This is a genomic window from Mesorhizobium sp. M0904 (assembly GCF_040319475.1).
Taxonomy (GTDB): Bacteria; Pseudomonadota; Alphaproteobacteria; order Rhizobiales; family Rhizobiaceae; genus Mesorhizobium.
In genome coordinates this window covers 56417-113356 of sequence record NZ_JAMYOC010000004.1, presented here as the reverse complement: position 1 = coordinate 113356, position 56940 = coordinate 56417, and the positions used below count along the sequence as shown (strand labels likewise).

49 protein-coding genes and 1 pseudogene (2 of these 50 only partly in view) are annotated in these 56940 nt (G+C 62.0%); 30 read left to right on the top strand and 20 right to left on the bottom strand.

From position 1 onward, the window contains the following. From dnaN to NKH80_RS06140, 6 genes are all read right to left on the bottom strand, one after another. Positions 1–846, bottom strand: the 5' portion of a protein-coding gene (gene dnaN / locus NKH80_RS06165) for a DNA polymerase III subunit beta (protein WP_352990267.1). It extends 273 nt beyond the left edge of the window; 846 of the gene's 1119 nt are visible here — the first part of the coding sequence; its start codon is at positions 844–846; its stop codon lies beyond the left edge, outside the window. Positions 847–1045: 199 nt separating this feature from the next. Next, a complete protein-coding gene (dnaA, locus tag NKH80_RS06160) occupies positions 1046–2593 on the bottom strand; it encodes a chromosomal replication initiator protein DnaA (RefSeq protein WP_502900912.1) in 1548 nt (515 codons plus the stop codon). Positions 2594–3432: 839 nt separating this feature from the next. Next, a complete protein-coding gene (gene rpsT, locus NKH80_RS06155) occupies positions 3433–3699 on the bottom strand; it encodes a 30S ribosomal protein S20 (protein ID WP_023676922.1) in 267 nt (88 codons plus the stop codon). Between the two features lie 159 nt (positions 3700–3858). Further along, positions 3859–4632, bottom strand: coding sequence for an enoyl-CoA hydratase (locus NKH80_RS06150; protein WP_254816283.1), 774 nt, complete (start codon positions 4630–4632; stop codon positions 3859–3861). Between the two features lie 24 nt (positions 4633–4656). Continuing rightward, a complete protein-coding gene (mutM, locus tag NKH80_RS06145) occupies positions 4657–5547 on the bottom strand; it encodes a bifunctional DNA-formamidopyrimidine glycosylase/DNA-(apurinic or apyrimidinic site) lyase (RefSeq protein WP_352506154.1) in 891 nt (296 codons plus the stop codon). Beyond that, positions 5540–6781 (bottom strand): phosphopentomutase, encoded by a 1242-nt coding sequence (locus tag NKH80_RS06140; RefSeq protein ID WP_352506230.1) that lies wholly within the window; start codon positions 6779–6781, stop codon positions 5540–5542. The genes mutM and NKH80_RS06140 overlap by 8 nt, the downstream gene beginning before the upstream one ends. A gap of 157 nt (positions 6782–6938) precedes the next feature. On the opposite strand from NKH80_RS06140, the pseudogene NKH80_RS30090 reads away from it, so the two are divergent. Continuing rightward, positions 6939–7067: pseudogene (locus NKH80_RS30090) on the top strand (phosphate/phosphite/phosphonate ABC transporter substrate-binding protein); the annotation flags it as partial. Between the two features lie 102 nt (positions 7068–7169). Here the strand turns inward: NKH80_RS30090 and NKH80_RS06135 are convergent. The 3 genes from NKH80_RS06135 to NKH80_RS06125 form a co-directional block, all read right to left on the bottom strand. Then, positions 7170–7790: a TadE/TadG family type IV pilus assembly protein gene (locus tag NKH80_RS06135; protein ID WP_254816287.1), complete on the bottom strand. Its 621-nt coding sequence runs from the start codon at positions 7788–7790 to the stop codon at positions 7170–7172. 30 nt (positions 7791–7820) lie between these two features. Further along, on the bottom strand, positions 7821–8381 hold the full coding sequence (locus tag NKH80_RS06130) for a TadE/TadG family type IV pilus assembly protein (RefSeq protein ID WP_352506155.1): 561 nt from the start codon (positions 8379–8381) through the stop codon (positions 7821–7823). Between the two features lie 152 nt (positions 8382–8533). Further along, a complete protein-coding gene (locus tag NKH80_RS06125) occupies positions 8534–8956 on the bottom strand; it encodes a pilus assembly protein N-terminal domain-containing protein (protein ID WP_352506156.1) in 423 nt (140 codons plus the stop codon). Positions 8957–9291: 335 nt separating this feature from the next. On the opposite strand from NKH80_RS06125, the gene NKH80_RS06120 reads away from it, so the two are divergent. The 9 genes from NKH80_RS06120 (at position 9292) to NKH80_RS06080 (ending at position 18355) form a co-directional block, all read left to right on the top strand. Then, the gene (locus tag NKH80_RS06120) at positions 9292–9462 is read left to right on the top strand and encodes a Flp family type IVb pilin (RefSeq protein WP_254816290.1); all 171 of its coding nucleotides are present in this window, start codon (positions 9292–9294) and stop codon (positions 9460–9462) included. Positions 9463–9614: 152 nt separating this feature from the next. Continuing rightward, positions 9615–10133 carry an A24 family peptidase gene (locus NKH80_RS06115; RefSeq protein WP_254816291.1) on the top strand — a complete coding sequence of 173 codons (519 nt, stop codon included), beginning with the start codon at positions 9615–9617 and terminating at the stop codon, positions 10131–10133. 188 nt (positions 10134–10321) lie between these two features. Next, complete coding sequence (gene cpaB, locus NKH80_RS06110; protein WP_254816292.1) at positions 10322–11137, top strand: Flp pilus assembly protein CpaB; 816 nt, start codon at positions 10322–10324, stop codon at positions 11135–11137. After that, complete coding sequence (locus NKH80_RS06105) at positions 11134–12663, top strand: type II and III secretion system protein family protein (RefSeq protein ID WP_352506157.1); 1530 nt, start codon at positions 11134–11136, stop codon at positions 12661–12663. The genes cpaB and NKH80_RS06105 overlap by 4 nt, the downstream gene beginning before the upstream one ends. A gap of 14 nt (positions 12664–12677) precedes the next feature. After that, positions 12678–13412, top strand: a complete 735-nt coding sequence (locus tag NKH80_RS06100; RefSeq protein ID WP_352506158.1) for a CpaD family pilus assembly protein — start codon at positions 12678–12680, stop codon at positions 13410–13412. A gap of 55 nt (positions 13413–13467) precedes the next feature. Next, the gene (locus NKH80_RS06095) at positions 13468–14751 is read left to right on the top strand and encodes a CpaE/TadZ family protein (RefSeq protein WP_254816295.1); all 1284 of its coding nucleotides are present in this window, start codon (positions 13468–13470) and stop codon (positions 14749–14751) included. Positions 14752–14780: 29 nt separating this feature from the next. After that, positions 14781–16286 carry a TadA family conjugal transfer-associated ATPase gene (locus NKH80_RS06090; RefSeq protein ID WP_352990260.1) on the top strand — a complete coding sequence of 502 codons (1506 nt, stop codon included), beginning with the start codon at positions 14781–14783 and terminating at the stop codon, positions 16284–16286. 29 nt (positions 16287–16315) lie between these two features. After that, positions 16316–17329 (top strand): type II secretion system F family protein, encoded by a 1014-nt coding sequence (locus NKH80_RS06085; RefSeq protein WP_352990257.1) that lies wholly within the window; start codon positions 16316–16318, stop codon positions 17327–17329. A gap of 9 nt (positions 17330–17338) precedes the next feature. Then, positions 17339–18355 carry a type II secretion system F family protein gene (locus tag NKH80_RS06080; RefSeq protein WP_254816298.1) on the top strand — a complete coding sequence of 339 codons (1017 nt, stop codon included), beginning with the start codon at positions 17339–17341 and terminating at the stop codon, positions 18353–18355. A 114-nt stretch (positions 18356–18469) separates the two neighbouring features. Here NKH80_RS06080 and NKH80_RS06075 read toward each other — a convergent pair whose 3' ends face one another. Next, positions 18470–19291, bottom strand: coding sequence for a tetratricopeptide repeat protein (locus NKH80_RS06075; RefSeq protein ID WP_352990442.1), 822 nt, complete (start codon positions 19289–19291; stop codon positions 18470–18472). Between the two features lie 122 nt (positions 19292–19413). Between NKH80_RS06075 and NKH80_RS06070 the strand changes: the two genes are divergently transcribed. The 5 genes from NKH80_RS06070 (at position 19414) to pdeM (ending at position 25392) form a co-directional block, all read left to right on the top strand. Continuing rightward, positions 19414–20778 carry a leucyl aminopeptidase family protein gene (locus NKH80_RS06070; protein WP_352990251.1) on the top strand — a complete coding sequence of 455 codons (1365 nt, stop codon included), beginning with the start codon at positions 19414–19416 and terminating at the stop codon, positions 20776–20778. Between the two features lie 69 nt (positions 20779–20847). After that, positions 20848–21198 carry a MarR family winged helix-turn-helix transcriptional regulator gene (locus tag NKH80_RS06065; RefSeq protein ID WP_023676939.1) on the top strand — a complete coding sequence of 117 codons (351 nt, stop codon included), beginning with the start codon at positions 20848–20850 and terminating at the stop codon, positions 21196–21198. Between the two features lie 30 nt (positions 21199–21228). Next, on the top strand, positions 21229–22089 hold the full coding sequence (locus NKH80_RS06060) for a C40 family peptidase (protein ID WP_352990248.1): 861 nt from the start codon (positions 21229–21231) through the stop codon (positions 22087–22089). 67 nt (positions 22090–22156) lie between these two features. Then, positions 22157–24679 carry a ligase-associated DNA damage response DEXH box helicase gene (locus NKH80_RS06055; RefSeq protein WP_352990439.1) on the top strand — a complete coding sequence of 841 codons (2523 nt, stop codon included), beginning with the start codon at positions 22157–22159 and terminating at the stop codon, positions 24677–24679. Further along, positions 24676–25392, top strand: coding sequence for a ligase-associated DNA damage response endonuclease PdeM (pdeM, locus tag NKH80_RS06050; RefSeq protein ID WP_352506163.1), 717 nt, complete (start codon positions 24676–24678; stop codon positions 25390–25392). Before NKH80_RS06055 ends, pdeM begins: the two co-directional genes overlap by 4 nt. 2 nt (positions 25393–25394) lie before the next feature. Here pdeM and NKH80_RS06045 read toward each other — a convergent pair whose 3' ends face one another. Genes NKH80_RS06045 through NKH80_RS06035 form a run of 3 tightly spaced genes read right to left on the bottom strand, consistent with a single transcriptional unit; the run spans position 25395 to position 30005 of the window. Further along, positions 25395–26330 carry a dimethyl sulfoxide reductase anchor subunit family protein gene (locus tag NKH80_RS06045; RefSeq protein ID WP_352990245.1) on the bottom strand — a complete coding sequence of 312 codons (936 nt, stop codon included), beginning with the start codon at positions 26328–26330 and terminating at the stop codon, positions 25395–25397. A 10-nt stretch (positions 26331–26340) separates the two neighbouring features. Next, positions 26341–27075: a 4Fe-4S dicluster domain-containing protein gene (locus NKH80_RS06040; RefSeq protein ID WP_352990243.1), complete on the bottom strand. Its 735-nt coding sequence runs from the start codon at positions 27073–27075 to the stop codon at positions 26341–26343. Further along, positions 27072–30005: a molybdopterin oxidoreductase family protein gene (locus tag NKH80_RS06035; protein WP_352990240.1), complete on the bottom strand. Its 2934-nt coding sequence runs from the start codon at positions 30003–30005 to the stop codon at positions 27072–27074. Before NKH80_RS06035 ends, NKH80_RS06040 begins: the two co-directional genes overlap by 4 nt. Positions 30006–30284: 279 nt before the next feature. On the opposite strand from NKH80_RS06035, the gene NKH80_RS06030 reads away from it, so the two are divergent. Further along, on the top strand, positions 30285–31187 hold the full coding sequence (locus NKH80_RS06030) for a LysR substrate-binding domain-containing protein (protein ID WP_352895927.1): 903 nt from the start codon (positions 30285–30287) through the stop codon (positions 31185–31187). A 5-nt stretch (positions 31188–31192) separates the two neighbouring features. Here the strand turns inward: NKH80_RS06030 and NKH80_RS06025 are convergent, their stop codons facing one another. From NKH80_RS06025 to NKH80_RS06010, 4 genes are all read right to left on the bottom strand, one after another. Further along, positions 31193–32449, bottom strand: coding sequence for an Hsp70 family protein (locus tag NKH80_RS06025; RefSeq protein WP_352990237.1), 1257 nt, complete (start codon positions 32447–32449; stop codon positions 31193–31195). Between the two features lie 109 nt (positions 32450–32558). Next, positions 32559–33350, bottom strand: coding sequence for a TIGR02186 family protein (locus tag NKH80_RS06020; protein WP_352990234.1), 792 nt, complete (start codon positions 33348–33350; stop codon positions 32559–32561). Beyond that, complete coding sequence (locus NKH80_RS06015) at positions 33350–34273, bottom strand: sulfite exporter TauE/SafE family protein (RefSeq protein WP_023676949.1); 924 nt, start codon at positions 34271–34273, stop codon at positions 33350–33352. Before NKH80_RS06015 ends, NKH80_RS06020 begins: the two co-directional genes overlap by 1 nt. Positions 34274–34464: 191 nt before the next feature. Further along, a complete protein-coding gene (locus NKH80_RS06010) occupies positions 34465–38319 on the bottom strand; it encodes a peptidoglycan-binding protein (RefSeq protein WP_352990231.1) in 3855 nt (1284 codons plus the stop codon). A 552-nt stretch (positions 38320–38871) separates the two neighbouring features. On the opposite strand from NKH80_RS06010, the gene NKH80_RS06005 reads away from it, so the two are divergent. The 8 genes from NKH80_RS06005 (at position 38872) to NKH80_RS05970 (ending at position 48284) form a co-directional block, all read left to right on the top strand. Then, positions 38872–39333, top strand: a complete 462-nt coding sequence (locus tag NKH80_RS06005) for a MerR family transcriptional regulator (protein ID WP_352506231.1) — start codon at positions 38872–38874, stop codon at positions 39331–39333. A gap of 248 nt (positions 39334–39581) precedes the next feature. After that, entirely contained in the window at positions 39582–41378 is a 1797-nt protein-coding gene (locus NKH80_RS06000) for an acyl-CoA dehydrogenase (protein WP_352686773.1), read from the top strand. A gap of 237 nt (positions 41379–41615) precedes the next feature. Further along, the gene (locus tag NKH80_RS05995) at positions 41616–42785 is read left to right on the top strand and encodes an acyl-CoA dehydrogenase family protein (RefSeq protein ID WP_352990225.1); all 1170 of its coding nucleotides are present in this window, start codon (positions 41616–41618) and stop codon (positions 42783–42785) included. Between the two features lie 8 nt (positions 42786–42793). Beyond that, positions 42794–43249 carry an OsmC family protein gene (locus tag NKH80_RS05990; protein ID WP_352990222.1) on the top strand — a complete coding sequence of 152 codons (456 nt, stop codon included), beginning with the start codon at positions 42794–42796 and terminating at the stop codon, positions 43247–43249. Between the two features lie 17 nt (positions 43250–43266). Then, complete coding sequence (locus NKH80_RS05985; RefSeq protein ID WP_352506174.1) at positions 43267–44475, top strand: acetyl-CoA C-acetyltransferase; 1209 nt, start codon at positions 43267–43269, stop codon at positions 44473–44475. Positions 44476–44487: 12 nt separating this feature from the next. After that, a complete protein-coding gene (locus tag NKH80_RS05980) occupies positions 44488–46707 on the top strand; it encodes a 3-hydroxyacyl-CoA dehydrogenase NAD-binding domain-containing protein (protein WP_352990436.1) in 2220 nt (739 codons plus the stop codon). A gap of 81 nt (positions 46708–46788) precedes the next feature. Continuing rightward, positions 46789–47433, top strand: coding sequence for a S24 family peptidase (locus NKH80_RS05975; RefSeq protein WP_352990219.1), 645 nt, complete (start codon positions 46789–46791; stop codon positions 47431–47433). A gap of 11 nt (positions 47434–47444) precedes the next feature. Then, positions 47445–48284 (top strand): thermonuclease family protein, encoded by an 840-nt coding sequence (locus tag NKH80_RS05970; protein WP_352990216.1) that lies wholly within the window; start codon positions 47445–47447, stop codon positions 48282–48284. Here NKH80_RS05970 and NKH80_RS05965 read toward each other — a convergent pair. Continuing rightward, entirely contained in the window at positions 48247–49902 is a 1656-nt protein-coding gene (locus NKH80_RS05965; RefSeq protein WP_352644335.1) for a lysine--tRNA ligase, read from the bottom strand. The genes NKH80_RS05970 and NKH80_RS05965 overlap by 38 nt on opposite strands. A gap of 247 nt (positions 49903–50149) precedes the next feature. Between NKH80_RS05965 and NKH80_RS05960 the strand changes: the two genes are divergently transcribed. Further along, positions 50150–50560 (top strand): tellurite resistance TerB family protein, encoded by a 411-nt coding sequence (locus NKH80_RS05960; protein ID WP_352990212.1) that lies wholly within the window; start codon positions 50150–50152, stop codon positions 50558–50560. An 8-nt stretch (positions 50561–50568) separates the two neighbouring features. Here the strand turns inward: NKH80_RS05960 and NKH80_RS05955 are convergent, their stop codons facing one another. Continuing rightward, positions 50569–51420 (bottom strand): ABC transporter substrate-binding protein, encoded by an 852-nt coding sequence (locus NKH80_RS05955; RefSeq protein ID WP_352702291.1) that lies wholly within the window; start codon positions 51418–51420, stop codon positions 50569–50571. Positions 51421–51691: 271 nt separating this feature from the next. On the opposite strand from NKH80_RS05955, the gene NKH80_RS05950 reads away from it, so the two are divergent. The 3 genes from NKH80_RS05950 (at position 51692) to NKH80_RS05940 (ending at position 53924) form a co-directional block, all read left to right on the top strand. Then, a complete protein-coding gene (locus tag NKH80_RS05950; RefSeq protein ID WP_254816321.1) occupies positions 51692–52423 on the top strand; it encodes a helix-turn-helix transcriptional regulator in 732 nt (243 codons plus the stop codon). A 97-nt stretch (positions 52424–52520) separates the two neighbouring features. After that, on the top strand, positions 52521–53159 hold the full coding sequence (locus NKH80_RS05945; protein WP_023677342.1) for an acyl-homoserine-lactone synthase: 639 nt from the start codon (positions 52521–52523) through the stop codon (positions 53157–53159). Between the two features lie 15 nt (positions 53160–53174). After that, the gene (locus tag NKH80_RS05940) at positions 53175–53924 is read left to right on the top strand and encodes an enoyl-CoA hydratase-related protein (protein WP_352702289.1); all 750 of its coding nucleotides are present in this window, start codon (positions 53175–53177) and stop codon (positions 53922–53924) included. A 24-nt stretch (positions 53925–53948) separates the two neighbouring features. On the opposite strand, the gene ppk2 is transcribed toward NKH80_RS05940, so the two are convergent. Next, positions 53949–54851 (bottom strand): polyphosphate kinase 2, encoded by a 903-nt coding sequence (gene ppk2, locus NKH80_RS05935; RefSeq protein WP_352506183.1) that lies wholly within the window; start codon positions 54849–54851, stop codon positions 53949–53951. Positions 54852–55064: 213 nt separating this feature from the next. Between ppk2 and NKH80_RS05930 the strand changes: the two genes are divergently transcribed. Both NKH80_RS05930 and phoU read left to right on the top strand, forming a co-directional pair. After that, positions 55065–56330 carry a sensor histidine kinase gene (locus tag NKH80_RS05930; protein ID WP_352644327.1) on the top strand — a complete coding sequence of 422 codons (1266 nt, stop codon included), beginning with the start codon at positions 55065–55067 and terminating at the stop codon, positions 56328–56330. 116 nt (positions 56331–56446) lie between these two features. Beyond that, positions 56447–56940 carry the 5' portion of a phosphate signaling complex protein PhoU gene (gene phoU / locus NKH80_RS05925; RefSeq protein WP_352990208.1) on the top strand. 232 nt of this gene lie beyond the right edge of the window, so the window shows 494 of its 726 coding nt (coding positions 1–494); the start codon lies at positions 56447–56449; the stop codon falls past the right edge of the window.

Genomic DNA, 56940 nt, shown 5'->3' with positions numbered 1-56940 from the left:
TTCGGACGAAATGGTCGAAACGCGATCGACGGCAGCGGCGAAACTCTGACGATCGATGATCAGCTTCTTGTCGTTGCCGGTCGGAATGACGCGCTGGTAGTCCGGGAAAGTGCCGTCGATCAGCTTGGAGGTCAAGATGACGCTGCCGATGGTGAAACGGATCTTGGTGTCCGACAGCTCGGTGGTCACCGCAATGTTGGGGTCGTCGACCAGCTTCTGCAACTCGCTGACCGTCTTTCGCGGGATGATGACGCCAGGCATGCCCTCGGAGCCCGCTGGTGCGTCGATCTCGGCGCGCGCCAGCCGATGGCCGTCGGTCGCGACCGAGCGCAGCTTCAGCTTGCCGCCAGCCTCGTGCGTGTGCAGATAGATGCCGTTCAGATAATAGCGCGTCTCCTCGGTCGAGATGGCGAACTGGGTCTTCTCGATGAGGCCCTTTAGCCCGAGGGAATCGAGCCGGAAAATATGCGAGAACGACCCGGCTGAAAGCTCGGGAAAGTCGGACTGCGGCAGGCACTGCAGGCGGAAGCTCGAGCGCCCCGACGTCACCGTCATGGCGTTGCCGTCTTCGTCGGTCTTCAGCGCCACCTCCGCGCCGTCGGCAAGCTTGCGCACGATGTCGTAGAGCAGATGCGCCGGAACCGTCGTCGCCCCGCCACGCTCGACCTTTGCCGGCGTTGCTTCGGTCACCTCCAGGTCGAGGTCGGTCGCCTTCATTTCAAGGCTGGCCCCCTCGGCGCTGAGCAGCACGTTCGACAGGATCGGAATGGTGTTGCGCCGCTCGACCACGCGGTGAACATGGTTGAGCGACTTCAGGAGATTTGACCGTTCCAGGATAACACGCATGACGAAACAGGCTCGCTTGAATGAATGAACGGGTCTCCGGCAAGCGGCGCCCCGCGAAAGGTCTGAACAGGCTCAGAATCTGCGTAAACTGACAGGAAAAACCCGGCAAACGCAAGCCCGCGCCACCGGTTCGGGCCGGCTGCACGGGCTTTCTGGGGATAAAAAGGCCGAAGTCCGCGAGCCGGCGTTTTTCGCGCCGTCAGGCCTGGTCGTTGATCAGCCTTCTCAGCAATTCGAGTTCCTGCGCCAGTGTGTTGTCGACGCCTGAAAGATCCTCGATCTTGCGCACGGCATGCAGCACCGTCGTATGGTCACGGCCGCCGAAACGCCGCCCGATCTCCGGCAGCGAGCGCGGCGTCATCACCTTCGACAGGTACATGGCGACCTGCCGTGGCTTGACGATGGTGCGTGTGCGCCGGTTGGACAGCAGTTCGGTCTTCGACACGTTGTAGTGGCGCGCGACGATGCGCTGGATGTCCTCGATACGCACCCGCTTCGGTTCACCCGAACGATAGATGTGGCCGAGGATCTCGTCGATGCGGTCGATGGTGATCTGCGGCTCGAAGGATTGGCGAAACAAAAGCTGGTTGAAGGCACCTTCGAGCTCGCGCCCGCTGCCGGTCACCGTGCGGGCGACGTGGTTGAGTATCTCTTCGGAAATATCGAGCGACGCATCGTCGAGCTTGGCGGTGGCAAGCCTGAGCTTGAGCATACCGATGCGCATGGCGAAATCCGGGGCTGACATTTCCAGCGCGACGCCGCCGTTGAGGCGCGAGCGGACGCGAGGCTCCAGCGACTCCAATTCCGACGGCGGCCGGTCGGCAGCGACCACCACTTGCTTGGCGCTGTCGAGCAGCATGTTGATCAAATGGCAGAATTCGTGCTGGATCGACTTGCCCTGCAGGAACTGCATGTCGTCGATGATGAGGAGGTCGATGTCGCGCAGCTGTTCTTTCAACGTCAGTGCGTTGTTGTCGCGGATCGCGGTGGCGAACCGCCACATGAAATACTCAGCCGTCAGATAGACGACCCGCGATTTCGGATTCTGCTTCAGCGATTCTGCGGCGATCGCCTGCAACAGATGCGTCTTGCCCAGTCCGACCGTTGCGTGAAGAAAGAGCGGATTGAAACGCACCGCGCTCGACTGCGATTCCGCGACCGCCTTGGCGGCGGCAAAAGCCACTCGGTTCGATGGTCCTTCGATGAAGGAGGTGAAAGTGTAGCGTGGATCGAGTGGCGAACCGAGAACATTGTGCCGGAACTCGGTTTCTGCCGGCATCCCCGGGCGGGGTGCCGGGACCCGTTCGACCCTGCTGGGGCTCGCCGTGCCCGCAGAGAGCGCGGTTTGCGTCTGCCTGGTCATCTTGCGCGCCGGCGCCACTTCTGGCTCAACGCTGTTGCGGCCCTGTCGTGTGGCGGTGCGAACCACGATCTCGATCTTGAGGATCTCCGGATCCTCGTGCTTCCACAATTCGGTGATGAGATCGAGATAGTGGCCGTTGATCCATGAACGCAGGAATGCGGTTGGCACTGAGATGCGGACAATGCCCTTAGAGGATTCAGCGACCTTCATGCGTCCGAACCAGCTCGAATAGACCTCGGTTCCCAGACGCGCCTTCAACTGGGCCTTGACCCGATCGAACTTCTGTTCAGCTTCATTGGAAGCCGCCATGTCGTTCCTTCCGACTAACGTTCCAGGAAATGGGAGGTCGCCTGTAAGCTCCCTTTCGATGCCGCCGCTCTGCATGATCGAGTTCCTTGTCTCTTGTACCTGTTTTCCGCCGGGGATGCGCCTCCTGCATCCATGTTTCCGGCGACCGTGTCTTCGCTGCGACACCATCGCCGCCGCCGGCTGATGAATCGCCTCGTTGTCGGTCCGGCGCCGAAGAGCCGATCCGCTTTGGTCATGTCAGGGCAACAAAATGCCGTCCGGCGAACAACCGCCGGCGCACCGTCGACCTGCCATGTACAATTACGCCAGTCCCCTACCGTATCGAAAAGACAAACCAACCCCGTCCGCGGAGTTGAAGCCGCGCTGTAAACTCTGCCAATTTGAGCTGGCCGGTTTCAGGCTGGTCAAGGGCCAAGGGCCCATCCCTTCGATGGACAGACATTACCGAAATCGCTGTGGATAGGGCAAGGCCACCCCTAACGGATTTTTAAGGAATCTGACTAGCAAGGGACGTTTCGAACGCCATGCTGCAATAGTTGATTTTGACAAAGCCATTGTGATTCAAACCCTTTTCCGGCGAATATGAAAAAGGCCACACAACGCGAAATTTTCTGAAATAATTCACTTGACAGCCAATTGTCGCCTATCAGCCGCAGCTGATGTGAACAAGCTGTGGATCACCATCGGTAAGCTTCTGAAAGGAAACGGTAATCCGTGACGCTCGGAAATTTTCGTATTGGCGGTTTCGGAGGCTCCGAATATGAGCAGGCATGTATATGCCGGCAAAGCATTTCGAACTTTGAAATGCTCGCGGAGCGCCATTTTGCGGGCTTTCTTTTAAGTACTTGCCGGCAAACGAAAAAACCCGGCGCGATTGGCCGGGTTTGAAGTAGCGCAGTTCAAGAATGGATATATCAGGCTGACAGCACCTTGACCCGTTGGGCCAACCGCGACACCTTGCGCGATGCCGTGTTCTTGTGCACCACGCCCTTGGTCGCGGCGCGCATCAGTTCCGGCTCGGCCACCTTGAAGGCAGCCTGTGCGGCCGCCTTGTCGCCAGCCGCGAGCGCCTCTTCGACCTGGCGGATGTAGGTTCGGACGCGGGAGCGGCGGTTCTTGTTGATCGCTGCGCGACGGGCGATCTTGCGCGTTGCCTTTTTGGCCGAGGAGGTATTGGCCATGGTGCCTCTCTTCTGATCTGGTGGGCGCTTGCGGGATACCGCGGGGCGCAAAAAACAAACGGGCAGCCACAGGGCCGCCTCGGTTGTTGCGGCTTATAGTTCAGCTTTTCCGGCACGTCAACGCTGCAGTGTTTTCTTTTTGACCGGTGCCTCGTCATCTCATCGGTTCGTGAAATTCGGCTTCCGCTTGCCGGTGAAGGCCGCCATGCCTTCCTTCTGGTCATCCAGCGCAAACAGCGAATGAAACAGCCGGCGCTCGAACCGTAGACCCTCGGTGAGCGTCGTCTCATAGGCGCGGTTGACGGCCTCCTTCGCCATCATCACCGACGGTAAGGAAAAATCGGCGATCTTCGCTGCTGCCTTAAGCGCTTCCTCGATCAACTCGCCGGCTGGCACGACGCGCGAGACAAGGCCGGAACGCTCGGCCTCGGCTGCGTCCATCATTCGCCCCGTCAGGCACATATCCATCGCCTTCGACTTGCCGACAAAGCGGGTCAGGCGCTGCGATCCGCCCATGCCGGGCATGACGCCCAGCGTGATCTCGGGTTGGCCAAACTTGGCGGTGTCGGCGGCGATGATGAAGTCGCACATCATCGCCAGTTCGCAGCCGCCCCCCAGCGCATAGCCCGCCACCGCCGCGATGATCGGCTTTCGTGCCCGCGTAAATTCTTCCCAGCCGACGAAGAAATCCTGCACATAAGCATCCACGTAGGAGATCGACTGCATTTCCTTGATATCGGCACCTGCCGCGAAAGCCTTCTCCGAACCAGTGATGACCATGGCGCCAATGTCGGCATTGGCGCCCATGCTGTTCACCGAGGCGACCAGTTCCGCCAGCACTTGTGAATTCAGCGCGTTGAGCGCCTGCGGCCGGTTCAGCGTAATCAGCCCGACCTTGCCGCGGGTTTCGACGATGATGGTTTCATAGCCCATGCTTTGCTCCTCCTCGCTTCTGGTTTAAGCCTGACAGGCCCGGCAGTGGAAAGTCGAACGACCGCTTTGCACGATACGCTCGATGTGGCCGCCACAACCAGGCTTGGAGCAGGCTTCGCCCTCGCGATCGTAAACCGCGAAGGAATGCTGGAAGTAGCCCAGCGATCCATCGGTCTGCATATAGTCGCGCAACGACGAGCCGCCGGCGGCGATCGCATCGGTGACGACCGAGCGGATAGCTTCGGCCAGGCGTTCGCTCTGCTCTTTGGCTTTCTTGCCGGCTCTCGCGAGGGTGCCCGCTTCGCGCAGCGGCGACAGGCCGGCCCGCCAAAGCGCTTCCGAGACGTAGATATTGCCTAGCCCGGCAATTAGCCTCTGGTCCAGAAGTGCCGCTTTCAGCGGTGACTTGCGACCTTTCAGCAACGAAGCGAGCAGCGTGCCGTCCAGTGCGTTGCCTGTAGGCTCGACGCCTAATCCGGCCAGCATCGGATGCATGTCGGGCTCGCCTTCCGAAAACAGCATGAACCCGAAGCGGCGCGGGTCGTTGAAGATCACGCGAGAGCGGACGCCGGCAGGGGATGCGATGTCGAAGACGACGTGATCGTGAGCAGTGTTTTTCGAACGTTCGTGGTGGAACGCGCCGGGCGTTGCGCTCTCGTCGGCCGTTTCGATGCGAAACGAACCCGACATGCCGAGATGGCAGATCAGAACCGGGCCGTTGTCCATGTGCATTGTCAGATATTTGGCACGGCGGCCGAGCGCCGCAATCGTCTTGCCGGTCAGCCGCTCCGAAAATTTCGCGGGGAACGGAAACCGCAAATCCGGCCGGCGTGCCTCGACACCGACAATGCGGGCACCTTCAAGGGCCGGCTGCAGACCGCGCCTGACCGTCTCCACCTCCGGCAGCTCAGGCATGGCCGCCTATCATCGCATGGAAGGAGGTGCCGTAAGGGCCGCGCGCCAGCCCGAGATGTTCGGCCACGGTTTCGCCGATGTCGGCAAATGTCATCCTCAGTCCGATGTCTGCGCCTTTGAAACCCGGCTGTGTCCCGATAACCGGAATCCGCTCGCGCGTGTGGTCGGTGCCGCGCCACGTCGGATCGTTGCCGTGATCGGCGGTCAAAATGAGCAGATCGCCTGACCTCAGCCGTGCGAATGCCTCGGGCAGGCGCCGGTCGAAAGCTTCGAGTGCGGCGGCATACCCCGCAACGTCGCGCCGATGCCCGAACTCGGTGTCGAAATCGACAAAGTTCGCGAAGACGAGGTCGCCGTCGCGGGCGTCTTCCATGGCGCCAAGCGCTTTGTCGAACATCGCCATGTTGCCGGCAGCCTTGCGGACTTCCGAGATGCCCCGATGGGCGAAAATGTCGCCGATCTTGCCGACCGCGATAACCCGGCTGCCGCGCGCCGTCAGCCGGTCGAGCAGCGTCGGTTCCGGCGGCGGTACGGCATAGTCGCGACGATTATGCGTTCGCTCGAACGTGGCGGCGGTTTCACCGATGAACGGCCGTGCTATGACGCGGCCGATATTAAGCGGATCGACGAGCCTGCGCACCACCTTGCAGAACTCGTAAAGCCGTTCCAGGCCGAAATGAACCTCATGCACGGCGATCTGCAGGACGGAGTCGATCGAGGTGTAGCAGATCGGCTTGTCGGTACGGATATGGTCTTCGCCGAACCGTTCGATGATTTCGGTGCCCGGAGCATGGCAATTGCCGAGGATGCCAGGCACCTTCCCTTCACGCACCATTGCTTCGGTCAACTCGGCCGGAAAGGCCGGAATCGTGTCCGGGAAGTAACCCCAGTCGAAACGGACCGGCAGGCCGGCTATTTCCCAATGGCCCGATGGCGTGTCCTTGCCGCTCGAAACCTCTTGGGCCGCGCCGTGAAAGGCGGCGGCAAGCGGCGCACTGCCGGCATTCTCGAACCTGAAACCCGTCGCCGTTGCCGCGGCCTGGCCGAGGCCGAGCGAGAGCATGTTTGGTACAAGAAGGGGCCCGTCACGCAGGCCTTCGCGATCGGCGCGGCCTTCCGCGCAGGCCCGCGCGATGTGTGCGAACGTGTTGGAGCCGGTGTCGCCATAGCGTTCGGCATCGGCCGCGCCGCCGATGCCGAAGGAGTCGAGGACAAAAAGGAAGGCGCGTGCCATCGAAAGGTTCATCATTGCCTGTGTTGGCTCAGACATAGGGTTCCGCGTCGCCATTGGCAATTCGGAAACCCAAACAGCACGGTTGGCATGCTGGTCCCGGAGAGACGAATCGCGGCATGGTCGATCTGCGGATGGAAATGCGCGGCGCGGAGCTCGCATGAGGCTTGCCCTGACAGCATTCGCCGCCGTACTGGCTTTGCTGCTAGATGCGTCTTGCGCAAACCTGGCGCGCGCCGATTGGCGCTATGTTATCGGAACGTTCCGTATCGGTATCGTCGCCGAACCGTTGCCGGTCCGAGGGACTATGTGCTGGCTGCAGCCATCGTGCGTCTAGTCTCGGCCCGCGGTTGCAACCAATAGCAAAAGACCGGTTAGCGGGCTTCAGGCGTCAGCAATCACTGCACGGAATGGTCGGGCTCCTGCGCGGCCGCAGATAATAAGTTTCCGCCATCGATATCGAATTGAAGACCGAGCTCAACCCGAACCGGCTTTGGCCGTCCGCCGACCAGGTGATGATTGGCTTGTAGGCGAGATCGCTCTCGACCCGAATGAGGAAAGTGCCTTTGATCTTGAGCGCGCTCGGGACCGTTGTGGTGGAATCCTTGACCGCGTCGAGGCTAGAGACGCCATCCACCAGTTTGCGCGACCACACGACCAGGACTTTCGGCGTCGTCTCGTTCGTCACCTGTATCGCCGTGATAATGATCTTCGGTTTCGAGCGGTTGTAGGGCTGGAGCGTGGAACTGCCGATCGCCATGATGGCATCGACATCGGCCGCCTTGATGGTCTGCTGCTGTGTGACGAGGTCCGCTACCATGCTGCCGATGCGGCTGACCTTCTTGCTGGTCTCGATGGCTTGCGAGGCCTCCATTGTCATAAAGTACATGATCAACAGGACAGGCACGATGAGGGCAAACTCGACGGCCGCAATACCGCGGCGGTCCGAGCAAAGCCGGACTGCTCTTGTACAAATCCCTGCGATGCCCAACTGTGCCCCCGCACGAATCATGGCTTTGCCCTTTTCAAGCGACTAGGTGGCTCAGTTGTCGAACGGCTCGTTCTGCCAAGTGATCGAGGCAAAATGCAGCGTTTTGCCGTCCTTCAGGTTGGCCATCGATTTGGCCATAAAGTCGGTCATCACCGGCCATTTGTAAAAAACCCGCAGCATGTTTCTCGACTCCGCCAGGCCAGGTGCGACGGTGAAGGTCTGTGTGCTCGTGCCCTTGGTCAGCACGACGTCGCCATCCTGGATCTTGAAACCGGCCAGCGCCGCATCGGCGAAGGTCGGATACTCGCGCAAATCCACCAGCAGTCCGGGACAGGTCTTGGCGACCATGATCTCCAGCTTGGCGCAGATCTTGTCCCGCAGCTTGGTCCCGGACACATCGGCCGGTCTTAGCTGGCCGGTACGCAACTGACGCGCGATGTCGTCTGTGGCGTTTGCCATCACTTCCTGTGCGGCAAAAGAAATGCAGCTCTCCAGTATGGCGAATACAAGAAGTGCGAAAGGAATTGCAAGCATGGCGAATTCGATCGCCGTGCTTCCGCGGCGGTCGCCTAAAAACCGTCTTGGAGAACCTGCTCGTCCAGCCTTGCTCATGTCCTCTGCCCGCCGATGCCGCTTCTGTATCGGTCCCACCCTTAGTCGGAACCGATTGAAGTCCGGTTGGAATGACCGTTAAATTCAACGGGAAGGCCTTAACCCGGCCATAACCGAAGCACGTTCTCGCCAAAGACGGAGACGTCGGCTAGCTAATGCCCGGCGCTCATCTCGGCTTCAGAGGCCTTTTCGGCATCGCTCTTATACGAGCTTTCGCAATATGGCGCGCAGGACATCGTCTGCACTTCGGCGCGTCGATAGATGCGGACCGACGCCGCCGCCTGCCGCACGACGGTTATTTGCTCATCGACGATCGGGTTGCCCTCCTGATCGAGGACGACAAGATTGGTGACGCCAAATCCCTTGCCGGTCAGTACGATCGTCGATGCGTCCTGCACGGAGGCGTCGGCGATCGCCGGATTGCCGACGACAATCGTATCGGCGGCGCGCGACAATTTGATGATCTTTGCCTGGTTCATCGTCACCTCGATGCCGACGCCGGCCTTGGCTGGAAAGGCGAAAGCCGCTGCGGCACAAAGCACGGCAACTGGAAATGATGATCTCGGCCCGGCCATTGAGGCGCCCCCTGGCAAACTGTTCAACGGAACATGAACGAGATTGGTGAACCAACCGTTAAGCGGCTGGAGTTCACAGGAACCGGCATTGGGCCTAGCCGGCACGGCTGGAACGTCTTTGCCGAATTGCGCCTTTTGCGCCTTTTGTCGGCCCGGGGTCCTAGCGGCGGGGATTTTAGTTCTGGGTTAACCACGCAATGCCATCGAAGCGGGAAAGGAATCGGTAAGCCTGTTTATTAAGCCGATTGAAACAGCTTCTCCTTAGATTCGCAGTATCCGATCAGCCACCAAGAGAAGTTGACGGAAGTGCTGTAACAATTGGAGTAGGAGCTCAAATGTCTAACCTCATCGCACGTTTTGTGAAGGACGAATCCGGCGCGACCGCTATCGAATACGGTCTGATCGCCGCTCTCATCGCGCTCGCCATCATGGTCGGCGCCACCTCGCTCGGCACCGCGCTGAACGCCAAGTTTGACAAGATTGCCACCAAGGTCAACGCTTCGTAAGCAACAACATTCCGTTGCTTCCCAATAAGGGCCGCCGCACTGGCGGCCCTTATTTAGTCCTACGCATGATTTTGAACTTTAGACCTCATCAATCGTTAATCGAACATACCTAGGCTGGGACCGGGTACAGTTTGACCACAGGCGCCACGCCCATGCTTGAAGCCGTGATCTTCGTCGTCTTTCCATTCTGCATGCTTTTTGCCGCGATCTCCGACATGCTGTCGATGACGATCGCCAATCGCGTGCCTGTGCTGCTCGTCGTTGTCTTTGCCTTGGTTGCGCCCTTGACCGGCATGGACTGGGCCACTTATGGCGGGCACTTCGCCGCCGGCGGCCTGGTTCTTGTAGTGACATTCGGCCTGTTCGCGCTTGGCGGCATGGGCGGCGGTGACGCCAAGCTCTTGGCCGCCACTGCCGTATGGATGGGACTGAACATCCATCTCGTCGAGTATCTCGTCACCTCGACGTTCATCGGCGGTCTGCTGACCCTTGCCATCATCGCCTATCGAAAATCGCTGCTTGCCGCCGTCACAAGCCACAATCGGTTCCTGCGCCATTTCGCCGATGAGGCGACCGGCGTTCCGTACGGCATTGCGCTTGGCATTGGCGGTCTGCTCACCTATTCCGACTCACCGTTGATGGCCTGGGCGCTTACCAGGCTGGCGGGCTGAATTTCGCTTTCCGCCGTTGGCGCCGAGCAGGCGAATTGGCCCCGTTTTCCTTCGGGCCAGAGTTGTCGCTCTAATTTATGTAAACCTTAAATTAATCACGATCGTAAGTATAACATTAACCTTGTTTTGACGATTGCCGCTGCAAAGTCCGGCTTGGCTAGTGGTTTGCCAAGGCGAGGTTCGGACAGATGCCAGCATCCCGATTAATTATTCTAGGCGTGGCGATAGCCGCGGCCGGTGGTGCAGGCTATGTCGCGAAGAACATGGTTGTGGCTCCGCCGCCTCCGGTTGTCGATTCCGGTCCTCAGGCGCCGGCGATCGCGCTGCAGGATGTGCTTGTTCTTTCCGGCGACGTTCCGATGGGCAGTCCGCTTGAAAACAACATTTCCTGGGAGTCATGGCCGTCCGCCGGCATCAACGCAAATTTCATCACCCGCGCTGCCGAGCCTGAAGCGCTGGACAAGCTGAAGGGCGCCGTCGCCCGCGTGGCGCTCTATGCCGGCGAGCCGCTGCGCCGCTCGAAGCTGATCGGTGAAGGGCAAAGCTTCATGTCGTCGATCCTGCCCTCCGGCATGCGGGCTGTCGCCACAAGCATTTCGGCCGACACCTCGGCCGGTGGCTTCATTCTTCCAAACGATTTCGTCGACGTCATCATGACCCGTAGAACCGATGCCGCCAATGGCGGTGGTCCGGGCTTCACGACCGAAACTATCCTCAAAAACATTCGTGTCCTGGCGATCGACCAGACCATCCAGGAGGATGAGGAAGGCAAGAAGACCAGAGTCGGCCAGACCGCCACCCTGGAGCTGACGCCGCAGCAGTCCGAGATCATCACCGTCGCACAGCAGATGGCGGATCGCCTGACACTGGCGCTGCGCTCGATCAAGGACAGCCAGGACAAGAATGTGGGCGAGGCCGACTACCTGGTTTCCGGCAATGGCCGGCGCGGCACCGTGCGGTTGATCAAGTCGGGCGAAGTTTCCGAGGTGGGGGCAAGGAAATGAGGCTAAAAACCAAACTGCCGCTCACCCTGGCTGCGGCGATCGGCCTGTTTCTCGTTGGAACGAATGCATATGGCATCCTCGATGCCAGTGCGGCGGGCAATGCTAGGGTCACGGCTTCGACCGCCACCCAGCGGGTCAAACTCGGACTCAATAAATCGGTGGTCATCGACCTGCCGAGCGATGCCTATGATATTCTCGTCGCCAACCCCGCTGTAGCCGACGCAGTGACCCGCACTGCCCGCCGCATCTATCTGTTCGGAAAGGCGGTCGGCGAGACCAACATCTTCGTCTTTGGCCCGAATGGCGAGCAGATCGTCAGCCTTGACCTAGCGGTCGAACGCGATGTTGCCGGGCTGGAGGACTATATCAAGCGCTTCATCCCGTCATCGGAGGTCAAGGTCGAGTTGCTGAACGACAACGTCGTTCTGACCGGAACCGTCGACACTCCTCTTGACGCCAAGCGCGCGGCTGATCTGGCAAACATCTTCGTGTCCGGCGGCGAGGCTACCACGGGTCAATATTCGCAGACCGCTGCCGGCGGTTCGGCCGAAGCCGGCGTCGCCATCGACAACCCGGATGCCGAGCGCCGCGTCAGCCAGATCATCAACCTGCTGCAGATTATCGGCGACGACCAGGTGACGCTGAAGGTGACGGTTGCCGAGGTCAGCCGCACGGTGATGAAGCAGCTCGGCGTCAACATGGTCGGCAACGGCAGCAGCAACGGCATCAGTTGGAGCGCTCTCACCACGCCTGCATACGGATTGGGAAAGCCACTGTCGCAATATTCGGGGGCGGCGATCGGCAGCTCAACTCTTCAAGCGTACATAAACGCCATGGAGCAAAGCGGTGTCATGAAGACGCTGGCCGAGCCGACTCTCACCGCCGTTTCCGGCGAGAAGGCGACCTTCAAGGTCGGCGGCGAATTCAATATCATCACCGGCCGAACAAGCAACGTTTCAAACGACAATCAAACTGGCCAGATTACCTACGAGCACGAACGCCTTGAATATGGAATTGGGCTCGAATTCCAGCCGGTCGTGCTCTCGGCGGGCCGCATCAGCCTTAAAGTGAGGACGTCGGTTTCGGAACCTACGACCGAAGGCGCCGCAGTCCTGGAAGGAGCCGGCGACTTACCCGGCACCACTTTGCTGTCGATCCGCAAACGCCTGGCCGACACCACGGTGGAATTGCCCTCCGGCGGTTCCATGATGATCGCGGGCCTTGTCCGCGACGACATCAGGCAGGCGGTTGCCGGGCTGCCCGGCCTGACCAAAATACCGGTGCTAGGCACGCTGTTCCGCAGCAGGGATTTCGTCCGCAACGAGACCGAACTCGTCATCATCATCACGCCCTATCTGGTGAAGCCGGTGGCGCGCAACGATCTTGCCAAGCCGGATGACAATTTCAACGCAGCCAGCGATGGCGCCGGCATGTTCCTTGGCCGCGTCAACCGCGTCTACGGCACCATGCAGACCGACAAGCCCAACGGCCGCTATCACGGCGTTGTCGGCTTTATCTACAAGTAAGCGGGGAAGTCGACATGTCTCAGGCAGTATCGAAGGCAAGGGCGGTCACCGCGATACAGTCCGTTCATTCGCGGATCTGGCGGCCGGCCGTTCCGATCATAGCGATCGCGGTAGCGGCATCACTGGCCGGCTGCGCCAATCGCGACAGCGTCACGGTCGGTGCCATACCGGACGACTATCGCACCACGCATCCTATCGTCATCGCCGAGAAGGTCCAGAAGATCGACCTTCCGGTCGGCGCCGGCGACCGTGGCATGACCAGATCCCAGCGTGACACGCTCCTGGGCTTTCTCAACGGATACGACAGGAGCGCGGCTCCGGTGCTGACGATCGAGATTCCGAGCGGCTCAGCTAACGAAATCGCAGCGGCCGCGGCCGGCCGCGATTTCGCCAGGCTCGCCATAGCCAGCGGCATCAGCCGGAAGCGGATCGCCATGCGGTCCTATCAGTCTGTTTCAGCCGAAGCGTCCGCACCGGTCCGCGTTGCCTACGTCTCGGTGAAGGCTCAGACGGATAAATGCGGGCGCTGGCCCGAAGACCTGCTGCAGACTTCGGAAAACAAGCACTATGCCGATTTCGGCTGTTCGTATCAGAACAACCTGGCTGCCCAGATGGCCAATCCGTCCGATCTGATCGGGCCACGCAAACCGTCGCCGATCGACGCGGAAAATCGCGGCGCGGTGATCGACGTCTATCGTGACAGGGGTATTTCGGACGAATTCCTCGGCAATTCGGAAGTCGATTATTAACGAGTGTCGAGGCTCAACAAACTCTAAGCCGCGCAAGTCACGGAAAGTGATGACAATGAGCAATCTTGCCTATGACACAGAGGTACCGGGCGGCGAAACCTCGGAGCAGGATATTGCCGCGATGCAGGCGTTGCGGCCGATCCCGCGCATTTCGATCCAGGCATTTTGCGAGACCGAAGGCGTAGCCAATCCGGTCGAGCGCGCCGGCGAGGATCGCCGCATGGCCAAGGCCCATCTGAAGGTGCATATGGGGGGCATCCCCACCGCTATCGAATTCTATCAGTCGGCGCCGACACCGAACCTGATCCTGCTTGAATCCCGCAGCGAGCCGAAGCTGTTGCTGGAACAACTCGCCCAGCTCTCCGAGCATTGTGACCCGACCTCCAAGGTGGTGGTTGTCGGCCACTACAACGATGTCGGCCTGTATCGCGAACTCATTCGTTCGGGCATCTCCGAATATGTCATCGCGCCCGTATCGATGGCCGACATCGTCAGCGTGGTGTCTTCGATCTTCGTTGATCCGGAAGCTGAGCCGATCGGCCGCTCGATTGCGTTCATCGGCGCCAAGGGCGGCGTCGGCTCCTCGACCATAGCCCATAATGTGGCCTGGGCCATGTCGTCCCTTTTCAAATCCGAAGTGGTTGTCGCCGATCTCGACCTCGCCTTCGGAACGGCCAATATCAACTTCGACCAGGACCCGGCCCAAGGCATTGCCGAGGCGGTCTTCTCGCCGGAACGCGTCGACGAGGTCTATCTCGACCGACTGCTCGCCCAATGCGCCGAGCACCTGTCGCTACTTGCGGCCCCTTCGACCCTGGAGCGGGTCTACGATTTCGATCCCGACGCTTTCACCCAGCTTATCGACATAGCCCAGCGTAGCGCGCCGCTCCTCGTGCTCGATGTTCCCCACTTGTGGGCGGGCTGGACCAAGAACACGCTGGTCAAGGCCGATGAGATCGTCATCACGGCGACGCCCGAACTGGCCAATCTGCGCAACACGAAGAACCTGGTCGACATGCTGAAGCGGCTTCGTCCGAACGATCCTGCGCCAAAGCTTGTGATCAACCAGGCCGGTGTGCCGAAACGTCCCGAGATTACGCCGTCCGACTTCTCCGAATCCCTCGGCCTTTCGCCGATGTCGGTCATCCCGTTCGAGCCGCTTTTGTTCGGAAATGCTGCCAATAACGGACGTATGCTTGGTGAAATGGATGCCAAGAGTCCGGTCGTCGCCACGATCAACGAGATCGCCCATGTGCTGACAGGGCGCAGCGAAATCAAGGTGAAGAAAAAGGCTGGCCTCGGCAACCTGATAGGCAAGCTTTCGCGCAACAAGAAGTGATGCCTCAGCGGTGGAATTGGTAAGCGATCATGTTTGGTAAAAGAGGCAGCGACGACGGCAACCGGACCATCCCGGAATTCCGTCAGCCCGCACCCGCAGCTGCTGCGCCGGCTGCCGCGAACCCTATGGAAGCGGCTATAGCCGCCAAACCCGCGACGCTGCCGCCATCCGGCGCGCCTGCTGCGCCGGTTCGCCGTGCAGTCGAGCCGCCGCCATTGGCGCCGGAGCCGAAAACTATCCAGCGCCAAAAGAGCGAAACCTACTACGACACCAAAAGCCAGGTCTTCGCCGCACTGATCGACACGATCGACCTGTCGCAGCTGGCCAAGCTCGATCCCGAAAGCGCGCGCGAGGAAATCCGCGACATCGTCAACGACATCATCGCGATCAAGAATTTCGCGATGTCCATCGCCGAGCAGGAAGAGCTTCTCGAGGACATCTGCAACGACGTTTTGGGCTACGGGCCGCTGGAGCCACTGCTTGCGCGCGACGATATTGCCGACATCATGGTCAACGGCTCCAAGAACGTTTACATCGAAGTCAACGGCAAGGTCGAGCAGACCGGCATCCGGTTCCGCGACAACCAGCAGCTCCTCAACATCTGCCAGCGTATCGTCAGCCAGGTCGGCCGCCGCGTCGATGAATCAAGCCCGATCTGCGATGCCCGTCTTCCTGATGGCTCGCGTGTCAACGTCATCGCACCGCCCCTGGCTATTGACGGCACCGCACTTACCATCCGCAAGTTCAAGAAGGACAAGCTGACGCTCGACCAGTTGGTCAAGTTCGGCTCGATTTCGGCGCAAGGGGCCGAGATTCTCAAGATCATCGGCCGTGTCCGTTGCAACATCGTCATCTCGGGCGGAACCGGCTCGGGCAAAACGACGCTGCTCAATTGCCTGACCAACTATATCGACCGGGAGGAACGCGTCATCACCTGCGAGGACTCGGCTGAGCTGCAATTGCAGCAGCCGCATGTGGTGCGTCTCGAAACCCGCCCGCCCAACCTCGAAGGCGAGGGCGAAGTGACCATGCGCGACCTGGTCAAGAACTGTCTGCGCATGCGGCCCGAACGCATTATCGTCGGCGAGGTGCGCGGACCCGAAGTGTTCGACCTGCTGCAGGCGATGAACACTGGCCATGACGGCTCGATGGGCACGATCCACTCGAACAGCCCGCGCGAATGCCTCAACCGTATAGAGTCGATGATCGCCATGGGCGGCTACACGCTGCCGCAAAAAACCGTGCGCGAAATCATCGTCGGCTCCGTCGACGTGATCATACAGGCTGCACGCCTGCGCGACGGATCGCGGCGCATCACCCACATCACCGAGGTGATCGGCATGGAGGGCGACGTCATCATCACCCAGGACATCGTTCTCTATAACATCAAGGGCGAGGACGCGAACGGCAGGCTGCTGGGCGAGCACGTGTCGACCGGCATCGGCCGTCCGCATTTCTGGGAGCGCGCCCGCTACTACGGTGAGGAGCAGCGCCTCGCCGTTGCGCTCGAGGCAATGGAGAAGCGCGCTGACTGATCCGTCCGGAAACGTGGGGGCCAGGATCGATGTTCGGAATTGACGGCACCGTATTGGCATTCGTCGTGCTCGCCGGCTTCAGCGCCGGCGCTGTGGCCTATGCTTTCCTGTTCAACCGGATCAGCACCGAGAAGCAGGTCGGCAAGCGGCTTGAATCGATCAAGACCGCCGAGACGGATCGTTCCGTCGTCAAGGCTTCGCGCGATCGCGTCGCGGAAGCGGCCAAGCGTCGCAAGTCCGTCCAGGATTCGCTGAAGGATCTCGATCAAAAGCAAAAGTCCAATCAGAGCCTGGTCAAAAAACCACCGCTGAAGATCCAAATCCGTCAGGCCGGCATGAAGATCTCGCTCGAGCGCTTTTATGTCTACTCGGCGGTCTGCGGCGTCGTCTTGACGGCTCTTGTATATTTCATCGGCGCACCGCTGCTGGTCTTGCCGGCTGCGCTGCTGGTCGGCGTCATGGGTCTGCCACGCTGGTTCGTCTCGTTTCGCCGCGGGCGCCGCGTCAAGGCGTTCCTCAACGAATTTCCGAACGCGCTCGATATCATTGTGCGTGCGGTAAAATCCGGCCTGCCGCTGAACGATGCCGTGCGCCTGATCGCCAACGAATCCCCCGAGCCGGTCAAGACCGAGTTCCGCCGCATCGTCGATTCGCAGCAAATGGGTTTGTCGATCCCCGACGCGGCCATGCGCATGCCAGAAACGATGCCGTGCACCGAGGCGAGCTTCTTCGGCATCGTCATCCAGATCCAGTCTCAGGCCGGCGGCAATCTTTCCGAAGCGCTGGGCAATCTTTCGCGCGTGCTTCGCGATCGCAAGAAAATGAAAGCCAAGGTCCAGGCGTTGTCCATGGAAGCCAAGGCATCCGCCGTGATCATCGGCGCGTTGCCTTTCGTCGTCGCCTGTCTCGTCTATTTGACGAGCCCGAACTACATCATGCCCCTCTTCACCACCAGCACCGGCCATCTGATCCTCGGTTGTTCCGGCATCTGGATGTCGATGGGCATCCTGGTAATGCGCAAGATGATGAATTTCGAAGTCTAGGACTCGCGTATGACCGATCACGTCGTCAGAACTCTCACCGATCCGTCCCTGCTGATCGCACTGCTGGTCGGAATAGCGGTGTTTGCGACCGTCTTCACGCTGTTGCCCGCCTTTGGCGGGAACCAGCTCAAGGCGCGCATGAAATCCGTGGCGCTGGAGCGCGATGAGCTGCGCGCCAAGCAGCGGGCGCGGCTGGCAATCGAAGCCGACCGCCGCCGCAAGGGCCTGCGCGAAGAACAGTCGGTCGGCATGCGCAATATTGTCGATCGCCTGGATCTCAGGCGTGCGCTGGCGGATGAAGGTACTTTGCAGAAATTGAAAGTGGCGGGTTTTCGCGGGCAAAATCCGCTGACGCGCTTCCTTTTCTTCCGTCTCGTCCTGCCCTTCATCGGCTTTGCATTGGCGGCGATGTATCTGTTCGTGCTCGGCGGATTGCCCGAGCAGCCGTTTTTCGTGAAGCTGTTCGTGTGCATCGTGGTTGCCTATGCGGGGTTCTACGCGCCGGTGCTCTACGTCAACAACCGCGCTACCAAGCGCAAGCAGTCGATTCAGATGGCGTGGCCGGACGCGCTCGACCTGATGCTGATATGCGTCGAGTCCGGCATGTCGGTGGAAGCGGCGCTTCGCAAGGTCGCCGATGAGATCGGCGCGCAATCGGTGGCATTGGCGGAAGAATTCATCCTGACCAACGCCGAGCTTTCCTATCTGCAGGAGCGCAAGCAGGCCTACGAGAACCTTGCAAGCCGAACTGGGCTGGAATCCGTCAGGTCGGTGTCCCAGGCGCTGGTTCAGGCCGAGCGCTACGGCACGCCCGTGGCGCATGCATTGCGGGTGCTTGCCAGTGAGAGCCGCGACATGCGCATGAATGCCGCCGAGAAGAAGGCGGCCGCGCTGCCGCCGAAGCTCACCGTGCCGATGATCCTGTTCTTCCTGCCGGTACTGTTCGCCATCATTCTTGGTCCCGCCGGCATCCAGGTGAGCCAGCGCGGCATCTTCGGCGACCAGCCGAAATCCAGCAGCGAGTAGCACCAGCGGCGTTGCCAGAAACGCTGATACGATTCAGCCACGCTGCCGGTGCAGCGCGGCTCTTTGCGTTAGACATGTTGCGGAATTCGCGCGCCGGTTCGGCGGTCGAAGCGGTCAGTTGGTGGCAGGCTGTGCCTTGTCCTGGTCCTTGAGCTGGCTCCAGGCATTCTGCTGCGCCAGCATCTGGCGAAGGTAAGCGACGTTAGCCTGCGCCTGATCCGGCGACAGCTCTTGCGAGGCGATCTTCTCGGCCTCGTCGAAACGGCCTTGCAGACCGACGACCAGCGCGAGGTTCTGGCGAACGCGGCTATCTGCATTCGGCTGCTGGGCGGCCGAGCGCATATAGGTTTCGGCCGTGCGCAAATCGCCTTCCAGCACGTACGACATGCCGAGATTGGAAAGGATCGACGGTTCGTTCGGCCTGAGGTCAAGCGCCTTGCGATAGCCTTGGCGCGCCTCATCCTTCTGGCCCAGCTGGTCGAGAATAGCAGCTTCCGCCGACACCAGTTTCCAATCAGGATATTCAGGGGTCTGCGCGCGGCGCACGGCATCGAGAGCCGGTTCGAACTGTCCGTTGGCGGCAAGTGCCTTGCCATAGGCGGCGAGCACGTCGCGGTCCTTCGGCAAGGCGATCGCCAGCTTGCGCATCACCGCAAGCGATTGGTCTGCGTCGCCGTCCATCTGCAGCGCCGCGGCATAATTTGTCGCGATGCGCTTGTCGCTGGGGTTTTTCGCATAGGACTGGCCGAGCGCCATCGTAGCGTTGTGCAGTTCGCCCGCCGACATTGTTTCCAGCGGCCTGCCGCTTGGACGAGAAATCGAGCCAGTCGTCAATTTGCTGGTTCCGCAGCCAGCGACGCCTGCGGCAAGCGCCATCATCAACGCCGTGCTGATCAGCCTGTTTGCGCTGGCGTTCATCCTGCGGTTGGTGGGCATCGGCACCAGAGCTCCGTTCGTGCGCGTGACCATTTGCTAGGTCATCTTTCCTCCCGCAGAAATATTCTGTTAACCCTAACGGAGAGTTAAGAAACGCCGACTCGGAAGCCGGAGGCCAGCGAATGCCTGTCGAACTCGTCGAGAAAGAATTGAGCAATGCGCTGCCGGTCCATCTGGTGGCGAAGGATGCTCTGGCGGCAGCGGGCCTTGCGCCATCCTCGGTCGCCTGGGCCAAGGCCAACGGCTTCTCCGGCGAGGCTGGCAGGACGCTGATCGTGCCTGGCGACAACGGCGCGATTGCCGGAGCCCTGTTCGGCACCGGTGATGACGAGGGCGCACTGGCCATCGGCGCACTGGCGAGAGCCTTGCCCGCGGGCGACTGGCATTTTGCGTCGGCACCCGCCAAGCCGGAGCTTACGGCACTCGCCGTGGCGCTCGGCGGCTATGTCTTCACCCGCTACGGCAAGAAGCCAGGCAAGAGCCTTCGCTTCGCGCTGCCGGCAGGCACCGACGCTGCCCGCATCCGCCGCATCGCCAATGGCGTTTTCCTGGCGCGCGATCTGGTCAACACGCCGACCAGCGATATGGGCCCCGGCCAGCTGGAAAAAGCCGCCCGGACCTTGGCCGCGACGCACAAGGCCGAAATATCGGTGACCAAAGGCGACGATCTTCTTACCGCCAACTTTCCGATGATCCACGCCGTCGGTCGGGCATCTGCCGACGCGCCGCGCCTGATCGACATGATTTGGGGGCCGAACAATGCCCCCAGGATAACGCTGGTCGGCAAGGGCGTCTGCTTCGATACAGGCGGTCTCGACATCAAGCCGTCCTCGGGCATGCTTTTGATGAAGAAGGACATGGGCGGCGCTGCCAACGTGCTGAGCCTCGCTTCCATGATTATGGCCACCGGGCTGAAGGTCCGGCTACGCGTGCTCATCCCGGCTGTCGAGAATTCGATAGCCGGCAACGCCTTCCGGCCAGGCGACGTGCTGGTGAGCCGCAAGGGCATCACCGTCGAAATCGGCAACACCGACGCCGAAGGACGGCTGGTACTCGCCGATGCCTTGGCCTTGGCCGATGACGAAGAGCCGCAGATGCTGGTCGATATGGCGACGCTGACAGGCGCTGCCCGTGTTGCGCTCGGTCCCGACCTGCCGCCGTTCTACACCGGTGACGAGGCGCTTGCATCCGAGCTGGCGGACGCCTCCGTTGCGGTCGAGGATCCGCTATGGCGCATGCCGTTGTGGAAGCCCTATGACGCCAAGCTGGCGTCGAAGGTGGCCGACATCAACAACGTCACGTCAGACGGTTTCGCCGGCTCGATCACCGCGGCGCTTTTCCTGAAGCGCTTCGTGGAAAAGACCGCCGGCTGGGCGCATGTCGACATCTTCGCCTGGAACCCGTCCGACCGCCCGCACGGTCTTGCCGGTGGCGAAGCGCAAGGCATCCGGGCGCTGGAGCAGGTCATTTCGAACCGCTACGCTTGATTCTCGGGCATAGCCGACGAAGGTATTGACTGAAACGGAACCGAAACAATTTTCAGTCATGCTGGACGGATGTCGATTATCATGCGTCCAAGCCAGGCCTTGCGACTATGGCAACAGGTGGTGTTATCCGAGGTGCGTGACGACGCGCCCGATCTCACCATGCGCCAGACGGCGATCCTGTTCACCATCTATCTCGATCCGCCGCCACACACGGTGCGGGGGTTAGCCGCCCGCCTCAACGTCACCAAGCCGGTGATCACCCGTGCGCTCGATACGATGGGGGCGCTGAAACTGGTGTCGCGCCACCGCGACGAGCTCGACAAGCGCAACGTGCTGGTCAGGCGCACAGTAGAAGGCGCGCTCTTTGTCGAGCGCTTTGGCGATGTTATCATTGCCAGAGCCCAAGAGTTGCCCATTTGAATGAGTTGCCCATTTGAACGAGTTGCCGATTTGACCGCTAGGGATGCCCGCCTCCATGCCTTCCGCTCCGATCTCGCGGACGCCAGGCTGAAAGGCGAGGTTTCCGCCGACCGTTTCGTCGCCGGCCGGCCGGCTCGCATATCAGCCTCCGTCGCTGACATCCGCAGGGCGCCGCGGCCGGACGCCGGCGTCGATACCCAGCTTCTGTTCGGCGAAGACGTCCTCGTCTTCGAGGACGTTGGGGGCTGGGCCTGGATACAGGCCGAACGCGACGGTTATGTCGGCTATGTCGCCGACACGGCATTGGGCGCGCGGGACCATGCGCCGACCCATGTCGTTTCGGTGCCGCGCACGTTTCTCTATCCGGGACCGGATTTGCGGTTCCCGGTGAGCGGGCAGCTCTCGATGGGGTCATTGGTGGCGGTGACGGGCTCAGCGGAAACGCGCGGCACGCATTATGCGCTGTTGCCGTCCGGCCAGGCGGTCATCTCGGGTCATCTCAGGCCTGTCGCCGAGTTTGCCCCCGACTACGTCGCGGTCGCCGAGTCGTTTCTCGGCACGCCCTACCTGTGGGGTGGCGTCTCCGGATTCGGCATCGACTGTTCCGGCCTGGTGCAGCTTGCGATGCGAATGGCCGGCAGGCAAGTGCTGCGCGACACCGACATGCAGGCGGCGACCATCGGTGACCCGCTCGATCCCGGGCCGGATTTTGCCGGGTTGCGGCGCGGCGACCTGGTCTTCTGGAAAGGCCACGTCGCGATCATGACGGATCCGGAGACGATGATCCACGCCAACGGCCACACCATGCTGGTGTCGCGCGAAGGACTGAGGGAGGCGGTCGCCCGTATAGGTTATCTCTATGGCGGCCCGACCGGGTTTCGCCGGCCCTAACGCGGTTCGATCACCTTTTGTTCTGATTCTGCTTGGCGATTGCGCGTCGCCGCGCTACCTCTGGCACGTGACAGAGCAGCCGCGCCTTGCCCAACAGAATGCCGCCGTCGTCCTGCCCGAGCCATTCGTCAAATGGTTTGCGGAAAAGGGCTGGTCGCCGCGCGCCCACCAGATCGATTTGCTGGCCAAAGCCCAGGACGGGCAGTCGGTATTGCTGATCGCCCCGACCGGCGCCGGCAAGACGCTGGCCGGGTTCTTGCCATCGCTGACCGAACTGGCCGGCCGACCGAGGAGAAGGCCGGGGCAGGCGCATCGAGCCATCCATACACTCTACATCTCGCCGCTGAAGGCGCTGGCCGTCGACATCGAGCGCAATCTCGGCAAACCCGTCGCAGAAATCGGGCTGCCGGTCACCGTCGAGACGCGCACCGGTGACACGCCCGCACACAAGCGCCAGCGGCAGAAGCTGGCGCCGCCCGACATTCTCCTGACCACGCCCGAGCAACTGGCGCTGCTGATTGCCGCGCCCGATGCCAGGCGCTTCTTCGAGGACCTGCGCTATGTCGTGCTCGACGAATTGCATTCGCTGGTGACCTCGAAGCGCGGGCATCTCCTGTCGCTCGGGCTGGCCCGGCTGCGCTCGTTTGTGCCCGCCCTGCAGACGATAGGCCTGTCGGCGACGGTCGCCGAGCCCGACGAATTGCGGCGGTGGCTGGTCAGCCAGAATCCACCAGGGCCGATGGCCGAACTGATCGTCGTCACCGGCGGCGCCAAGCCAGACATCTCCATTCTCGATTCGGAGGAGCGCGTGCCGTGGGCGGGACATTCGGCCCGTTATGCAACGCCGGAGATCTACAACGAGATCAAGCGCCACAAGACAACCCTGCTGTTCGTCAACACGCGCAGCCAGGCGGAGCTGCTGTTTCAGGAGTTGTGGCGGGTCAACGAGGACACCTTGCCGATCGCGCTGCATCACGGTTCGCTCGATGTCGCCCAGCGCCGGCGCGTCGAAAAGGCGATGGGCGAGAATGCCTTGCGCGCGATCGTCGCCACCTCGACGCTCGACCTCGGCATCGACTGGGGCGATGTCGACCTGGTCGTCCATGTCGGCGCGCCGAAAGGTGCGAGCCGGCTGGCGCAGCGCATCGGCCGCGCCAACCACCGTATGGACGAGCCGTCCAAGGCGATCCTGATTCCGGCCAACCGCTTCGAGGTGCTGGAATGCAGGGCGGCGCTCGATGCCAATTATCTCGGTGCCCAGGATACGCCGCCGCTGGTCAATGGCGGGCTCGACGTGCTGGCGCAGCATGTGCTGGGCTGTGCCTGCGGTGCGCCGTTCCATGCCGATGCGCTGTTTGAGGAAGTGCGGACGGCAGCACCCTACGCCGATCTCGATCGCCCGACATTCGATCGCGTCATCGATTTCGTCGCCACTGGCGGCTATGCGCTGAAGAACTACGAGCGCTATGCCCGCATCCGGTTGAACAAGGACGGACTGTGGCGGGTCTCAAATCCTCGCGTCGCCCAGCAATACCGGCTTAACGTCGGCACCATCATCGAAGTGCCGGCGCTCAACGTCCGCTACGTCCAGCCCGGCAGCAGAGGCGCGGCTTCGCGTGGCGGCCGGGTTCTGGGCAAGATCGAGGAGGCGTTCCTTGAAACGCTGACGCACGGCGACACCTTCATGTTCGCCGGCAAGGTGCTGCGCTTCGAAGGTATCCGCGAGAATGAGTGCTTTGTCTCGAATGCACCCGGCAGCGACGCCAAGGTCCCGTATTACGGTGGTGGCAAATTCCCGCTTTCGACGTACCTGGCCGAACAGGTTCGCGCCATGCTGGACGATCCGCAGCGCTGGAAGAAGCTGCCGGAGCAGGTCGCCGACTGGCTGCGTTTCCAGGCCGACAAGTCGGTGCTGCCGAAACGCGACGATCTGCTGATCGAGACTTTTCCGCGCGGCAATCGCTACTATCTGGTGGCCTATCCGTTCGAGGGCAGGCTGGCGCACCAGACGCTCGGCATGCTGCTCACCCGCCGCCTCGACAGGGCGGGAGCCAAGCCGCTCGGCTTCGTCGCCACCGACTATGCGCTTGCCATATGGTCGCTTGCCGATATGGGCCGGATGTTCAGGGCGAAGAAACCGTCGCTGGCAGCGCTCTTCGACGAGGACATGCTGGGCGACGACCTCGAAGCTTGGCTCGCCGGCAGTTGGTTGTTGAAGCGCACCTTTCGCAATTGCGCGCTGATCTCGGGATTGATCGAGAAACGCCACCCGGGCCAAGAGAAGAGCGGCCGCCAGGTGACCATGTCGACGGATCTCATCTACGACGTGCTGCGCAGCCATGAGCCTGACCATATCCTGCTGCAGGCGACGCGTGCCGACGCCGCGACCGGTCTGCTGGATGTCAGCAGACTTGCCGAGATGCTCTCGCGCGTCCAGGGTCGAATCATGCATAAGAACCTCGAGCAGATATCGCCGCTCGCCGTGCCGATCATGCTCGAGATCGGCAAAATGCCGGTGCACGGCGAGGCCGATGACACGCTGCTGATGGATGCAGCCACGCTGGTCGAGGAGGCCATGGGGACGAAATGACTGTCGCGCTGGCCATGGCTGCACCTCTGGCGGAGGTGGGCTCTGTCGATATCGCCGGCGAACGCGCGGTCTGCGACCGCCGCGGCGTGCTCTACTTTCCCGAATTTCGGCTTCTGGCCGTGTCCGATCTGCATCTGGAAAAAGGCTCCTCGCTGGCCAGGCGCGGCACGCTGGTTCCCCCTTACGACACCGGAGCCACGTTACTCCGCTTGCAAGCGGTAATCGCCGACTACCAGCCTTCGATCGTCATCAGCCTGGGGGACAGTTTTCACGATGGCGGCGGCGCCGCGCGCATGCACGCAAGCTTTCGCGAAAGGCTGGAAGGGCTGATGGTTGGGCGCGACTGGTTCTGGGTCACCGGCAATCATGATCCTGAAGCACCGGCCGACCTGCCCGGCGAGACCGTGCGCGAATTGGCCATCGGCTCTCTGCTCTTCCGGCACGAGCCTTCGGCGGTAAGGGTGGAGGGCGAGATATCAGGCCATCTGCATCCTTGCGCCCGCATCGTGCAGCAAGGCCGCTCGGTGCGGCGGCGCTGCTTTGCCGGCGATGGCGGCCGCATGATCATGCCGGCCTTCGGCGCCTATACCGGCTCGCTCAATCTGCTTGATCGCGCCTATGCCGGGCTGTTCCGCCGCGAAACGCTGATGGCCTACATGCTTGGCACCGAACGCATCTTCGCGATTTCCCACGCGATGCTCAGGCCGGGCTGAACCTACCTGCCGTAGTACAAAGTGACGGTGTGCTTGGCCTCGGCGAAGAACAGCCAGCGCTCGACCAGCATGCCGGCGAGTTGGGCGATTGTGGCGAGCATCGACGAAACCGCCGCATAAGGCCACGGCAGGGCGAACGCCGCCACCAACAGCAACGCAGGCAAAGCAAAGGCCAGCACCTGCGTGATCTGGCGTAGCCGCACGCTGTGCTTGCGCGCGATGCGGAAGCCCATCTCCTTGAGCAAGTAGTTTTCCTCGGTATGCGGCCATTCCATCGACCGCACCATGCCGCCGGCCAGACCCGTCGCCGTGTTGGCGGTGGTCGGGATTTCCAGCCGGTCGTTGTACCGCCAGGTCGCCAGCTTCCAGCCCCAGCCGAGCACGGTCAGCAATAGGGCAGCCGCGAGAAGCGTATTCGAGCCGACGGCAAAACCCTGCAGCAGCGCATTGAGCAGCACGCAGCCGGTCATTGCCGAAAAGATCAGATAGCCGGACAGGGTGAAGCGGCTGTGCCATTGGGCGATAGGCTTCAACGACGCGTAGATCATGCCGGTGGTGCAGACGGTTGCGACCGCGCCGATGGCAGCGAGCAGCCCGGCGATAGCCACCCAGCCGCTCGTACGGCCGAGGACCACCCAGCCAATACCGAACAGTCCCGCCGGCATGAACGTCGCAACCGACGCAACGCCTTCGCGTGACAACCAGGAGCTTCGCCATTGCGAGAAGGCACGCCAGGCGCGTTCGGGACGGCCGAGATGGCCGGCCGACGACAGCAGGCCTGCCGAGATCAGGCCAAGCGCCAGCCCAATGCCGGTGAGGCCAAGCCAGAAATCGGGCGGGATAAAGCCCTGTCCGGCGAGCACGCCAAGGAGTGCGAGCAGGCCGTAACCGGCGCCCGTGGCGGTGGTGAAAAAGACGACGGAAAATGCTGGATGCATGAGACGCGGTTTAGTTCGAAAGCATGCGGTCGACCCAGCCGAGGAAGCCGCCTTCGGCCCGCACCGCTTCAAGCGCCGGCGCCGGCACCGATGCGGCGCGGGTGGTGTGGGCACGTGGCGGCAGATATTTGTTGGTCGGCTTATAGCCCATTTCCGGCATCAGATCGACACCGCCGCGCTCGGCCACCAGATGCGAGATAGCCGATGCCGGATCGCCCAGATCGCCGAAATGCCGCGCGCTGGTCGGGCAAGCAGCGACGCAGGCCGGAACGCGATCTTCTTCCGCCAGATTGTCGTTGTAGATACGGTCGACGCACAGCGTGCATTTCTTCATTACGCCGACATCGGTGTCGAACTCGCGCGCGCCATAGGGGCAGGCCCAACTGCACAATTTGCAGCCGATGCACTTGTCCTCGTCGACCAGCACAATGCCGTCCGAGGCCCGTTTGTAGGAGGCGCCGGTCGGGCATACGGTGACGCAGGCCGGTGTCTCGCAATGCAGACAGGAGCGCGGGAAATTGACTGTGCGCCCACCCATCTCAGTCATGTGCTCATAGCTGTGCACGCGATTGAACCAGACCCCGTCGGCGTCGCCGCCATAAGGATCGATGTCGGTCAGCGGCGCCATGTGGCCGCCGGTGTTCCATTCCTTGCAGGCGGTGACGCAGGCCTGACAGCCGACACAGGTATCGAGATCGATGACCAGGCCGAGCTTCTTGTCGGTTTGGGCGGGAAGGCAGGTCATGGTCTGGCAGCTTCTCTTTCCCGGCGGAACTCTGCGCCGTAAGTGAGCTTGTCAGGCGAGGGTTCGAAATGCGGTGGCTGCCGGAACCGCTCGAACTGCGGCTCGGTGAAGCCGGCTTCCTCGGCCGCGCATTTGACGATGCGCACGCGCAGGTCGAACCACGCCGCCTGGCCGGTCACCGGATCGGAATTCGAATAACGTTTGCCGCTGGCATCGGCGGAGGTCTGGTCGCCGATGATGTGGTTGAGCAGGAAGCCGCGATTGGATTCGGCCGCGTCATCCTTGAGCCCCCAGCTGCCGCGACGCTTGCCGATCGCATTCCACGTCCACACCGTATCGGCGTTGACGCCGTCGACCAGCTTGATCTGTCCTTTGACCTTGCCGTTGATGCTCTCGATCCACACCCAGTCGTTATCGACAAGCCCGAGGCTGGCGGCGGTCCGGTGATGCACGAACAGCCGGTTCTGGCTGGTGATCTGCCTCAGCCAGGCATTCTGCGAGCCCCAGGAATGATACATGTGCATTGGCCGCTGCGTCAGCGCGTGCAGCGGATAGGCTTGGCTGTCGACCGCAGTCTCTTCGAAGGGCGCATACCAAAACGGCAGCGGATCCATATAGGTCTCGATGCGGCTACGCTCGGCTTCCGGCGGCAGCACCCGGCCATGGCCGCGTGCCGCCAGGCGGAAGCGCTGCATCGGCTCGGAATAGAGTTGGAACACGATCGGCTCGGCTTTCGGGATGAAGCCCATGCTCTCCGCGAAGTCGAGATAGGAGCGGTTGGCCATCTTGTAGTAGCGCTGATCGGCCGCGAAATCCTGGTGCCAGAAGCCGCCATTGTCGATGTAGCGCTGCAACTGGTCGGGATTGACGTCGCCCTTGCCGACCAAGGTCCCGTCCTTGCCGCGCCAGCCGGCGAGTGGACCGACACCTGGCGTACGCTCGTGATTGACGATGTAGTCGGCATAGTCGCGGTATTTGGCGGAGCCGTCGTCATCGACGAAACCGGGCAGACCGAGCCGCGCGCCGAGTTCGATCAGCACCGTCTGGAACGGCCTGACGTCGCGGTCCGGCTCGACGACGGGGTGGCGGATGGCGTCGCCCGGACCGTCGGCGTGGCTGATCGGCCGGTCGAGCAGACTGATACAGTCATGACGCTCGAGATAGGTCGTGTCCGGCAGGACCAGATCCGCAAAAGGCACGGTCTCGGAATAATAAGCGTCGGAATAGATGATGAACGGGATCTTGTACTCGCCCGCCGCATCGATATCGGTCAGCATCGCCATCGTCTCGACCGTATTCATCGACGAGTTCCAGGCCATGTTGGACATGTACATGAACAGAGTGTCGATCTTGTAGGGATCGCCTGCCCAGGCGTTACGGATGACCGTGTGCATGAGCCCATGGGCGGCCAGCGGCGCATCCCAGGAGTATGCCTTGTCGATACGAACAGGCTTGCCGCCTTCATCGATCAGCAGGTCCTCCGGTCCGCAGACGAAGCCGAGCGGCATGCCTTCGAGCGGTGTCATCGGCTTCACATTCTTGCCGGCGGGCTTTGGACCCGGCGGCGCGGACCGCGGATAAGGCGGTTTGAAGCGGAAGCCGCCCGGCACGTCCACCGTGCCGAGAAGCACCTGAAGCAGATGAATGGCGCGGCAAGTGTGAAACCCGTTCGAATGGGCCGAGATGCCGCGCATCGCATGCATCGACATCGGCCGACCCTTGATGGTCTTGTGCCGGCGGCCGGCCCAGTCCGTCCAGGCCACCGGCAGTTCGATTTGCTGTTCGAAGGCGACATGAGCGAGTTCTGCAGCAATGCGTCGGATCGTGTCGGCGGAGATGCCGCACCGGTCAGCGACGGCGTCGGGTGAATAGCACTCGTCCAGATAGCGGTCGGCGACGAGTTGGAAGACGGGCACGCAGCGGCGGCTGTCGACGAGAACGCTGCCGGTCAGTGCGGGCTTTGCGTCGGTATCGCCGGCGTCGACAGGCGTCTTCGCCACCCTGTCCCAAGCCAGCGGATTGCCGTCGCCGTCGCGCATGAACAGCCCGTCATCGGCGGCTCCAGGCTCCTGAATGACCAAGATGTGGGCGTTGGTGTAGCGCAAGAGGTAGTCGAGATCGACGCGCCCTGCCTTCAGCAATTCGTGGATGAGGGCGAACACAAACAGGCCGTCGGTGCCGGGCCGGATGCCGATCCAGTCGTCGGCAATCGCGTTGTAGCCGGTGCGGCAGGGATTGATTGAAACCACCTTGGCGCCGCGCGCCTTGAGCTTGCCGAGGCCGATCTTGATCGGATTGGAATCATGGTCTTCGGCAACCCCGAACAGCATGAAATACTTGGTGTTGTCCCAGTCGGGCTCGCCGAACTCCCAGAACGAGCCGCCAATCGTGTAGAGGCCGCCGGCTGCCATGTTCACCGAGCAGAAACCGCCATGGGCCGCGAAGTTCGGCGTGCCGAACTGGCTCGCCCACCAACCGGTCAGCGATTGCGACTGGTCGCGGCCGGTGAAGAAGGCGAGTTTCTTCGGATCGGTCTGGCGGATGTTCGAAAGCCGCTCTGTCGCGAGCGACAAAGCTTCCTCCCACTCGATCTCGCGGAACTCGCCCGAGCCGCGCAGTCCGGTGCGCAGCAATGGTTTCGTCAGCCGGGCCGGGCTGTAATGCTGCATGATGCCGGCGCTGCCTTTGCCGCACAGCACGCCGCGATTGACCGGATGATCCTTGTTGCCGTTGATGTAGCGGACCTTGCCATCTTTGATATGGACGTCGATGCCGCAGCGGCAGGCGCACATATAGCAGGTGGTCTTGGCGATGCTGTCGGAGACATCAGGCGAAGTATCGACGCCGTCGCGTTCAGCGGGCGCTCGCGTATCGGCAAGCGGCCGTTGTGATGGTGCCGAATTGGCTCCGCGCAGCAGGTTGTTGGTCATGATCCGGTGATGCTCTTGCGCCCCGCGAACTTGGCTCTCGTCTTCGGGCCTGGGCCGCGCATGTAATGCTCTTCCGGGCGATAGCGTTCACCCAAGAGCCGCCGCCGCAGGCTGCGGGTCCAGTGCGCAAACACGGATTTGAACCGCCCCACCAATTCTACCCTCGACTGCTCTGGCGCGACTTTTTTCCAATTTCGAGCCAAAATTTAGAACAAAGCGACCGATCCGTCTAACAACTTGCTCTTGTAATTCCAATCGGATTTGCTTCTTAGTGTCGGAATGACCCTGGACCAGTTGCGGATCTTCGTCGCCGTCGCCGAACGGGCGCACATGACCAAAGCGGCCGAGTTGCTGGGCATCTCACAGTCGGCCGCATCCGCCGCGATCCGCTCGCTCGAACAGCAGCATGGCGTCCAGTTGTTCAACCGCGTCGGCCGCAACATCGAGCTCGCCGAAACCGGACGCCGATTCTTGCCCGAGGCCAAGGCGGTCCTCGAGCGGGCTGCGGCCGCCCACAACGTGCTGGAGCATGTCTCGCAAACGATCACCGGCAGTCTCTCGATCGCTGCCAGCCAGACCATTGCCAGCTATTGGCTGCCGCGCCGGCTCGCCTCTTTCCACGAAGCCTATCCTGCCGTCAGGCTGAGCGTGAGCATTGGCAACACCAGGCAGGTCGAGACCAATGTACTTGATGGCGCAGCCGATTTTGGCCTGGTCGAGGGGCGCACCGAATCCGACATTTTGCGGCGTGCCAAGGTCGATATCGATCGCATGATGCTGGTCGTGGCGCGCTCGCACCCTGAGATCGCGGAAGTTTCGCCTGGACATCCCGATCTTGGCGGGCTTCGCTGGATCATTCGCGAAGGCGGTTCGGGCACGCGCGAGGCGCTGGAGGACCTTGCCCGACGCGACGGGATTTCGTTCGCGGACCTGCAGATATTCCTGGTATTACCGAGCAATGAGGCTATTCGCCAGGCGGTCGAGGCCGGTGCCGGCGCCAGCATCATCTCGGAACTCGTCGTCGCACGCGCGGTCGCCGAAGGTAGCCTACGTTCTGTGCCGGTCGATCTGCCGAAGCGCGAATTTGCCATGATCACGCATCGCGACCGGCAGCCAAGCCTGGCCCAGATGGCGCTCAAGGCGCATCTTGGCGGCAAAGCTGAGAGACCCGCGCCGCTTTAAGCCGATCAGCCGAACTTCCGCTGCGCGTCGAGCGCCAGCCCAAGCCCGACCGAGCCGAACACATCGCCTTCGATTACCGACGCCTGCGGCACCAGCGCCAGGATCCGCTGCCTGGCCAGCGGGATCGCGGTCGATCCGCCGGTCAAGAACACCGCGGTGATGTCCGAGGCCTTCACCTGTGCGTCGCGGATGGTCTGCTCGACCGTAGCCGCAACACGCTTAATGTCCCTGGCTATGGTGGCTTCGAGACCCTTGCGCGTGATTTCTGCCGTGAACCTCACCTCCGGCAGCGCGACCTCGACATCGGCCGACGAACGGTCCGTCAGCTCGATCTTGGCCTTTTCGACCAGCGCCGCCAGCGCGTGGCCGTAACGATGCTCGACGATGTGGATGAAGCGGTCGACCAGGTCTGCGCGCTCCGCCTCATAGCGGATCTGGCGCAGATGCGTCATTGCCCTCGCGGTATAGACCAGGTTGATGCGCTGCCACGTCGCCAGGTCGATGAAGTAGCTCGCCGGCAGATTGCGTTTGCCATCCTTGGTTGGTGAGAGATAGCCGAACTGCGGCATCACATGGGCGATGCTCAACAGCCGGTCGAAGTCGGTGCCGCCGATGTGGATGCCGCGGCTGGCCAGGATGTCGTCCTTGCGGTCAAGCGAGCGGGCGCGCTCGGGCGAGACACGCACGATTGAGAAGTCGGACGTGCCGCCGCCCATGTCGATGATCAGCGCCAGTTCCTCGCGCGTCACCTTTTGTTCGTAGTCGAGTGCCGCGGCAATCGGTTCGAACTGGAAGGCGATGTGCTTGAAGCCGTGGGCCCGAGCGGCATTTTCGAGTTCGTGCTCCGCCTTCGCGTCAGCCTCGGCATCGTCGTCGACGAACTGCACGGGCCGTCCCAGCACGACGCTGTCGACCGCGTCATGGGCTTCTTCTTCCAGCTTCTTTTTCAGATGGCCGACGAACAGGCCGACAATCTCCATGAAGCCGATCGAGCGCGCCTTGATGCGTGTCTTTTCGTGGGCGAGCGAGCTGCCGAGCACACTCTTCAACGAGCGCATCAGGCGGCCTTCGATACTGTCCGTATAGTTGGCAAGGGCGCGTCGCCCGAAATAGGTGCGGTTGTCCTCGAAATTGAAAAATACCGCACTGGGCAGCGTGACCTGGCCGTCTTCCAACGCCACCAGCCTCGGCTGCCCGTTCCTGACCACACTTACGGTGGAATTCGAAGTGCCGAAGTCGATCCCGGCGAATGCTGGTCGCATCGTGCGTTCCTGTATTTCTGATTTGGGGAGCAGCAGCTCGTGTCCGGTCGGGCCCGGGGGTCGCGGTCTAACCCATACCCTCGGAAAGGGAAACCACTTTTACGAGAGTTCAGTCTTTCCTGAAGACCAGTCTTCCGAGCCAGCCTGTCAGCATGGCCAGCGATACGGCAAAGACACCGTAGAGGAACGAGTAGTCGTGGGCGACGCGGAAGATCGACTGTTCGAAACCGGACTTGCGGATTTCGAGCAGGGCGGAGCTTTCCTTGATGAACAGGCCGCTCTTGAATAGGAAGGCGCGGGCCTTATGGGTGCCGACCGGAACGTTTGGGGCGAGCCTGACTGTGGCGCGGAACAGGTTCTGCGACAGGAACTGCACACCCCCGACATTCTCGCTGTAGAGGCCGGTCGCCGCCTTGCGTTCGCGCAGCGCGGCGGTGAACTCCTCGATTGTCGCCGGGCTGTCGCCGGCGTCGGCCGGCTGCAAATAGAGGTTCGAGGCGCCAAGCGACAGCTGCTTGTAGCTGTTGGGATCGGTGACGTCCTGCAGCGGCCGCGTCGTCGCCACCGAATAGGAGACAGGTACGTTTTTGAAGGTCTCCGACTCCAGATTGACCCAGACGCCGAGCACCCGGTCCTTGCGGCGCACGACGACCGGTCGGGCCGGGCCTTCCAGCACGACGATCACGTCGTAGCGCCCTTGCCGCGCGACAAGCGGATCCGCATTTTCCAGCGAGCCGAAGATGGTCAGGTCGGCGCCGGAAAAGCCGGCGGTAATCGAGACATTGTCGGTCGAAAGGCCGATCTGGATATTTTCGGTCAGAGGCGCCTGCGCCTTCGCCGGTGGCGCAGCCGCCAGCAGCGACAGCAAGGCGGCGGCCGCGAGCGTCCTGAAGCCAGCCATCAGCTCAGGCCCACGCCGGACAGCGAATAGAGATTGGGTGGCGTGACGAAGAGATCGATGGCAAGCCGGATGGCGACCGCCAGCACCAGCAGCGCCAGCAGCGCCCTGAGTTGCTCGCCCCGCAGCCGCTGACCGGCCTTGGCGCCATATTGCGCGCCGGCGACGCCGCCTGCCATCAACAGGAAAGCGAGCATGACGTCGACCGTCTGGTTGGTGGTGGCGTGGACCAGCGTGGTGTAGGCCGAGGTGAAGATGATCTGGAACAGCGAGGTGCCGATGACCACGTTGGTAGGCACTTTCAAAAGGTAGATCAGGGCCGGCACCATGATGAAGCCGCCGCCGACGCCCATGATCGACGACAGGAAGCCAATCGCCGCGCCCAGCCCAAGCACCGGAATGACGCTGACGAAGAGCTTCGAGGCCCTGAACCGCATCTTCAGCGGCAGGCGGTGGATCCAATTGTGCTGGCCGGATTTCTTCAACACCGGTGCGGCGCCGCTGCGAGTGGCGCGCAATGCATTGACACTCTCGACGAGCATCAGTCCGCCGACAGTGCCGAGCAGCACGACGTAGAGCAGCGAGATAAACAGGTCGAGCTGGCCGAGCCGGCGCAGGAGCGCAAAGACATAGATACCACCGGTCGAGCCGACGATGCCGCCGGCTAAAAGCACGCCGCCAAGCTTGAAGTCGAGCGTGCCCCGCTTCATGTGCGACAGGGCTCCGGAGAAGGAGGAAGCGATGACCTGGTTGGCGCCGGTGGCGACCGCGATTGCCGGCGGTATGTTGTAGAAGATCAGCAGCGGCGTAATGAGAAAGCCGCCTCCCACGCCGAACATGCCCGACAGGAAACCCACCGCCGCACCCATGGCCAGCAGCACGAAGATGTTGACGGAAATTTCCGCGATCGGGAGATAGATGCCCACCCGTCAGTCTCGATCAGTTTGTCGCCTGGCGAATGCAACCGTTGCGGGCATTTTGCGCCAAAAGGCTATTTGGTTCTTGCGCCGGCCGGGCGGTGAAGTCAAACTTCGCCGCGCCGCCGAAACAAAAAACAACTCAATCAGTTAACAGGCAAATCTGTGGCAAGGGCGTCGCGGAAACGACGCATCCGCCGTTATTTACGCGCGAGCAGCGCCTTGACCAGCTTTTCGTCGATCGCGCCGGTTGCCCTCATATCGTTGTCGGCCTGGAAGGCCATGATTGCGTTCTTGGTTTTCAGGCCCATCATGCCGTCGGGATTGCCGGCCTCGTAGCCGTTCTTGTTGAGAATGCGCTGGATGTTCTGGACCGCTTTCTTCATATCGATGCCGGCGGTCGTCTGCGGTGTGCCGTCCTGCCACGATTCAGGAATGTCGGCCGAATTGGCGGCTGGATCGAGCGGCTTGGCTTTCCACAGTTCAGCCGCGGCCCGCGCACGCGCCAACTGCTCGGGCCTCAGCGCCTTGGCGATCTCGTCGCGCTTGGCCGCTGCATCCTTGTCGCCGGTTTTGGCGACGAGCGCGAACCATTTATAGCTCTCCTCAAGATTCTGCTTCATGCCGACACCCTTCGCCGCGAGGATGCCGAGGTTGAACTGGCTGTCCTTGACGCCGAGATCCGCCGCCGCCTGGAACCAGCGTGCTGCCGATTCGTTGTCGGTCACGCCGTCCGCCGCCATCGCAAACAGCACGGCAAGATTGTGCATTGCGCTGGCATTGCCCTGCTCTGCGGCAAACTGGTACCAGGTCTTCGCTTTCTTGATGTCGCGTGCGACGCCGATGCCCTTCTCGTAGAAATTGCCGATGCGGTATTCTGCCGGTGCGAAACCGAGTTCGGCAGCTTTCTCATACCATTTGGCCGCCGCCGTCATGTCTTCCTTGACACCGCGCGACTCGGCGTAGCGCGAGCCGATCTCGAACAGCGCCTTGGCGTCGCCGCCGGCCGCTGCATCGCGCAGGGCAGCCGGACCGGCATCGGCCGGAACGTCGATCTTGGCAACGCCTGCCGGGGCAGCATCCGCCGGCGGCACAGTGCCGGTCGTGTCCTGCGTCGCAGCGGCGGCAATAGCAGGCGCGGCAGCCTTTGGCTCGGCGGTCGCCGTTGCCGGCGCGGGCACTGCGGCCGTGGTGTCTGGCGCCGCCAGGTCAGCGGACGCTCCGGAAGCCGAGGGCGCCGTCGATGCCTCGGCTGCCGGTGTGGCGGGGCCGGTTTGCGCCGCCGTGTCGTCCTTGGTCATCGATGCGGATGGCTCGGCCTGCCTGACGGTGGGCGACGGCGCGCTCTCCTGTGTTGTTGTCTGCGCGTCCGCCTTCGGCTCGCTGGCAACGCTGGCCAATGCGGTTTCCACCGGCTGTACGGCCACGACCGGCGCCGCCTCATTGTTGGCGACTTCGACCGGGTCGGAGAAGAAGGCTTTGCCCAGTTGCAGGCCGGCAAGCGCCAGCATGATGGCGATTGCCCCCATCAGGATCGGCTTGCGCCGCGCCTTGAGCAGGTCGCCGATCCTGAGTGCCTTGACCGGGCCTTTCATCGTCGACTGGCGCTTGAGGGCGTCCGCCTCGGCGGCCGCCGCTTGCGCGGCCCTTCTGGCTGCCGCGATGAAGTCCGATTTCGCCGCCTCGGCGCTGCCTTCCCTGGCCGGCTGCCCGCGCTCGTCGCGCACGCGCTTCATGATGGCACTGAGGTCGGGTGCGCCGGAGCCGGGTTCCAGTGGCCGGTTGGCAAGCTTGGGGTCGAGGGGCTCGTCGAGATCGACGCTCGGTATCTCGGCGCTCGGCGCCGAGCCTGCAAGCGGCGGCGTCTCAGCCTCCTTCTTGCCCTTCAGGGCGCGCGCCAGCCCGCCTAACATCGATTTCCTGCCGCCGCCTTGTTCGTTCTTTTCAGGTGTCGTGTCTGAACCGAGAGCCGCCAGTGCGGCTGCGGCGGCGGCCTCGGCCGGCGTTCGCGGACCTGGCTCTCCGCGCACGAGGGCCGCGGCGCGGCCGTCGAGATCGGCCATGTTGCCCGTCAACGGCAGCGACTGGTCGATGTCCATCGACGGTGCGTCCTGCACCGATATCTTGGATGCCCGGCCGGAGCGTTTGCTCAACTCGGCGCTTGCCGGTTCGCCGGTCTCCAGTGAACCAAGCCTGTCAACGATCTTGAGCAGCGTATCGTGGATAGCCTCGAACGTCCTCGAATTGCGCTCGTCCGAACGGCGCGTCAGCGCCTCGAGCGTCTTCAGGTCCTGGGCGAGGCCGGTAACGGCCGCCGTGTTGGCGCTTGATCCGGCCAGCGAGCGGACGGCACTCTCGGCCGCCTCGCGCGCCGCGCCGAGGATGGAATCGCGGGTTCCGGCCAGCGATTTCTCGATTTCGTTGAGACGCGGGCTGATGTCGTCGAATTCCGGCAGCGGCGTGCCGGGCTTGGAAAGATGCGCCGTCAGGCCGGCGACCTGCGCTTCGAGGCTGCGGATCAAAGCCGGGTCGATGCTGGCGACTTGTGCGGCGGACGAATCCAGCCGGCTTGAGATGTCTTCGAGCCGGCTCTCCAGGCCGCGGATCGCCGCCTCGTTGGCGGGATCTGGAACGCGTGTCTCCATCCGCTTGGCCAGTGCGGTGAAGCGGGCGTCGATGGCATCCATGATGTCGGCGTTGTCGACCTGCGGCATGCGCTGGTCCAGCCTGTCGGCGACCTCGTCCAACCGGCGCTCGAGGTCGCGAAACAGCATGTTGCCTTGTTCGATGGCGTCGCCCTGGCGACGTTCCATCATGCTGGACAGCACGTCGAAGCGCTGTTCGAGCCCCTGGAAGATGTAATCGGCGTCGGGCATGGCCGGTGCGTGGTCGATCTTGTCGGAGATAAGCGCGATTTGCCTGGCAAGGCGTTCCATCGCCTGTTCCGGCAGATTGGCTCGGCCGGCCAGTTCATCCACGCGGCTCGACAATGTGTTGAGACGGTCGATGACCTCCCGGCCCGGACGGTCCTGCGACACTTCTTCGATTTGCTGGGCCAGTGAATCGATCCGCTTCTCGATGCGTTCGAAGGGCTCGGGGTCGAACGAATTGGCTTGCGCGGCAACCGTCGAGGCGACGATCGCGCGGGAAATCTCGTCGAGCCGCTCGTCGATCTGGCTGAATGTGTCGCTGCCGCGATTGTCCTGCTGGCGGGCGAAATGGTCGACCGCTCCGGCAAGCGTGCGGACCTTTTCTTCGAGCGAGCGCAGCGACAGCGATTCCGGGAGATTGCTGACGGCATTGCTGATCTGTTCGAGCCGCTCCGTCAGCGCCGACAGGCCGGGCGCGTCGGAGCGCTTGCGCTGATCGGCGTCGACGCGGTCCTCGAAGGCATTCCAGCGGCGGTCGAATTCGTCCCAGCGGCGGCCGACCGCCTGCACGCTCTCCTCGCGCGCTAGCGTATCGAGCGCGGCCTTCACCTGCTCAAGCTCGAGCCGCAGCATATTTACGCTTCTGTCGTCGCTTTTTTCGGCCAGTGTCTGGATGGCGCCGGAAAGCCGCTCGAACTCGACACCGAGTTCGGCGCTGCCTTTGCCGCCGCCATTTGACTGGAAGGCTCGCTCAATATTCTTGCGCAGTACGTCGAACTCGCGTTGCAGGCCGGAGGTCATCTGCTGGCGCAGCTCTTCGCGCAGGCCGCGCAATTCCCCGGCGATCTTGCCGGCTAAGGCGACGCCGTCCTCCTGACCGCGCACCCGGTCGATATCGCGGGCGATCGCCTGGTAGTTCTGGTCGAAGGCCGCTGCTGGACCTTTCGGCCGCTGCGCCTCGCGTGGGTCTTCATACCGGCGCTGCTGGCCATAGGGTTGAGCGCTGGGATAGCGCGGTTCTGCCGCTGGTCGGCGCGGATCGGGGTGGCTTGTCGTCTCCTCGCGCGTTCGCTCCAGCCGCTGCTCCAGAGTTTCCAGGGAGCGGTTGAGCTCTTCAAGCGTCGTGTGCGGCCGGCGTTGCCTGCCGGCGTTGAGTGTATCGAGGTAGGACCGCTTGCTGTTCATCAATGCGCCCGTTTCAGAATTGCTGGCTTTCACCAGCTTCCCAAAGTCCTGCCGGGACGAAGGCGACTGCGTGGCTTGTTGCAGTGGAAGACGAGCTTCCCGGGTCTCATCCGCGCTCCGAAAACCGTGAAAAATTCAATACAGGATAGACACGGGTAACCGACATGCGCACATTTCGCCCCAACGTGGTAAACAACGCGTTAACCAAGCTTAAGAAGTTGCAACTTTGTCGGCTGGCTGCGGACGGTGCCGGGTGTCTTCTATTGGACGCACAAAAGACGCCGTGGAAGTTTGATCAGCCGCATGATCGCTCCCGAAATCGGCAACGACTTTTTAGGTTATCCGCCGGCACTGCGGCATAAAGTTCCAAGCCTAGAACGCTCTTGCGTGGTAAGGCGGCTATCGATATAGAATTGACGTAAACGTAAATGAGCGGATTACGCCGTTTGCGATTTGTTTGTTGAAACCACGAGTGGAAGCACGCCCCCGCTTTCACTCAGGCGACGCAAGGTCCGCGACCGCGACGCCACCAGACGGGGAAAGCCAGTGACCATGAAACTTATTTCGCCCGGTCAAGCCGCGGCCAACACCAACGATATGTCGAGCGAAACCGGTGAAGAGCTTGTCCGTATCGGCGAAATGGCCAAGAAATACGGAGTGACGCTGCGTACGCTGCGTTTCTATGAGGACAAGGGTCTACTCAACCCGCAGCGCGACGGCTCGACCCGCCTCTATACGCGCCGCGACAGGGCCCGGCTGAAGCTGATCCTGCTTGGCCGCAAGGTCGGATTCTCGCTGCGTGACGTCAAGCAGATGATGGACCTCTACGATCCGAACGGCTCCAACACAAAGCAATTGCGGCTGGCGCTCGACAAGTCGGAGAAGCAGCTTGCCCGTCTGCAGAAGCAGCGGGCGCTGATCGACGATGCCATCAGCGAACTGAGTGCTTCGATGTTGACCGTCCGGCAAATGCTGATCGAGCGCTCGACGCCGCAGGCCAGCGTGGCGAGCTAAACTAAGCTTTCGATTTCCGACGGATAAGAGCCGCGCGGCCTTCGCTGCGGGGTTCTTCGTCGTTTGCCGTCCTTCGCCGTTTGCGGTCTTGGCGCGCGGGAGAAAATTCGTCGCACCGCAGAATTGACGTTTAGGCAAACGTCAACATTTGCTATCTCCGACCCGTCATACTGGCCCGCCTGCTATCCTCATACACTGGTACACTGGGGCTGATTTCGGGGCCAAGACCGCATGGTGGAGGAAAACGCATGCCGATCTACAAGGCGCCGATCCGCGACACGCTGTTCGTGCTGAACGAAGTGCTGGGGTATCAGCGCTATTCCAATCTTCCCGGATTTTCCGACGCCACGCCGGATGTGCTCGAGGCCATCCTTGCCGAAGGGGCGAAACTCGCTGAAAACGTGATGCAGCCGCTGAACCGTGTCGGCGACACGGAAGGTTGCGTGCGCCATGACGACGGTTCGGTAACGACGCCGAAAGGCTTCAAGGAGGCCTTCGACCAGTATCGCGAAGGCGGCTGGATGGGGCTCGCCGCACCTGTCGAGTTTGGCGGGCAAGGCTTGCCCTACGCGGTGCACACCGCGGTTGCCGAATACATGGTGTCGGCCAATATGTCGCTGATGATGTATGCGGGCCTGACGCAAGGCGCGATCGCTGCGATCATCACCCATGGCACCAAAGAGCAGAAGGCAACATGGTTGCCGAAGCTGGTCGAGGGCGCCTGGACCGGCACCATGAATCTGACCGAGCCGCACTGCGGAACCGATCTTGGCCTGCTGCGCACCAAGGCCGTCCCAAATGGCGACGGCACCTACAGGATATCCGGCCAGAAGATCTTCATCTCGGCCGGCGAGCATGACATGTCGGACAATATCGTCCACCTGGTGCTGGCCCGTATCGAGGGCGCGCCGGATGGCGTGAAGGGCATCTCCCTGTTCATCGTGCCGAAGTTCAAGCTCGATGCCTCAGGCAATCCGGGCGAGAAGAACACCGTCTCCTGTGGCTCGATCGAGGAGAAGATGGGTATCCATGGCAACTCGACCTGCGTCATGAATTACGACCACGCTGAAGGCACGCTGCTCGGCGAGGCCAATGGCGGGCTGAAAGCAATGTTCACCATGATGAATGAGGCGCGGCTTGGCGTCGGCCTGCAGGGGCTCTCGCTATCGGAGGTCGCCTATCAGAATGCGGCTTCCTACGCCAAGGACCGTCTGCAGGGGCGCTCGCTGTCAGGACCGAAGGCGCCGGACAGGAAGGCCGATCCGATCATCGTTCATCCGGACATCCGCCGCAGCCTGATGACCATGAAGGCATTCAACGAGGCCGGCCGCGCGCTGGCGCTGTGGACGGCGATCAAGTCCGACATCGCTCACCGCTCCGGTGACGACAAAGATCGCCAGGTCGCAGACGACTATACCGGCCTGATGACGCCGGTGGTCAAAGGCGTGCTCACCGACAAGGGTTTCGATCACGCGGTAATGGCGCAGCAGGTGTTCGGCGGCCACGGCTATATAGAAGAACACGGCATGAGCCAGTTCGTCCGCGATGCCCGCATCGCCATGATCTATGAGGGTGCCAACGGCATCCAGGCGCTCGACCTCGTCGGCCGCAAGCTGGCCTTGAATGGCGGCCGCGCGGTCCAGGTCTTCTTTAGGGAAGTCGGAGAGTTCTGCGAGGAGAACCGCACCGACGAGAAGATGGCGCCCTTCACCAAGGCGCTTAAAAAGGGCCTCGACGATCTGCAGGCGGCGACGATGTGGCTGGTGCAGAACGGCATAGCCAAGCCCGACAATGCGGGTGCCGCCTCGACCGACTACATGCATCTCTTCGGCCTGGTGGCGCTGGGCTATATGTGGGCCCGGATGGCCAAGGTGGCCGCAGCGAAATTGGCTGATGGCCCCGACGGCGCTTCGTCTTTCTACGACAACAAGCTGGTGACGGCGCGCTTCTTCGTAGAGCGGATCATGCCGGAGACGTCGGCGCATCTTGCCCGCATCTCCAGCGGTGCCGACACATTGATGGCACTGCCGGCGGAAGCGTTCTAGCTTCGGCGTTCCCCTGCCCCTCGAGGGAGGGTGGCCCGAAGGGCCGGGAGGGGTTCTGCGTGCAGTGCGCCGACCTCCATTCTGGTGCATGCCTTGGAGGAAAATGATCGCAATGCCGTGGCACATGGCGCAGGTTGTAAAAGATAAGGTCGAGCAAGTCATCGGCGACCCCACCCGGCCGCTTCGCGGCCACCCTCGTCTCGAGGAGGAGGGGGACGTCGGCGCGAGGGAGAAACCATGACCAACCCCGCCGAAATCCTGGGCCTTCCCAAGCCCGCCTGGGCGGCGGACGAGGTCGGCATGCTTTACGACATGGCGCACCGCTTCATGTCGGAAGAGATCGCGCCGCGTTACGACGAGTTCGAGAAGAACGAGATGGTCGACCGCGAAAGCTGGCAGAAGGCGGGTGCTGCCGGACTGCTGTGCGCCTCGATGCCGGAGGAATATGGCGGATCGGGCGGCACCTTCGCGCATGAGAGCGCCATCATCGAGGCGATCGGCCATGTCGGCGTCGACGGGTTCGGCATTGGCCTGCACAATTCGATCGTTGCCCCCTATATCCTCCACTACGGCTCGGAGGAGCAGAAGAAGAAGTGGCTGCCGAGGCTGGCGACCGGCGAGCTGATCGGCGCCATCGCCATGACTGAGCCGGGTGCGGGCTCAGACCTGCAGGGCATCAAGATGCGCGCCGAAAAGGACGGCAACCGGTACAAGCTCAACGGCTCGAAGACTTTTATCACCAACGGCCAGCTCGCCAATTTCATCATCGTCGTTGCCAAGACCGATCCTGAGAAGGGCGCCAAGGGCATCTCGCTGATCGTCGTCGAGACTGACGAGGTGGAGGGTTTCGAGCGCGGCCGTAACCTCGACAAGATCGGCCTCAAGGCCAACGACACGTCGGAACTGTTCTTCAACGACGTGCGTGTGCCGACCTCGAACCTGCTCGGCAATGACGAAGGCCAGGGCTTCGTCCAGTTGATGCAACAATTGCCGCAGGAGCGGCTGCAGATCGGCACCACTGCTATTGCCATGGTCGAGCGGGCTCTGGCGCTTACCATCGACTACGTCAAGGAGCGCAAGGCGTTCGGCAAGGCCATCATCGAATTCCAGAACACCCAGTTCAAGCTTGCCGAATTGAAGACCGAGGCGACCATCGGCCGCGTCTTCTATAATGACTGCGTTGCCCGCCATATTAACGGTGGCCTCGACCCGGTGACGGCTTCGATGGCCAAATACTGGCTGTCAGACCTGCAAGGAAAAGTCGTCGACGAATGCCTTCAATTGCATGGCGGCTATGGCTACATGAATGAATATCCGATCGCCCGCATGTTCCGCGATGCCCGCGTCCAGCGCATCTACGGCGGCACCAACGAGATCATGAAATTGCTGATCGGGCGGAGCCTTTAGGAGGTCGCATGTCGAAGCATTTTGCTGGGCTTCGCTGGAAGTCGGGGGCACGGGAGGATTTCCTTTCCGGCTGCTATTCCCGGGTCCATGAACTTCATTTTGATGGTGGCGCGGTCATCTCCGCTTCCGCATCGCCGTCGATTGTGCCGGCACCTTTTAGCGATGCAACGATCGTCGATCCGGAAGAACTGTTCGTCGCTTCGCTTTCTTCTTGCCACATGCTCTGGTTCTTGGATCTGGCAAAACGCGCTAAGCTCAATGTCCGATCTTATCACGACGAAGCCGAAGGCCTGATGGCCAAGAATGCTGAAGGGCGCACAGCCATCACACATGTCACCCTTCGGCCGCTCGTCGAATGCGACGCAGATGCGGCTATGATCGAGAGCATTCATCACAAGGCGCACGACGCCTGTTTCATCGCCAATTCGGTGCGGACCGAAGTGGTGGTCGAGCCCCGATTTTAGATCACAGGAGATCACCAATGGCCGAAGCTTATGTCTATGATGCCGTGCGCACGCCGCGCGGCAGGGGCAAGAAAGATGGTTCGCTGCACGAAGTGCCGGCGGTGCGGCTCGGCGCCAAGGTGCTCGAGGCCATCCGCGACCGCAACGGGCTGGACACTAGCACCGTCGACGACATCATCTTCGGCTGCGTCGATCCGGTTGGCGAGGCGGGTGCGGTCATTCCACGTGCCGCCGCCTTCGAGGCCGGCTACGACACCAAGGCGCCCGGCATGCAGATATCGCGCTTCTGCGCCTCGGGCCTCGACGCCATCAATTTCGGCGCCGCCAAGATCGCGCAAGGCGCCGACGAGATCGTCATTGCCGGTGGCGTTGAATCGATGTCGCGCGTCGGCATGGGCGCCTCCGGCGGCGCCTGGTTCATGGATCCCTCGGTCGGCCTGCCCGGCTGGTTCGTGCCGCAAGGCATATCGGCCGACCTGATCGCCACCAAATACGGCTTTTCGCGCGATGACGTCGATGCTTACGCGGTCGAGAGCCAGAAGCGCGCCGCCAAGGCGTGGGGAGAGGGCCGCTTCAAGAATTCGGTGATCTCGGTCAAGGACCAGAACGGCCTGACCATCCTCGACCATGACGAGCACATGCGGCCCTCGACCGACATGCAGTCGCTGGCCGCACTCAATCCGTCCTTCGTCATGCCGGGCGAAATGGGCGGCTTCGACGCCGTCGCCGTGCAGAAGCATCCCGAGGTGGAAGAGGTCAACCACGTCCACCATGCCGGCAATTCCTCCGGCATTGTCGACGGGGCGGCGGCCGTGCTGCTCGGCTCGAAAAAGGCGGGAAAGACGCTCGGCCTCAAGCCGCGCGCGCGCATCCGTGCGTTCGCCAATATCGGCTCCGAACCGGTGCTGATGCTGACCGGCCCGGTCGACGTGACCGAGAAGCTGTTGAAGCGGGCGAAGATGAAGCTGCAGGACATCGACTTGTTCGAGCTCAACGAGGCCTTCGCTTCGGTGGTGCTGCGCTACATGCAGGCTTTCGACATTCCGCATGACCGGATCAACGTCAATGGTGGGGCCATCGCCATGGGCCATCCGCTCGGCGCCACCGGTGCGATGATCTTCGGTACGGTGCTGGACGAATTGGAACGCCGCGACCTCAACACCGCGCTGGTGACGCTTTGCATCGGCGCCGGTATGGGCACCGCAACGATCATCGAACGCGTCTGACGGAGAGAGATGATGAGCTACACCAATTTCACCCTCGACATCGACGCCGACGGCATTGCGCTGGTCACCTGGAACATGCCGGACCGTTCGATGAACGTCTTCACCGAGGAGGTGATGCGCGAACTGAACGCCATCGTCGACAAAGTGGCAAGCGATGCAGTGATAAAGGGCGCGGTGATCACCTCCGGCAAGGATACGTTCTCGGGCGGCGCCGACATCACCATGCTGCAGAAGATGCTGACGACCTTCGCCGCCGACAAAGCGATGGACCCGGAGAGGGCGACCAAGGCGCTGTTCGACAAGGCGGGCGCTATGAATGGCCTGTTCCGTAAACTGGAAACCTCGGGCAAGCCGTGGGTTTCGGCGATCAACGGCACCTGCATGGGCGGCGCGTTCGAATTGTCGCTTGCCTGCCATGGCCGTGTCGCGGCCGATTCCGACCAGGTGAGGATGGCGCTTCCGGAAGTGAAGATCGGCATTTTTCCAGGCGCCGGCGGCACCCAGCGCGTGCCGCGGCTGACCGACCAGCAGCAGGCGCTGCAAATGCTGACGTCCGGCCAGACGCTGTCGCCGCAGAAGGCCAAGTCAATGGGCTTGATCCATGAGATTGCCGAGGCGGACAAGCTGGTCGAAACTGCCAAGGCGATGATCAAGAACGGCTTAAAACCGGTGGCGCCATGGGATGAAAAGGGCTTCAAGCTGCCCGGCGCTCCGATCTATTCGGTGGCAGGTGCCAATCTGTGGCCGCCGGCCATTGCCATTCTGCGCCGCGAGACCTATGGCAATTATCCCGCTGCCGCCGCCATCCTGAAATGCGTCTACGAGGGCCTGCTGGTGCCGTTCGACACCGCCTTGCGGATCGAGCAACGCTACTTCACCGAGATCATGCAGACCAGGGAAGCGGCGGCGATGATCCGCTCATTGTTCGTGTCGCTGCAGGAACTGAACAAGGGCGCTCGCCGCCCAGCTGGTGTGCCGGAAACGACGTTCAAGAAGATCGGCGTGCTCGGCGCCGGCTTCATGGGCGCCGGGATCGCCTATGTAACGGCCAAGGCCGGCATTCCGGTGGTGCTGCTCGACCGCGACATGGAGTCCGCCGCCAAGGGCAAGGCGCATTCCGAGACCCTGATCTCGGATCAGGTGAAGAAAGGCCGTGCCAAGCCGCAGGACAAGGATCGATTGCTGTCGCTGATCACGCCAACGGCCGATTACGCGGATCTTGCCGGCTGCGATCTTGTGGTCGAGGCGGTGTTCGAGGACTCGGCCGTCAAGAAGGATGCCACCGAACAGGCCGAGGCTGTACTCAAGCCGTCGGCGATCTTCGCCTCGAATACGTCGACCATACCGATTACATCGCTGGCCAGGAATTCGGCGCGGCCGAAGAATTTCATCGGCATCCACTTCTTCTCGCCGGTCGACAAGATGATGTTGGTCGAGATCATCCTCGGCAAGAAAACCGGCGACAAGGCGCTGGCCACCGCGATCGACTTTGTCCGCGCCATCAAGAAGACGCCGATCGTCGTCAACGATACGCGCGGTTTTTACGTCAATCGCTGCGTACTACGCTACATGTCGGAAGCCTACAAGATGCTGATCGAAGGTGTTCCGGCGCCGATGATCGAGAATGCGGCGAAAGCCGCTGGCATGCCGGTCGGTCCTCTGGCGTTGACCGACGAGACGGCGATCGACCTTGCCCAGAAGATCATGAAGCAGACCATGCGCGACCTTGGCGACAAGGCGGTCGATCCGAAGCAGATGGCGCTGATCAACACGATGGTCGACACGCATGGTCGCTTGGGCCGTAAGAATAGCAAGGGCTTCTATGACTATCCGGCAAAACCGGCAAAGAAGAAGCTGTGGCCAGGCCTCAGGGACCTCTACCCGCAGCTGTCGCCGGAGCAGGTCGACTATGAGGAACTGAAGCAGCGGCTGCTGGTCACCATCGCGCTTGAGGCGGTACGGGTGATGGAAGAGGGCATCGTTACCGACCCACGCGAGGCCGATGTCGGCTCGATCCTGGCCTTCGGCTTCGCATCTTATACAGGCGGTGCACTGTCCTACATCGACGGCATCGGCGCGAAGAAATTCGTCAAACTCGCCAAGCGCCTGCAGAAGAAATACGGCGCCGAGTTCAAGGCGCCGAAGCTGCTGCTCGACATGGCCGAGAAGGGCGAGACCTTCTACGAGCGCTTCGATCCCTATACCAGGAACGAGGCCAAGGAGGCGGCCTGACGCCGTCTCCGGCGGTGGACAAGATGGCGGCCAAGGGGTAGAACAGCGAAGGTATTTTTTCCTGTTTCGAAGGAGAGCAAGGTGCTCTCGCACGACCGCGTTTGGGCCGCCATCGACGCTCTTGCCGAGCGTTATTCGCTTTCGGCCTCCGGACTGGCCAGGCGCGCTGGCCTCGACTCGACCGCCTTCAACAAATCGAAGCGGCTGTCCTCAGATGGGCGGCCGCGCTGGCCGTCGACCGAATCGCTGGCCAAGATCATCGAGGCGACCGGCGCCTCGCTGGATGAATTTGCAGGACTGGTCGAAGGCCGGGGTAATTCCGGCGCACTGCCCGTGCAGAAATCGTCGGTGCCGCTGCTTGGCTTCGCCCAGGCGGGCGCCGGTGGCTTCTTCGACGATGCCGGGTTTCCGGCTGGGCAGGGATGGGACCTGATCGAGCTGCCGGCACGGGCAACCGAAACCTCCTATGCGTTGAAGGTCCAGGGCGATTCCATGCTGCCGCTCTACCGCAATGGCGATGTCCTGATCGTCGAGCCGGGAGCTACCATACGAAAGGGCGATCGCGTCGTCGTCAAGACCAATGCCGGCGAGGTGATGGCCAAGGTGCTCGACCGCCAGACACCGAAGTCGATCACGCTGGTCTCCCTCAATCCCGATCACCCGGACCGCGACATGCCCATGCGCGATGTCGAATGGGTGGCGCGGATTGTCTGGGCAAGCCAGTAGGCGCGGGGCCGGTGCGTCTGCCTCACCTTGCCTTGGCTGTTCTGGCGATCCCGGCAATGGCCACGGCAATTGTCGCCGGCGGCCGCGTCGTCCAGAGCGAAAGCGGCGGCGCCTGGGAGCAAATCCAGGTCGGCGCTGAACCTCAGCCCGCCGCGCCGGCTACGTCGGCCATCCCGAAACCAGTGCCGGCCAAGCAGGCCGCGCATTCGAGGGCAATCGATCCAGAAATCGTGGTGCCGCCGCAGCTTGGTTCCAACGAGCTTGAACGGATAGAGCCGCGCGCCCCGTTGAGCGATCTGGCATTGGCCGGACCGCCCAAGCCGCCAAAAACGAAAATGCCCGACGACTGGAAAGGCACGAAACTATTCCAGCCCGTCGCGTCGGCCGCCGGGGTCATCGAAGCAAAGGGCTATTCGATTGCGGTTTCCGGTATCGACATCGTCAAGCAGGAGGAGACTTGCACCGACGGCGGCGAGTCCTGGGATTGCGGCATTCGGGCGCGAACGGCCTTCCGCGCCTTTCTCCGCAGTCGTGCGGTGGTCTGTGCCGTGCCGCCCGAAGGCGGTCGTGATCTGATCGCCGCCGAGTGCCGGATCGGCAATCAGGATATCGGCCAATGGCTGGTCGAAAATGGCTGGGCGCGCGCCGCCAAGGGCGGCCCTTACGTAGAAGCCGGCGAGAAGGCGCGTGCAGCAAAAAAAGGCGTCTTCGGGCCGCCGCCGAGCGTTTCAGGCCTGCCGCCGCTCCCGGCTGCTGCGTCGCGATCCGCGCCTGTAGCGCCTAGCTCGATCCTGGAGGAGCAGGACGGCGCCCTCATGCCGCCAACTGACCAGCCAGCGCCCGCTGAATGAGCTCACGCGTTTCGGCGATGCCGTAGAGCGCGGCGAAGGAGCCGAAGCGCGGCCCGCGTTCCTGACCTATCAGCACCTGATAGATCATCTGGAAGAAGGCGACGGAGACACCGGGTCCGCCCTCCGGGCTCTGCTTGGAATGATCCTGGTAGCGCTCAATCTTGCGCGCAACATTGAGGGCAGCGTTCTGGATCGCCTCACTGTCGGCATTAGCCGGCAGCGCGGCGAGCGCTTCCGAAAGCTTGGTCAGCGCCTCGCGCTCGACCGCGTCGGCGGCACGATACACTTTCGCCGGCTTCACGAAATCGTCGAAATAGCGGATGGCATATTCGGCCAGCCGGTCGAGCTCGGGATGGGTCGTCGGCGTCACACCCGGCGCGTGGCGCGAAATGAAACCCCACAGCACGCTCCTGTTTTGGGCATTCGAGGCGCTGACCAGGTTGAGCAGCAGCGAGAACGGAACCGGCAGGTCGACTGCCGGGGGATTGCCGTCATGCATGTGCCAGACCGGATTGCCCAGCCGTTCCTTCCAGTCCTGCCTCTGATAGGCAGAGAGGAACGTATAATACTCGTCCACTGCCTTCGGGATAACGTCGAAATAAAGCTTCTTCGCGGTTCGCGGGCGCTGGAACATATAAAGGCTAAGACTCTCGGTCGGCGCGTAAGTCAGCCACTCGTCGATGGTTAGCCCATTGCCCTTCGACTTCGAGATCTTCTGACCGTGCTCATCGAGGAACAGCTCATAATTGAAGCCCTCCGGCGCCGGAGCATCGAGCGCGCGGCAAATCTGCCCGGCGAGCTTGACGGAATCGATCAGATCCTTGCCGGACATCTCGTAATCGACGCCGAGTGCTGCCCAGCGCATCGCCCAATCGGGCTTCCATTGCAGCTTGGCATGACCGCCGGTCACCGGCGTCTCGAAGCGCTCGTCGGTGTCTGGATCGCGCCACACGATGGTGCCGGCGTCGAGCTTGCGCTCGTCGATCGCGACTTGCATGACGATCCCGGTCTTGGGATGGATCGGCAGGAAGGGCGAATAACTCAGCGCCCGCTCCTCGCGCAGCGATGGCAGCATAATTGCCATCACCTTATCAAAGCGCTCGAGCATCTTGAGCAGCGTCGCGTCGAAGCGGCCGGAAGTATAATAGTCGGTCGAGGAAGCGAATTCGTAATCGAAGCCGAAACGGTCGAGGAAAGCGCGCAGCCGTGCGTTATTGGCGGCGCCGAACGACGGATACTCATTGGAGAAAGGGTCCGGTATCCTGGTCAGCGGCTTGCCGAGATAGGCGCGCAGCATGTCCTTGTTAGGCACGTTGTCCGGCACCTTGCGCAATCCGTCCATGTCGTCGGAGAAGCACAGCAGTCGCGTCTTGACCTTGTCTTCGGTCAGCACGCGGAAGGCGTGGCGCACCATAGATGTGCGCGCCACCTCGCCGAATGTGCCGATATGCGGCAGGCCGGACGGGCCGTAGCCGGTCTCAAACAGCACCGTTTCGGGGTAGCCGCCGATCGCGTAGCGAGCGACGATCTTTTTCGCTTCCTCGAATGGCCACGCCTTGCTTTCGGCGGCGGCGGTGAGGACTTCCGGACTGAGATCGATCGGCTGTTGTTCGGCCATGATGCTATTCCTGCAACTTGCCGGCATCCATGCCGGCAGCCGCATGCTCTAGACCATGATCCCGAAAAGTGGAACCTGGTTTCAGGGCAGGACCGCGATCAGGCAAGAAGATTGAGAGCTCCCGTCCCAATTAGTCGGGATGGATCAAATTCCAAAGCGTGACCGGAGCGCCAACGATCGCCGCTCTTTTTCCTTGCCGCGCCGGTCTCTCATTCCTAACTTCGGGACCCATCTCAAGGAGTTCTAAATGCCATTGTCGCCACACGAAGCCATGATCTACCTGATGGTCATCACTTCGGCGTCGGACCGCGACATGACCGACATCGAACTGGCGCGGATCGGTGACGTCGTTCGATCCTGGCCGGTGTTTGAGGATTTCAATCAGGAGCGGCTGGTCGATGTCGCCCAGGCCTGCCAGGAAATGCTGCAGGAAAAGGACGGGCTGGAGGGCGTCCTGGCGCGTGTCGCCGAGGCGCTGCCCGAACGGCTGCGTGACACCGCCTATGCGGCCGCCTTCGAGGTTGCGGCCGTCGATCTCGAAATGCGCCTGGAGGAGGTGCGCGTGCTGCAGCTCGTCCGCCGGGAACTCGATCTCGATGCGCTGACGGTCGCCGCCATCGCGCGAGCCGCCAAGGCGCGCCTTCGCATGCTGACCTGAGCCGGCAGTCAGAAAAAGCTGACCGGAAAATAGCGAAGATAGAACTCGGCGAACGTACCTTTCACCGAAATTTCCTGCAGCGCGTAGTCGAATGCGGCGGCCAGTGCCGGATCGTCGGCCCTGGTGGCGATCGCCATGCCCGAGCCAAGGTATTCGGGCGCCAGATAGGGGCCGCCGGCAAAGCGGCAACAGCCAGCCGCATCGGAGCCGCCGAGCCAGAAGGCGAAACGCATGCCGTCGCCGAAGGCGGCGTCGATCTTGCCGGCTTTCAGCCTGCCATAAAGCTCCTCCGGCGTTGCGAAGGGGACGATTTGGACGTCGCCGAAATAAGTGCGCAGCATCCGCTCATGCGCGGAATCGGCTATCACGCCGACACGTTTGCTGCGCAGCCTGTCGAACATTGGTTCGGTCAGCGCCTGTGTCTTCAGCATGATGAAGCGTGCCGGAAATTGCAGGTAGGGGCGTGAGAATGCGTATTTCGACCGCGACTCCGGCGTCGCGGCGATGCCGGCAATGATCGCTTCGCCTTCGCCTTTCCCGAGCGCACCTTCGAGCTCGGCCCAGGGCAGCGCCTGGATCTGGCATTTTTCGGCAATGCCGAGCTCGGCGCAGATGGCGCGCGCCAGGTCGACATGGAAGCCCGACAGCCGGCCTGCCCCATCGAGGAAATTGAACGGCGGGAAATCCGTGGTGGTCAGGAATCGCAGCCGCGGCAGCATAGAAAGGTCCGGCTTTGGCAGCCGCTCCTTGGCGTCCCAAAACACCGGCACCTGCGGCTCCGCGGCGAGCGCATCAGCCGCAAGCGATTGCGCTCCGATCAATATCGAGATCAATGAAATGGATATGCGCCGAAACGCCACGCAACGACTCCGTCCGGTCTTGCCCCGACTTTAGTACGAAATAACACAGTTTTTTGTACGAAAATAACACAGGCACAACGGTTTTTGGTTTCATCGTGACGATTTAGGGATATTGTTTAGTGAGTTTGCAAATGACTGTGTGATGCCGGCTGAAGAGGAGCGGTAGGCCGCACAAAGGGAGCAGCTTTGCAGTCCGGGGTTGATGGCATAGTGCGGGTTGATCGCTGCCATTGGTCTCAAGAGCGGAAGGCAACATGGGGTAGATGTTGCGATGGGTCATTTCGATCGTACCCTGGAGTTGATAGATCAGTTGCAGCACGCCGGTACAGCGGCCGCCGTCTGCGAAAAGCTGCTGGGGGTAACAAGCGGGTTCGGGCTGACGGCGCTGATGGCCGGGACGGTTCCGCAACCCGGCACGCCGAGAAATCGGCAAAAGGACCATGTGTTGCTTTGCGACTGGCCGGCCGAATGGCTTGAGCGCTACGTTGCGCGCAACTATGTCGATCACGACCCAGTCGTCAGTCACATGAAGCAGCTTCAAGCGCCATTCCAGTGGCGGGAAGCGTCTCAGGGCATCCGTATCGGCAAGAGCGGCGGCGATGTCATGGGTGACGCCGGTGAATTCAAGCTGCGCGACGGATTGGCCTTCCCGCTGATCACGCTCGATGGCCAGATCGTCATGGTGTCGCTAGGCGGCGAGGCTGTCGAATTGTCGGGCGCCGAATTCGGGCTTGTGTCGCTGGTCTCGACTTATGCGATTGGCCGCGCCATGCAGCTCCACACCATGGCGGGCAAAACCATCGACCATGTCGAATTGACGCCGCGTGAGCGCGAATGCTTGCAATGGGCCGCCGTTGGGAAGTCCGAATGGGAGATTTCACAAATTCTCGGCATTTCTGAACACACGTCAGAGAAACACCTTCTTAACGCCAAAAGCAAACTCGGTGCCGTCAACCGGGTCCAGGCCGTCGCGGAAGCGATAAGGCGCGGCTATATTAACTAGGTCGGCCGCGCCGGCCTAGAAATTCTTGCCTACGCGATCGCGTAATTTTTTCGGGGAAGCACGGCCGTATCTTCCTATTGAAACTAGGAGACGGCAAATGCTTTTTTCCCTCACGACCCAGGAATTGATGGAACGGCCCGACCTCTGGGAGGCAGTTCATCGTTTGCGTTACAGAGTTTTCGTCGAAGAGATGGGATGGACCGATCTGCAGCGCCCCGACGGCCTCGAGATCGATCAATTCGACCACGACGAGGCAGTGCACCAGATCGTCATCCGCAATGGCGAGCTCGCCGGTTACCAGCGGATGTTGCCGACGACTCGGGCACATCTTCTAACCGATGTGCTGGCGGACCTTTATGAGGGAACCCCACCGTCGGGCCCGAATGTCTATGAACTGACCCGCTATGCGGTTGCACCGGGGTTCCGCGACGGCCGGCGCGGCGTGTCGACGGTCGGCACGGAGCTGATCGCCGGCTTCGTCGAGTGGGGTCTGAAGCGCAACGTCAACCAGGTTATCATCGAATTCGAGCCGATGTGGGTGCTTCGCGCGCTGCAGCTGCATTTCCTGGCAACGCCGCTCGGTTACCAGCGTACCTATGGCAACCAGCAGGTGGTTGCCACACTGCTCACCTTCAACGAGCACACGCTCGACGTGGTGCGTTCGCGCCGCAACCACTTTGCGCCGGTGCTGGCCAGAGGGTACCCGGACATGCTCGGACAGAGACGCGCCTCGTGAGATTGGAGAGAGGCCATGAATGTTCATTCAAAAGCAGAATTCCGCAATCACACGCTGATCGTCACGGTATCGTCGGGTGACGGCCGCCCGGTGCTGGACAGGCTGGCCTATGAAAGCCTGGCCAGGACATTCCATGAAGCCGCTGCCGACGACGACGTCCGCGTCGTGGTCCTGCGCGGTCTGGCCGGGTGCTTCTGCCTCGGCGCCGATTTCTCCGAATTTCTCGACGCCACCAAACATCGGCGACTGATCGACGCCGTTACCGATATGTTTCGCACGCTGGCGACATTCCCGAAACCGGTCCTTGCCTGTGTCGACGGCGACGCCGTCGGCGTCGGCTGCACCATCCTGTTCCACTGCGACATGGTGATCGCCTCGAGCAAGAGCACGTTTCGGGTGCCGTTCGTCGATTTCGGCCTGGTGCCGGACGCGGCGACCAGCATCCTGGCGCCGCAGAAGCTCGGCTATGCCGGGGCGTTCCGCTTCTTCTGCCTGGGCGACACGCTCGCCGCCGAAGATGCCAGGGCACTGGGCCTTGTCGGCGAGATCGTGACGGACGCCAGCGTCGAGGAAGCCACGTTGGCAAGAGCCAGGCAACTCGCCAAGAAGCCTGTCGCGGCGCTGCAGCAGACGCGCGACCTGCTTAGGGGCGACACCGGCGCGCTCTGCGACCGCATCGACCAGGAGATCTCCCTTTTCCAGCAGGCGCTGCAGGACGACACTACGCTGAAGCGACTGCAGCGGATTGCCCGGCTGGCGGCATGACAGCCGCGTATCGATGAGGTGAGCTTATTTTTCGAGGAAAGTCGGCCCTTCGCCGATGATCTTCTTGTCCACCTTACCGATGACGTCGAGATCGCGGCCGTCATAGGGAAGCGACAGGAGAATGCGCTGCATGACGGCCAGCCGCGCGCGCCGCTTGTCGTTCGCCCGCACAATGATCCAGGGCGCGAACTCCTTGTGCGTGCGTTCCACCATCAGGTCGCGCGCCTTGGTGTAGTCGTCCCATTTGGTGATGCCGGCGATGTCGATCGGCGAAAACTTCCAGCTCTTCAGCGGGCTCCAGCGACGGTCGTGGAACCGCTCGAGCTGTGTTTCCCGGCCGATGTTCAGCCAGAATTTGAAGAAATGGATGCCTTCGTTGCGGATCATCCGCTCGAAATGCGGAACCTCGTCCAGAAATTGCTCGTGCTGCTCGGGCGTGCAGAATCCCATCACCGGTTCAACACCGGCGCGGTTGTACCAGGAGCGGTCGAAGGTGACGAATTCGCCCGACGTCGGGAAGTGGTCGACGTAACGCTGGAAGTACCATTGTCCAAGCTCGGTGGGTGTTGGCTTGGTCAGCGCCACGTTGCGCGCCGTGCGAGGGTTCAGATACTGGCGCAAAACGAAGATCGTGCCGCCCTTGCCGGCAGCGTCGCGCCCCTCAAACAGCGACATTACCCGCTTGCCTGTCGACTGCAGCCACGCCTGCGCCTTGACCAGCTCGATCTGCAGCTTCTCTAACCTCTCGTCATACTCCTCGCCCTTCATTTTCTTGTCGTAAGGGTAGCCGCCGGCGGTGAGCTTGCGGTCCTCGATCCAGTCGGGAAGCGTCGGAGCCTCGATGTCGAACTCCCGCTCCTTGCCGTAGATCATGATCTTCAGCGGCCCCGATGAAGCTGCAGTGGGGCTTTCTTTGGCGTTTTTCATCGAGACGAACCTTTCCAGCCTCCGGACTCATGCTATTGGAAGCCTTACGGCATCGGCCCGAAAATCGGAATCGATTTTCGGAAAGAACGATGCAGCAGATAATGCGGTAGAGCGTCCTTTGTGCGCCCAATTGGACGCACGGCGCTCTAGCGTCGGTCCAGCAGGAAGTTATTGAGCGTTGGCCGCACACGGAGCGCAGGCGACGGAGCGCAAATGGCCGATATCGGCACAGAGCGGAAAGGCAGGGCGCAAGCCGTCGCCATGCGGCTGTGGAACAGCCGCTGGCTGCTAGCGGCCGGCTTCGTTGCGGTTCTGATCGTTTATGGTTTTGCCGGCATGTCTGGCTATGTGGTGCTGCTGGCAGGCGCCGTGCTGGTTGCCGCGGCAATACTGCCGGCCGGCGTCGCCCGTCAATCGACCGAAAATGCCGCGGCCGTCGAGGCGAGCGGCTTGCAACAACTTTCCGGCGAATATCTCGCGGCAGCGGTTGCCGATCCGCTGATCATTTTCGATCGTTCCGCCGCCATCGTCCATGCCAACGCCGCCGCCTTTGCAGCCTTTGGCGGGATTGCCCCCGGCATGTCGCTGTCGCTGAAATTCCGCGCGCCGGAAATGCAGTCCTTGCTGGATAATATCTTGGCAGGCAACGTCGCCTCGGACAGCGTCGACTATGTTGAAAGGCTGCCGGTCGAACGAGCCTATCGGGTGAGCGCGTCTTCTGTGGGTCACGCCACGGATCTCTACGTGCTGGTGTTCAAGGACCAGAGCGAAGCGCGCCGGATCGACAGAATGCGCGCCGACTTCATTGCCAATGCCAGCCACGAGCTACGCACGCCTCTCGCCTCGATTGCCGGCTTCATCGAGACGCTGCGCGGGCCGGCCCGCAACGACCCTGCGGCACGCGAGCAGTTCCTGCAGATCATGCAGAACCAGACCAGCCGCATGGCGCGCCTCATCGACGACCTTCTGTCGCTGTCACGGCTGGAGATGAAGCCCTATCTCAAGCTGGGAACCGAGGTCGATCTGCGCCAGGCCATCGACAGCGTCATCGATTCGCTTGGGCCGCTCGCCAAGGAAAACGGCGTCGTCATCGAGCGTGATTTCGCGGAAGGGCCGCTCGCCGTGCCCGGCGATCGGGACGAGCTTTTCCAGGTCTTCGAAAACCTGCTGGAAAACGCCTGCAAATATGGTCAGTCGGGCGGACGCGTCGTGGTGTCGATCACGCGCAGCGACAGCGATACCGAACCGGGGATCGACGTCACTATCAGGGATTTCGGCCCCGGCATTCCCGAAGAACACATCCCGCGCATCACCGAGCGCTTCTACCGCGTCGACGTCGAGAACAGCCGGACCCAGAAGGGCACCGGCCTTGGCCTGTCCATCGTCAAGCATATCCTGACCCGGCACAACGCCAGGCTCTCCATCTGGTCGGAAGTCGGCAAGGGTGCGGCGTTCACCGTCCATTTGCCGGCTCGCTGACGCAGTACTATCTCTAGCCCATGATGGGCCGTTTCTTTTTTCTGTCATCCGGCTAGCGTATTAGCGGGGATTCGAGGAGCGACTCAACCACAAGATCCCGGGAAGGCATTTGGTCCATGCAGTCCGTGCACATCGTCAGCGCCTATGACGAGGAGCTGAAATATCTGTCGAAGCGCATCGCGGCGATGGGCGGGCATGCCGAGCGCATGGTCGAGCAGGCCGTCGCGGCACTGGTCAATGCGGATCCGGGACTTGCCCAGAAAGTCATTCGAGACGACCTGGTTCTGGATGAGGGGCAGCGCGAGATCGACGATAAGGCGATCATCATCATCGCCAAGCGCCAGCCGATGGCGACGGATCTGCGCGAGATCGTCGGTGCGATCCGCATCTCGGCGGACCTCGAACGGGTAGGCGACCTCGGCAAGAACGTCGCCAAGCGAGTGGTTGCTGTCGCTGATGGGCGCCAGCCGAGCAGCCTGTTCCGCGGCCTCGAGGCTTTGGCTAATCTGGCGCTGACACAGCTCAAGGAAGTACTCGACGTCTACGCATCGCGGTCAGTGGAAAAAATCGGTTTCGTGCGCGACCGCGACGACCAGATCGATGCCATGTA

Excerpts from the sequence above, each read along its gene's own strand:
- dnaA (WP_502900912.1), bottom strand. The coding sequence starts at position 2,593 with ATGCAGAGCGGCGGCATCGAAAGGGAGCTTACAGGCGACCTCCCATTT.
- rpsT (WP_023676922.1), bottom strand. The coding sequence starts at position 3,699 with ATGGCCAATACCTCCTCGGCCAAAAAGGCAACGCGCAAGATCGCCCGT.
- NKH80_RS06150 (WP_254816283.1), bottom strand. The coding sequence starts at position 4,632 with ATGGGCTATGAAACCATCATCGTCGAAACCCGCGGCAAGGTCGGGCTG.
- mutM (WP_352506154.1), bottom strand. The coding sequence starts at position 5,547 with ATGCCTGAGCTGCCGGAGGTGGAGACGGTCAGGCGCGGTCTGCAGCCG.
- NKH80_RS06140 (WP_352506230.1), bottom strand. The coding sequence starts at position 6,781 with ATGGCACGCGCCTTCCTTTTTGTCCTCGACTCCTTCGGCATCGGCGGC.
- NKH80_RS06135 (WP_254816287.1), bottom strand. The coding sequence starts at position 7,790 with ATGATTCGTGCGGGGGCACAGTTGGGCATCGCAGGGATTTGTACAAGA.
- NKH80_RS06130 (WP_352506155.1), bottom strand. The coding sequence starts at position 8,381 with ATGAGCAAGGCTGGACGAGCAGGTTCTCCAAGACGGTTTTTAGGCGAC.
- NKH80_RS06125 (WP_352506156.1), bottom strand. The coding sequence starts at position 8,956 with ATGGCCGGGCCGAGATCATCATTTCCAGTTGCCGTGCTTTGTGCCGCA.
- NKH80_RS06120 (WP_254816290.1), top strand. The coding sequence starts at position 9,292 with ATGTCTAACCTCATCGCACGTTTTGTGAAGGACGAATCCGGCGCGACC.
- NKH80_RS06115 (WP_254816291.1), top strand. The coding sequence starts at position 9,615 with ATGCTTGAAGCCGTGATCTTCGTCGTCTTTCCATTCTGCATGCTTTTT.
- cpaB (WP_254816292.1), top strand. The coding sequence starts at position 10,322 with ATGCCAGCATCCCGATTAATTATTCTAGGCGTGGCGATAGCCGCGGCC.
- NKH80_RS06105 (WP_352506157.1), top strand. The coding sequence starts at position 11,134 with ATGAGGCTAAAAACCAAACTGCCGCTCACCCTGGCTGCGGCGATCGGC.
- NKH80_RS06100 (WP_352506158.1), top strand. The coding sequence starts at position 12,678 with ATGTCTCAGGCAGTATCGAAGGCAAGGGCGGTCACCGCGATACAGTCC.
- NKH80_RS06095 (WP_254816295.1), top strand. The coding sequence starts at position 13,468 with ATGAGCAATCTTGCCTATGACACAGAGGTACCGGGCGGCGAAACCTCG.
- NKH80_RS06090 (WP_352990260.1), top strand. The coding sequence starts at position 14,781 with ATGTTTGGTAAAAGAGGCAGCGACGACGGCAACCGGACCATCCCGGAA.
- NKH80_RS06085 (WP_352990257.1), top strand. The coding sequence starts at position 16,316 with ATGTTCGGAATTGACGGCACCGTATTGGCATTCGTCGTGCTCGCCGGC.
- NKH80_RS06080 (WP_254816298.1), top strand. The coding sequence starts at position 17,339 with ATGACCGATCACGTCGTCAGAACTCTCACCGATCCGTCCCTGCTGATC.
- NKH80_RS06075 (WP_352990442.1), bottom strand. The coding sequence starts at position 19,291 with ATGCCCACCAACCGCAGGATGAACGCCAGCGCAAACAGGCTGATCAGC.
- NKH80_RS06070 (WP_352990251.1), top strand. The coding sequence starts at position 19,414 with ATGCCTGTCGAACTCGTCGAGAAAGAATTGAGCAATGCGCTGCCGGTC.
- NKH80_RS06065 (WP_023676939.1), top strand. The coding sequence starts at position 20,848 with ATGTCGATTATCATGCGTCCAAGCCAGGCCTTGCGACTATGGCAACAG.
- pdeM (WP_352506163.1), top strand. The coding sequence starts at position 24,676 with ATGACTGTCGCGCTGGCCATGGCTGCACCTCTGGCGGAGGTGGGCTCT.
- NKH80_RS06045 (WP_352990245.1), bottom strand. The coding sequence starts at position 26,330 with ATGCATCCAGCATTTTCCGTCGTCTTTTTCACCACCGCCACGGGCGCC.
- NKH80_RS06040 (WP_352990243.1), bottom strand. The coding sequence starts at position 27,075 with ATGACCTGCCTTCCCGCCCAAACCGACAAGAAGCTCGGCCTGGTCATC.
- NKH80_RS06035 (WP_352990240.1), bottom strand. The coding sequence starts at position 30,005 with ATGACCAACAACCTGCTGCGCGGAGCCAATTCGGCACCATCACAACGG.
- NKH80_RS06030 (WP_352895927.1), top strand. The coding sequence starts at position 30,285 with ATGACCCTGGACCAGTTGCGGATCTTCGTCGCCGTCGCCGAACGGGCG.
- NKH80_RS06025 (WP_352990237.1), bottom strand. The coding sequence starts at position 32,449 with ATGCGACCAGCATTCGCCGGGATCGACTTCGGCACTTCGAATTCCACC.
- NKH80_RS06020 (WP_352990234.1), bottom strand. The coding sequence starts at position 33,350 with ATGGCTGGCTTCAGGACGCTCGCGGCCGCCGCCTTGCTGTCGCTGCTG.
- NKH80_RS06010 (WP_352990231.1), bottom strand. The coding sequence starts at position 38,319 with ATGAACAGCAAGCGGTCCTACCTCGATACACTCAACGCCGGCAGGCAA.
- NKH80_RS06005 (WP_352506231.1), top strand. The coding sequence starts at position 38,872 with ATGAAACTTATTTCGCCCGGTCAAGCCGCGGCCAACACCAACGATATG.
- NKH80_RS06000 (WP_352686773.1), top strand. The coding sequence starts at position 39,582 with ATGCCGATCTACAAGGCGCCGATCCGCGACACGCTGTTCGTGCTGAAC.
- NKH80_RS05995 (WP_352990225.1), top strand. The coding sequence starts at position 41,616 with ATGACCAACCCCGCCGAAATCCTGGGCCTTCCCAAGCCCGCCTGGGCG.
- NKH80_RS05990 (WP_352990222.1), top strand. The coding sequence starts at position 42,794 with ATGTCGAAGCATTTTGCTGGGCTTCGCTGGAAGTCGGGGGCACGGGAG.
- NKH80_RS05985 (WP_352506174.1), top strand. The coding sequence starts at position 43,267 with ATGGCCGAAGCTTATGTCTATGATGCCGTGCGCACGCCGCGCGGCAGG.
- NKH80_RS05980 (WP_352990436.1), top strand. The coding sequence starts at position 44,488 with ATGAGCTACACCAATTTCACCCTCGACATCGACGCCGACGGCATTGCG.
- NKH80_RS05965 (WP_352644335.1), bottom strand. The coding sequence starts at position 49,902 with ATGGCCGAACAACAGCCGATCGATCTCAGTCCGGAAGTCCTCACCGCC.
- NKH80_RS05960 (WP_352990212.1), top strand. The coding sequence starts at position 50,150 with ATGCCATTGTCGCCACACGAAGCCATGATCTACCTGATGGTCATCACT.
- NKH80_RS05950 (WP_254816321.1), top strand. The coding sequence starts at position 51,692 with ATGGGTCATTTCGATCGTACCCTGGAGTTGATAGATCAGTTGCAGCAC.
- NKH80_RS05945 (WP_023677342.1), top strand. The coding sequence starts at position 52,521 with ATGCTTTTTTCCCTCACGACCCAGGAATTGATGGAACGGCCCGACCTC.
- NKH80_RS05940 (WP_352702289.1), top strand. The coding sequence starts at position 53,175 with ATGAATGTTCATTCAAAAGCAGAATTCCGCAATCACACGCTGATCGTC.
- ppk2 (WP_352506183.1), bottom strand. The coding sequence starts at position 54,851 with ATGAAAAACGCCAAAGAAAGCCCCACTGCAGCTTCATCGGGGCCGCTG.
- NKH80_RS05930 (WP_352644327.1), top strand. The coding sequence starts at position 55,065 with ATGGCCGATATCGGCACAGAGCGGAAAGGCAGGGCGCAAGCCGTCGCC.